This window comes from Pseudomonas fluorescens HK44, assembly GCF_000217955.3.
Lineage (GTDB): Bacteria > Pseudomonadota > Gammaproteobacteria > Pseudomonadales > Pseudomonadaceae > Aquipseudomonas > Aquipseudomonas fluorescens_AQ.
The window spans coordinates 57,672-114,996 of sequence record NZ_AFOY02000010.1 but is presented as its reverse complement, the minus strand read 5'-3'; the positions used below and the strand labels follow the sequence as shown (position 1 = coordinate 114,996).

Below are 57,325 nucleotides of genomic sequence, written 5' to 3'. Positions count from 1 at the left end.
TATCAGCGTGTTCCTGCGTGGACAATTCTGGGATCTGGGCAGCGCCGGCCAGAGCTTTCTCGTTAGCAACGGCCAACACTTCGCCGACCGCGAAGCCCACGGTGCACGTTTGCTCAATATCTGGTTGTAAGTGATGAAACCACAGCCGATGCGCCTCGGGGATCTGTCAGTTGGCTTCGTCCATAGCCTGGCTGACGCAGTGTCCAGCCACGGTCTGGATCCGCAGCCGCTGCTGGAACAATACGGACTCGATCCGGCGCGGTTAGCCGAAGCCGGCGCACGGCTCTCGATCCCGCGCTACATGCGCCTGGGCCATGCGGCCATTCAATTGACTGGCGACCCGGCGCTGGGTCTGCGTATGGGCCAGCTCAGCCGCCTCAGCCAGGTCGGGCTGGCCGGGGTCACTGCCGCTCAGGCGCCAACCGTGCGCGAAGCGGCGCGCTGCCTGATTCGCTTCGAGGCCTTGTACGGCTCCAATTACCGCGGCCAGTCGAGTTTCCATGAAGATGCCCAGGGTGCATGGCTACGGTTCTATTCCATCAGCCCATACAACGCCTATAACCGCTTTGTGGTGGATTCGATCATCGCCAGCTGGTTGCAGCAGTTATCCAGCCTGAGCCATCAGCCGCTGCGCGCCGAACGCATCGACATCGAGTTCGCCGAGCCGGATTACCGCGAGCGCTACGCACTGCTGGGTGACTGTCCGATCCAGTTTGGCGCCGAGCACAACCAACTCAGGCTGAGTCAGGCCAGCCTGGCACTGCGCAACCCCGAGCACTGCCCGAGTACCTGGCGTCTACTGCTCAAGCTGTGTGAGCGGGAACTGGAGCAATTGACCCGCACCCGCAGCCTGCGTGAACGCATCACTCAGTTGCTGGGACCGTTGCTCAATGGGGGGCGTGAACCCGACCTGGAAGAAGTGGCGGCACGCCTGAAGTTGCCGACATGGACCTTGCGTCGCAAGCTTTCCGAAGAAGGTACGCAGTTTCGCGCCATTCTCAACGACACCCGTCGCGATCTGGCCATGACCTACATCCGGGACACGGAACTGGCCTTTGGCGAGATCGCCTACCTGCTGGGGTTTGCCTCGGCCGAAGCCTTTCAGCGCGCCTTCAAACGCTGGAACAACCAGACACCCGGAGAGTTCCGTCGAAGTCACAGGCAATCAGTCTGACGACCGGCCTGTAGCTGCTTTGTTACAACTCGGTGGCGTCTTCGGCGGGTTCCAGAGGGTCCAGTTCAAATGCCTGGTATTCGAGCAGCTCTTCTTGATAATCGTCCATTGAGATGTCCTTTTGAGTCGAGTTAAACCGTTATACCAATGACCTTCGCCCTCAGCATAAAGTGCCCGCATGAAAAAAAATGACGCGGGCACAGCGCAACGTTCCTGCTAGTAAAACGTAGCAGGCACTCAAGAATTTATCACGGGAGACTTTGAATAAAAGCTGAAGAAAATCAGCCTCTGGCAGCGCAGATGCATCTGAAAAAACACTGAGGGAGCAGACATTGCCCCCCACAGTGCTCGACTTCAAATTACTTGCCGGACGATGGCAGTGCCGGAATTGGCTCGGTCGGCGCCGGCAACGAACTCGGGTTCGCCGGCGGCGTGATGACCTCGGACGCCGGTGCCGGCTCAACTGTGCTCGCCGGTGCAATTGGCGACGCCTCAGGCGCTGGCGCTGATACCACAGGCGTTGATGCAGCGGATACAGGCACTATCGGCGCACTCACCGCCGGCACAGCCGTCACCGGCTCGGCTGGCACAACCGGTGCCGGAGTTGGCGCCGGAGTTGGAGTCGCTGCAGGCGTCGCCGCGGGCGCGGAGGTTGGCGCTGCGGGGGCTGCGGGGGCTGCCGCGGGTTCAGGCACACCCAGATCGGCCTTTGGTTTCTCGACGATATGCGCCTCTTTCTTCACCTCAGGCGGCAGGAACAGCTCGACCAACGTGAAAAACCGCTCGTAGAACTTCCCGGACGACACGGTTTCACTGGCGACCTTGACCATCGAGTCATCGGAAGAACCAATCGGCATCGACACCGAGCCCAACACTCCGACACCAAGGCTGGCGGAGTTGTTGGTTTTCTTCAACGCATAGCGGTCCTGCAAGGCATTGGCGAACATCGTCGCATGATGCTTGCTGTCTTCAGCGCAGACCACGTTGAAGCTGATCTCCATATGCGTGTCGCCGGTCTGCTGAAAGCTCTTGTGACCGCTGACCAGTTTCGGGTCAGTGCTGGTGATGATGTAGCCCTGGCTCAATAACGCCCGACGGGCGGCCTCGCAGGAAGCAACATCGGTAACCGGGTACTTGCGCGAAAACGTCCCGGAATCATTGAAATTTTCATGCTCATAGATGGCCTGTTCCTTGGTACAACCGGCTGCAGCAGCCAGTACCAACGCCAGCCCGGCGGCACGTACATGGAATGATTTGAACATTGAACATCCTGGAGAAAACGATCCGGGGTGTATTGTGCAACAGATCACCCCGTAACGGCGCATGGATTAGTGTCTTGCAAGTGTTACAAGTCTACTGACCATCGTTTACCGGAAAAAGTCGCACGCATAAATGCCCGATGAACGTCCGCAACTTGACCGCTGCGCACCGACTGGATGGCCAAAGATTCCAGCCAGCCGTTGAAGCGCACAAAACAAAAGACCCCGGCCTTTCGGCCAGGGTCTTTGTTTACCACCAACGGGTCAGTCAGGCATCAGTAACGCTTGATGTCTGCCTGGCTCTCCAGCTGCTTGCGATAGGCCGCAAAGTCTTGCTGGCCAACGCGCGACGCGAGGAAGCGACGATACTGAGCCTTCTCTTCTTCAGAAGGCGCTGTGGCTTCGCTCACACCGTTCAGACGCACGATCACCAGACTACCGTCAGTCAGGGTCACGCTGCTGAAAGTCGGCTTGTCCTTGGCGACAGGCTTGGGCATGCGGAACAACGCTTGCAGTACGGTTGGGTCAACCCCTTCCTGAGCACGTGTTGCCGCGTTGGTGACTTTCCAGCTCTGGCTATCGAGCGGCGTCTTGCCATCGCGCAGACTGGCGATCAACTCATCAGCCTTGGTCTTGGCAGCAGCACTGGCGTGCTCCTTGGTCAATTGCACGCGAATGCTCGCAGCGACGCTTTCCAGCGGCAGCTGTTCAGGCTTGCGATGCTCTTTGGCACGCAGCACCACGACAGTTTCCGGATCCAGCTCGATGCCGGCGCTGTTGGCACCTTCATCCAGTACTTCCGGGCTGAACGCGGCAGTGACCACGGCACGGTTGGCCGCGACACCTTCACCACCTTCACGGCCAAACGGTGCGGACGTGTGAACGGTCAGTTTCAGGTCTGCAGCTGGCTGAGCCAGATCGGAGGCTTCGAACGCGGCATCTTCCAACTGCTTGGTCGCATCCACAAAACGCTGCTCGACCTGTTGGGTTTTCAGTTCCTTGGTCAGCTTGTCTTTCAGGCTGGCGAAGCTCGGCACTTGAGGTGCTTCAACGCCCAACAGCTTGATCAAGTGGAAACCGAAGTCAGTGCGTACCGGCGCCGACACTTGGTCCTTGCCCAGCGCATACAGCGCTTTCTCAAAGGCCGGATCGTAAACGCCCGGGCCGGCGTAACCGAGGTCACCGCCATTGGCAGCCGAACCTGGATCCTGCGAGAACTCCTTGGCCAGGGCCTCGAAGCTTTCACCTTTGGCCAGACGCGCCTGAATCTCTTCGATCTTCGCCTTGGCTTGCGCCTCGTTCACCTTGTCATTCACTTCGATCAGAATATGCGCAGCCCGGCGTTGTTCCGCCAGGTTCGCGGTTTCTTTCTGATACAGCGCTTGCAGGTCTTCGTCCTTGACGGCGACCTGATCAAAGAAGGAAGCCTTCTTCAACTCGAGGTAATCGATGACCACCTGATCAGGCGTCATGAACTCTTTGGCGTGTTCGTCGTAGTAAGCCTTGACCTCTTCGTCGGTCAGCTTTACCGCCGCAGGATCGGCCTTGACGTTCAGGGTCGCGAAATCGCGAGTCTGTTTTTCCAGACGAGCGAAAGCCTGCACCTGTGCATCGGTGACGAAACCGCTGCCTGCCAGACCGGCGCGCAACTGGCCGATCAGCATTTCCTGAGCCAGCATCTGGCGGAACTGCATCCGGCTGTAGCCCAACTGACGGATCACCTGGTCGAAACGCTCAGGACTGAACTTGCCGTCGACCTGGAATTCAGGCGTTTGCAGGATCACTTGGTCCAGTGCAGCTTCGGAGAAAGCGAATTTCGATTTTTCTGCGCCTTGCAGCAACAGTTTGCGGTCGATCAGCCCTTTCAAAGCAGCTTCGCGCAGCATTTTTTCATCAAGCAAGGATGCATCGAAATCCTTGCCCAGCTGTTGCATGAGTTGACGGCGTTGCATATCAACCGCCTGACTCAGCTCGTTCTGGCTGATTTCTTCACCATTCACCTTGGCCGCATCATTACGGTGGGTAGTGGCCTTGAAGATGGCGTCGAAACCGGTCAAAGCCATCAATGCAACGATGACCCCGATAATGGTCTTGGCAATCCAGCCTTGTGAATTGTCCCTGATATTCTGCAGCATGCGTCCCCCAGAAACGGTTGAACTTCAAATTAGGCAACCGTGGAGCGTGGGTAGAATCCGGATAGAAGAAAGGCGCATCCGAGGATGCGCCTTCTCGTAACTGGCGGAGCGGACGGGACTCGAACCCGCGACCCCCGGCGTGACAGGCCGGTATTCTAACCGACTGAACTACCGCTCCGCTGCCAAGTCAGGAATGACCCCGACCCGGATAGGCAAAAAACCGAGGAGGCTTAGTTAACAGCTTCTTTCAGTGCTTTACCGGCTTTGAAACCTGGTTTTTTGGCTGCTGCGATTTCCAGCGTCTTGCCGGTCTGTGGGTTACGACCAATGCGAGCTGGACGATCAGTAACGGAGAAAGTACCGAAACCAACCAGAACAACAGAGTCGCCAGCCTTGAGAGCGCCAGTGACGGATTCGATTACAGCGTCCAGCGCACGGCCAGCAGCAGCTTTCGGGATATCAGCGGATGCAGCGATAGCATCAATCAGTTCCGACTTGTTCACTCTAAGTCCCCTTATATCTATTTGAGATGATTCTAAGTTTTTTGGTGAAAGCAAAAACGAGTGCTGAATGGCCTACAGACACTTAAGAGCCGCTTTATAACAAGGGCTCTAAAAAGCTGTCAAGAAAGCCCCCCAGGCTAATACGTACTAGTGCGTGCTAATTCTTTCCTTAGAGTCAGACTCGCGCTTCTCATCCTTTGCAACTATCTCGGGAGCCACATCCGGCAAGGGCTCCGGCGCGTATTGCAGCGCAATTTGCAGGACCTCGTCAATCCATTTAACTGGTTTGATCTGAAGATCTTGCTTGATATTGTCAGGAATTTCCTTCAAGTCGCGAACATTCTCTTCAGGAATGATCACAGTCTTGATCCCGCCTCGGTGTGCCGCCAGCAGTTTTTCCTTAAGTCCGCCGATCGCCAGAACCTGGCCGCGCAAGGTGATTTCGCCGGTCATGGCAACATCAGCGCGCACAGGAATCCCGGTCAATGCCGACACCAGTGCCGTACACATGCCTACACCCGCACTAGGACCGTCTTTGGGCGTCGCCCCTTCCGGCATGTGGATATGGGTGTCGCGCTTCTCGTGAAAGTCCAGCGGGATCCCCAGGCTTTTCGCGCGGCTGCGAACAACCGTCAACGCAGCCGTGATCGATTCGACCATCACATCACCCAGCGAACCGGTCTTGATCAGCTGACCTTTACCCGGCACCACCGCTGCTTCGATGGTCAGCAACTCGCCCCCCACCTGAGTCCAGGCGAGACCAGTCACCTGCCCCACCTGATCCTGCTGCTCGGCCAGGCCGTAGCGGAATTTGCGCACGCCAAGGAAGTGCTCCAGCATCTCGGCCGTGACTTTCACCGAGAAGCGTTTTTCCATCGCATGCTCTTTGACCGTCTTGCGGCAAACCTTGGCAATCTGGCGCTCAAGCCCCCGCACACCGGCTTCACGGGTGTAGTAACGAATGATGTCGCGGATCGCTTCGGCGTCGAATTCCAGCTCGCCTTTTTTCAGGCCATTGGCCTGAATCTGCTTGGGCGAAAGGTACTTGACGGCGATGTTGATCTTCTCGTCTTCGGTGTAGCCCGGCAGACGAATCACTTCCATCCGGTCGAGCAGCGCCGGTGGAATGTTCATCGAGTTCGAAGTGCAAAGGAACATCACATCGGACAGGTCGTAGTCGACTTCCAGATAGTGATCGTTGAAATTGTGGTTTTGCTCGGGATCGAGCACTTCCAGCAAAGCCGAAGCCGGATCGCCACGCATGTCGCTGCCCATCTTGTCGATTTCATCGAGCAGGAACAGTGGGTTGCGCACGCCCACCTTTGTCATCTTTTGAATCAATCTTCCTGGCATCGAACCGATATAAGTCCGGCGATGACCACGAATTTCCGCTTCATCGCGCACGCCGCCGAGGGCCATGCGTACAAATTTGCGGTTTGTTGCGTGAGCAATCGACTCCGCCAGAGAGGTTTTACCCACACCAGGAGGACCGACCAGACACAACACCGGACCGCGGATTTTCTTCACGCGTTTTTGCACGGCGAGGTATTCGAGAATCCGCTCTTTGACTTCTTCCAGACCATAATGGTCGGCATCAAGAATGTCTTCTGCGCGCGCAAGATCCAGACGAACCTTGCTTTGCGCCTTCCACGGCACCTGAACCAGCCAGTCGAGGTAGGAGCGCACAACGGTCGCTTCAGCAGACATCGGTGACATTTGCTTGAGCTTGTTCAGCTCGGCCTGGGCCTTGATCAGCGCATCCTTTGGCAAGCCTGCGGCATCGATGCGCTTTTTCAGCTCTTCGACTTCGTTATGGCCTTCTTCGCTATCGCCCAGTTCTTTCTGAATGGCCTTCATCTGCTCATTCAGGTAGTACTCGCGCTGGCTGCGCTCCATTTGCTTTTTGACGCGGCCACGAATGCGTTTTTCGACTTGCAGCAGATCGATCTCGGCATCCAGCAAGGCCAGAACGTGCTCGACCCGGGCCGACAAATCGATAATTTCGAGAATTTCCTGCTTCTGCTCGATCTTCAGCGCCATGTGCGCAGCCATGGTATCGACCAGGCGGCTTGGCTCATCGATGCTATTGAGCGACGACAGGACTTCAGCCGGAACCTTCTTGCCCAGCTGAACGTATTGTTCAAATTGAGACAGCAAGCTGCGGACAAACACTTCCGATTCGCGCTCGGGAGCGTCGACTTCGTCAATCAGCGAAACCTCGGCACGGCAATGGCCGTCGACTTCGCTGAAACGCTCGACGGCGCCACGTTGCTCGCCTTCAACCAGCACTTTGACCGTACCATCAGGCAGCTTGAGCAACTGTAGAACCGTTGCGATCGTACCGACGCGATAAAGTGCATCTTCACCAGGATCGTCGTCGGCAGGGTTTCTCTGGGCCAGCAGAAGGATCTGCTTATCGCCCGTCATCGCGGCCTCGAGGGCTTCGATAGATTTCTCGCGCCCCACAAACAGCGGGATAACCATGTGCGGATAAACCACAACATCACGCAATGGCAGGAGAGGCAATTCGATGGTTGTCTTCATGATTTCGCCTCTACGGCGGCCCTAAGGCCGGAAACAGATGGAAGTAAGCCTGAAACCAAGATGGGGGCTGCTTTCGAAAAAAACAAGCTGATTAAAAGACTGCGCTAAAGATCGTCCGAACGCGGCCCAAGCCTTCGGCAGACTCTGCAAAAGCAAAGGGGCCCGAAGGCCCCTTCTTTAATCCGGCAGTGCGACGCTTACGCGTCTGGCGCTGCCTTGGCAGCCGGCTCAGTGTTTTCGTAGATATACAGTGGCTTGGACTTGCCTTCTATTACGCTTTCATCGATCACTACTTTACTCACCTCGGACTGCGAGGGGATTTCATACATAGTGTCGAGCAGCACGCCTTCGAGGATCGAACGCAATCCACGAGCACCGGTTTTACGTTCCAGCGCGCGCTTGGCGACCGATTTCAGTGCATCGGCCCGGAACTCCAGGTCTACGCCTTCCATCTCGAACAGCTTGGCATACTGTTTGGTCAGAGCATTTTTCGGCTCGGTGAGGATCTGCATCAGCGCAGCCTCGTCGAGCTCGTCCAGCGTTGCAAGAACCGGCAGACGACCGACGAATTCCGGGATCAGACCGAACTTGACCAGATCGTCAGGTTCGACTTCACGCAGGGACTCACCCACCTTCTTGCCTTCTTCCTTGCTGCGAACTTCCGCGTTGAAACCAATGCCGCCACGGGTGGAGCGGTTTTGAATAACCTTTTCCAGACCGGAGAACGCACCACCGCAGATGAACAGGATGTTACGGGTGTCGACCTGAAGGAATTCCTGCTGCGGGTGCTTGCGACCACCCTGAGGCGGAACGGAAGCGACCGTACCTTCGATCAGCTTGAGCAGGGCCTGCTGCACGCCTTCACCGGAAACGTCCCGGGTGATGGACGGGTTGTCAGACTTGCGCGAAATCTTGTCGATTTCATCGATGTAGACAATGCCCATTTGAGCTTTTTCTACATCGTAATCGCACTTCTGCAACAGTTTCTGAATGATGTTTTCAACGTCTTCACCCACGTAACCCGCCTCGGTGAGGGTGGTTGCGTCAGCGATGGTGAAAGGCACATTCAGCAAACGGGCCAGTGTTTCAGCAAGCAGGGTTTTACCCGAGCCTGTAGGGCCGATCAGCAAGATGTTGCTTTTGCCGAGTTCGACATCGTCATTCTTTTTGTCACGCTGGTTGAGGCGTTTGTAGTGGTTGTACACCGCTACGGCCAAAACCTTTTTCGCACGCTCCTGACCAATCACATACTGATCAAGGATGCCGCTGATTTCTTTAGGCGAAGGCAATTTATGCGCGTTGCTTTCGGCCTGTGCTTCCTGCACCTCCTCGCGGATGATGTCGTTGCACAGGTCGACGCACTCGTCGCAGATAAAGACCGAGGGGCCGGCAATCAATTTGCGCACTTCATGCTGGCTTTTGCCACAGAAGGAGCAATAGAGCAGCTTGCCGTTGTCCTCGCCGTTGCGGGTGTCAGTCATTCGATCGATCCAAATCCGATAGGCTTGCAACACAAGATGAAGGCAATTGCGGGCTTTTTCAAGCCCGCTGGTGGCCAGTTAAACCAACCACCTGCATTTGAGTTGCTTAGGCGGGCATTTTACGCTTGTCGATCACCGAGTCGATCAGGCCGTATTCAGCCGCACGCTCTGCGCTCATGAAGTTGTCACGCTCGGTGTCGCGCTCAATGGTTTCGAGGCTTTGACCGGTGTGATGAGCCAACAACGAGTTCAGGCGCGAACGGATATGGAGGATTTCCTTGGCATGGATGTCGATATCCGACGCCTGCCCCTGGAAACCACCCAATGGCTGGTGAATCATCATGCGCGAGTTCGGCAGGCAATAACGCTTGCCCGCAGCACCACCGGCAAGCAGGAAAGCACCCATGCTGCAGGCCTGACCAATACAGGTGGTGGAAACGTCAGGCTTGATGAACTGCATGGTGTCGTAGATCGACATGCCCGCAGTCACCGAACCGCCTGGTGAATTGATGTAAAGATGGATGTCCTTGTCCGGGTTTTCCGCTTCAAGGAACAGCAGTTGCGCGGCGACCAGGTTGGCCATGTAGTCTTCTACCGGGCCGACAAGGAAGATCACTCGCTCCTTGAGGAGGCGCGAGTAGATGTCATAGGCACGTTCGCCACGGGCGGACTGCTCGATAACCATCGGGACCAGACCACCTGCGGCCTGGATGTCAGAGCTCTGCTGATAATAAGAATTGCGGGACATGTCTCGCAGTCACTCCCAAATAGTTATGTCTTGAATACGCATAAGCCAGCTCGAAAGCTGGCTTATGGTGTGTGCTTCTAACGTAAAAAACAATCAGTCGGCTTGTGGAGCTTCTACCGGCTTGACCGCTTCTTCGTAAGAGACCGATTTGTCGGTCACGCTAGCTTTCTGAAGAACAGTATCCACAACTTGCTCTTCCAGCACAACCGAACGGACTTCGTTCAGTTGCTGGTCGTTCTTGTAGTACCAGGACACGACTTGCTCAGGCTCCTGATAAGCCGAAGCCATTTCCTGAATCAGCTCGCGAACGCGGGTTTCGTCAGGCTTCAGGTCGTATTGCTTGACCACTTCAGCTACCACCAGACCCAGCACTACGCGACGCTTGGCCTGTTCTTCGAACAGCTCGGCCGGCAGTTGATCAGGCTTGATGTTGCCACCGAACTGCTGAACCGCCTGAACGCGCAGACGATCAACTTCGTTGGACAGCAGGGCCTTTGGCACTTCGATCGGGTTGGCGGCCAGCAGACCGTCCATTACCTGGTTCTTGACCTTGGATTTGATCGCCTGACGCAGCTCGCGCTCCATGTTCTTACGAACTTCGGCGCGGAAACCGTCGATGCCAGACTCTTTAATACCGAACTGAGCGAAGAATTCTTCGGTCAACTCAGGCAATTTCGGCTCGGAGACAGTGTTCACGGTTACGGTGAACTCGGCAGCCTTGTTAGCCAGGTCGAGGTTCTGATAGTTCTCAGGGAAGGTCAGGTTCAGAACGCGCTCTTCGCCCGCTTTAGCACCAACCAGGCCTTCTTCGAAGCCAGGGATCATGCGGCCGGAACCCAGAACCAGCTGGGTGCCCTTGGCGGAGCCACCGGCAAACACTTCACCGTCAACCTTGCCAACGAAATCGATGTTCAGCTGGTCTTCGTTCTGAGCGGCACGATCGGCAACTTCAAAACGAACGTTCTGCTTGCGCAGGATATCCAGCATTTTGTCCAGATCGGCGTCCGCCACGTCAGCGCTCAGGCGCTCGACAGCGATGGATTCGAAACCGGCAACGGTGAACTCGGGGAACACTTCGAACGTTGCAACGAATTCCAGATCCTTGCCCTTCTCCAGGACTTTAGGCTCTACCGAAGGAGCGCCAGCCGGGTTCAGCTTTTGCTCGACAACTGCTTCGTAGAAAGAAGCCTGGATCACATCGCCTACAGCTTCCTGACGCGCATCAGCTTCATAACGCTGACGGATCACGCTCATAGGCACTTTGCCAGGACGGAAGCCTGCAATCTTGGCCTTTTGGGCAGTCTGCTGCAGACGCTTGTTGACTTGAGTCTCAATGCGCTCAGCTGGCACGGTGATGCTCATGCGGCGCTCAAGAGCAGAAGTATTTTCAACAGAAACTTGCATGGATATTCCTCGTTGCACAGACGTTAGCCGGCCGTTTCCGACCCCAGAATCAAGGGCATGCATTCTAGTGGGTCAAACTCAAGAAGTCACCCTACTGAAAACGGGTAAAAACGCAGCAGGCAATTTATGGGGGCGAATGCACGAATGCGCCTCGCCCCGGAGGCAAATACAGCCAATCATGCCAGGGCTCTGCGCCAACCCTTCTTATATAGAAGGAGTGCCAATCATCTCCCTGGCAGCCGACCTTGCGAGCAAGGCCGGCGGGCAAGGCGGTATCATCGAGTAACATGAATACGACGAAACGCCCTGCCCTTGCGACCCGGAACCTGCAGTCGCTGAACGTACAAACCGCTGAAACAAAAAAGGCGCCAGACTGTTAAATCTGGCGCCTTTTGAAATATGGGGTGGACGATGGGGATCGAACCCACGACAACGGGAGTCACAATCCCGTGCTCTACCAACTGAGCTACGCCCACCATATTGCATAACAAAGAAGCCAAACAACTTCTTTGCTGAACTCCAACCCGCCCAACGGCCAGACTGAAGCTTTAATTGGTGCGGATGAAGAGACTCGAACTCTTACGCCTCGCGGCGCTGGAACCTAAATCCAGTGTGTCTACCAATTCCACCACATCCGCGGTTCGCTACTGTTAAAGCAAAGGCGCCAGACGGTTAAATCTGGCGCCTTTCGAAATATGGGGTGGACGATGGGGATCGAACCCACGACAACGGGAGTCACAATCCCGTGCTCTACCAACTGAGCTACGCCCACCATATCGCGCTACTTGTGCCAAAGCTGCCTAATGGCGCACCCGGCAGGACTCGAACCTGCGACCATCCGCTTAGAAGGCGGATGCTCTATCCAGCTGAGCTACGGGCGCCTTGTTAGTCGTACCCTTGAAGGACTACAAACTAAGTGCTTTTCAGCCTTGCAGAACCGTAATTCCGCTTGACCTTCTTAACCAGTGCTAGGCTGTGCCCGACAAGTGCGACGAATAGTATAGACCCCCCCGGAGACCGTCAAATCCTTTTTAAAAAAAATTCATTTAATTAAAGGGCTTAGGGGAATTTGCAGACCAAGCGCCTTTGCCCTCACGTTCTGACATGCGAGAATGCGTTCTCTTTTCTTCCCCCTCTCGATGGTTAATCACGCGCAATGACTGCACAACTAATCGACGGCAAATCAATCGCCGCCAGCCTGCGCCAGCAGATCGCCAAACGTGTCGCCGAGCGTCGCCAGCAAGGTCTGCGCACGCCGGGGCTCGCGGTGATCCTGGTCGGCAGCGATCCCGCCTCTCAGGTTTATGTCTCGCACAAGCGTAAAGACTGTGAAGAGGTCGGCTTCCTCTCCCAAGCCTATGACCTGCCCTCCGACACCACCCAGCAGGCCCTGACCCAACTGATCGACCGCCTGAATGACGATCCGAACATCGACGGCGTGCTACTACAGCTTCCTCTGCCTGAGCACCTGGACGCGTCCAAACTGCTGGAACGCATTCGTCCGGACAAAGACGTGGATGGCTTCCATCCTTATAACGTCGGCCGCCTGGCGCAACGCATCCCTCTGCTGCGCCCGTGCACCCCTAAAGGCATCATGACCTTGCTGGAAAGCACCGGTGCCGATCTCTACGGGATGAATGCAGTGGTCGTTGGCGCCTCCAATATCGTCGGTCGCCCGATGGCGATGGAATTGCTGCTGGCCGGTTGCACCGTGACCGTCACCCACCGCTTCACCAAGGATCTGGCCGGCCACGTCGGTCGCGCCGATCTGGTCGTAGTCGCCGCCGGCAAACCGGGCCTGGTCAAAGGTGAGTGGATCAAGGAAGGCGCCATCGTCATCGACGTCGGCATCAACCGCCAGGAAGACGGCAAGCTGGTGGGCGATGTGGTTTATGAAACCGCCCTGCCCCGCGCCGGCTGGATTACTCCAGTACCCGGCGGTGTCGGCCCGATGACTCGCGCCTGCCTGCTGGAAAACACGCTGTACGCGGCGGAAACCCTGCACGGCTGAGTCAGGCTTGTTCTGCAGCGCAAACCAGAACCCCGCCAATTGGCGGGGTTCTTTGTTTGATGCCAACAAGCCGTATCGTCGTACGTCAAAGCAACCACATTACGTGCCTCCCGAGCATCGGCGAAGCCCGTGAATCAGAGCGTTACAGGACCGATACACTATTAAATATTTTTCATCCGAAGCACCACTTCAGCAGGCGTATAGCGCTTTCCTGTCGCATACTCATAAAATGTTACGTTTTTTCTAGAAAGCCCGTTGCAGAACGGCATATCCACCCTTAGCGAGTCCGCCCGCGTGAAAATCCGCCTATCTATCCTGAGCCTATTTTTTGTACTTACAGGCCCTCTTGTCACATCAAACGTCTACGCAGGTGAAACTACTGCAGCACCTCGAGACACCTCACATCTGCGCATCGCTTCCGGCAGCGCAATGCTGATCGATCTGCAAACCGACAAAGTCATCTACGCCAGCAACCCGGACGTGATCGTGCCGATCGCCTCGGTGACCAAATTGATGACTGGATTGATCGTGCTGGATGCCAAGCAGAATCTGGATGAGTACATTTCCGTTTCGATCAGCGACACCCCGGAAATGAAAGGCGTGTTCTCCCGGGTCAAACTCAATAGCGAACTGTCGCGCAGAGAAATGCTGCAGATTGCACTCATGTCCTCGGAAAATCGTGCCGCCGCGAGCCTGGCCCACCACTACCCTGGCGGTTACGCAGCCTTTATCGCCGCGATGAACGCCAAGGCCAAGGCGCTGGGTATGACCAGCACCCATTACGTCGAGCCGACCGGCCTGTCAGTCCACAACGTTTCCACGGCCCGCGACCTGAGCAAATTGCTCCAGGCAGCACGCAAGTACCCGATGTTGACGCAACTGAGCACTACCAAGGAAAAAACCGTGACGTTCCGCAAGCCCAACTACTCCCTGGGCTTTCACAACACCGACCACCTGATCAACAAAGCCAACTGGGACATCAAGCTGACCAAGACCGGCTTTACCAACCAGGCTGGCCACTGCCTGGTATTGGTGACGAGCATGGGCAATCGCCCGGTTTCGCTGGTGATTCTCGATGCCTTCGGTAAATACACCCACTTCGCGGACGCTGCGCGAATTCGTCAATGGGTTGAAACCGGCAAGAGCACTTCCGCGCCGAGTGTTGCCTTGCAATACAAAGCCGAGAAGAATCTGCAGCATCGCCAAGGCAGCGGCATGGCGCAAACCGGTAAATAAGTTGTACGAAAAAGGCCCGCGACGTGAGTCGGGGCCTTTATCGATAACGGCGCCTCAAGGCGCCGCTTTTATTCGGTTCGATTAATGGGCAGCCAGTGCTTTGGTCGCCTTGGTAGCCGCCTGCTCCTGTCCAGCCCGAGCCAGATCGTCTGCGGCCTTGAGCCAGCGCTGCGTGTCAACCTTGGCCGGAATCTGGGCTGGTCCCTGAATCAGCACCGCCCAACCGCCAGCGTTTTGGAAGGCGGATTCAAACGACTTGAAGCTCATCAGCAAACGGCGGTCCATTCCGCAACGCAGCAGCACCGTCTGCTTGTGACGGTTGTAGCCGGCGAGAATCGCGTACCTCGGTTCTTTCCAGAATGCCGAGCCCTCATTGAAACGCAGCAACACCGGGTAACCCGCCGCGACCTGGGTCAACAGCGCTGGCAGATTGCTGTCCAGCGGATACACGACCATCCCGTATTCACGCGCCAGGTTCTGCATGTTCTGCTGCAACTGCGCCTCGGCGCCCGGCAAATGCAGCGGCTTGTCGAGCAGCCCCGGGGTAATCACGATGCCTTGCTGGGAAAGCATACTGGCCAGGGATTGCGGCCCGCTTTGGTAGGCTTCGCCACGGTAAAACGGCATACCACTGAGCTCGACGCGCTCAGGCAGACGCTGGATTTCAGGTTGCACGCTCCCGGCACAACCGGCCAGGCTCAAGACACAGGCCGCGGCCAGCACGGCGCAGCGGAATCGGGAAAGTACCGGCAATATCATCACTCACTTGTTCAAGCGCCAGGCAATGGGTCTCCCGGCTTCGCTCATGATCATAGCAGCGGTATAGCCTTTAACGGCAGTCGCATGCAGTTGGTAGAGCGAACGGGTTGGAGACACATCACTTTTGGTCAATTGCCTGCAACACATCAGCGACTAGACTGATCCTTGTACAGAGCGTGTGCCCGAAGCAGGGCAAAGAGGAGGCGCTGATGAGCCTGACGATGATAATCCTGATGCTGATCAGTGGCTGGCTGGCCGTTGCCGCCGCGATGTTGTGGGGCGTATTGCGCATTACCCGCAGACACCAACATGCCTATATTCCACCTGCGGCACCCGCCAAAGCCGAGAAACCTGCCCGGCACCACGTCACAGCGCACTGATCGATTCGGTTTAAATCCCCCACCAAACAAAACGACCGTCTGCACGTTGTCGAGCGCAGACGGCCGTCGGTGTTTTACCTTACCGCTTACGCCTCAGCAGCGACCCGCTTCTCCCGAGCCCGACGCGACAGCATGTTCAGACCTTCAATCGTTGCCGAGAATGCCATGGCCGCATAGACGTAGCCTTTCGGTACGTGGGCGCCGAAACCTTCGGCGATCAGGGTCATGCCGATCATGATCAGGAAGCCCAGGGCCAGCATCACCACCGTCGGGTTGTCGTTGATGAACCTGGCCAGAGGCTCAGCCGCCAGCAACATCACCATCACCGACACCAGCACCGCGATGATCATGATCGGCAAATACTCGGTCATGCCGACAGCGGTAATGATGCTGTCGATGGAGAACACCAGGTCGAGCATCAGGATCTGACCGATTGCTGCGGCAAAACCCAATGTCACGCCGGACGTTTGCGTCTTCGGATCTTCCGGTGACGGGTCCATGCTGTGATGGATTTCAGTGGTCGCCTTCCACAACAGGAACAGACCACCGGCGATCAGGATCATGTCTTTCCACGAAAACGCGTGGTTGAACAGTTCAATCACCGGCTCAGTCAGCTGCACGATGAACGCGATGGTGCTCAGCAAACCCAGGCGCAGGACCAAGGCCATGCTGATGCCGATACGACGTGCCTTGGCACGGTGCTGCACAGGCAACTTGTTGGTCAGGATAGAGATGAAGATCAGGTTGTCGATGCCGAGCACGATTTCCATCACGATCAACGTAGCCAGGGCGACCCAGGCTGTAGGGCTTGCTGCAAGTTGTAAAAGATAGTCCATGGGTCAGTCCTGACTCGGTGTTGGATGGATTAGATTTCCTGCGACGAAGCGGGTGTTTTCTCGCTGTCGTCAGCGGGGTTTTCCTTGTGGCCAACGATGTTCCCGGTGGCATCGCTCAGCGCTTGTTCCGCCGCCTTATGCGTATCGTCGATCACCTGTCTGGCGGTTTCGGCCGCTTTGCCCATCAATTGCCGGGCGCTTTTTTCGGCCTGGTCACAGCCCGCCAGCAGCAGTGCAGAGAGGGCCAGCAACGAAGCGGCGGCCAGAGAATTGAGTTTCATCATGCGGTTCTCGATAGAGCGGACTTGACCAAGGGAGTGGCCCGTCGATAGCGAGGCATTCTAAGGAGGCAAACACTTCAGGAAAATTCGTATTTTTAGCGTATATACTTCGGTTTTTACGAATCGGCACAACGCATGCTCAATTATCGGCAATTGCACTACTTCTGGGTCGTGGCCAAAACCGGCAGCATCGTGCGTGCCTGCGAGCAACTGAACCTGACCCCGCAGACCATCAGCGGGCAGATCAGTCTGCTCGAGCAAACCTATGGGATAGAGCTGTTTCAGCGGGTCGGTCGACAACTGGAACTGACCGAGACCGGGCGACAGACGCTGCCTTACGCCGAGCAGATGTTTCAGTTGGGTGGCGAACTGGAGGCCATGCTCCGGGCGCAGCCCAATGAACAGCAGATTCCGTTTCGGGTGGGTGTCGCCGACGTGGTGCCCAAATCCATCGTCTATCGCCTGATCGCACCGACCATGGAGTTGACTGAGCCGTTACGCATCACCTGCCGCGAGGACAAACTGGAGCGCTTGCTGGCCGATCTGGCCATTCAGCGGCTGGACCTGGTGATCTCCGACAGCCCGATGCCGTCGCACCTGGACATCAAGGGTTACAGCCAGAAGCTCGGCGAATGCGGCATCAGTTTTTTCGCCACCAAGGAGCTGGCACAACGCTATGGCAAAGACTTCCCGCGTTGCCTGCACGGCGCGCCCCTGCTGATTCCAGGACAGGAAACCGTGGTGCGCAGCCGTTTGCAGCGCTGGTTCGCCGAACAGCAGATTCAGCCACGCATTGTCGGTGAGTTTGATGACAGTGCCCTGATGCAAGCATTCGGCCAGTCCGGCAGCGGGATTTTCATCGGCCCGAGCGTGATTGCCGACGAGGTGAGACGCCAATGCGGTGTCGAGTTGATCGGGCAGACCGATGCGGTGACCGAGTCGTTTTACGCGATCTCGGTGGAGCGCAAGGTCAAGCACCCCGGCATTGTCGCGATTACCGAAGGTGCCCGACGCGAGCTGTTTACCGCGCTTTAAAGCCTCAGGCGCAGACGGCCGGGGCTTTGACCTTCATCAGCAACAATGCCAATACAATCGACACCAGGATAAAACCGGCCGCCGCAAACCCCAGGCTGCCCAAGCCCAAGGTGTCGATCACGTGCCCACCGATCATCGCCCCCAAGCCGATCCCCAGATTGGCCCCGGCGATGTTCAGCGACGCAGCAAAGGCTGGCGCTTGCGGGGCAGCTTTCATCAAGCGCACGTGACTGACCAGGAACAGCGCGGCCTGAGTCACGCCCCAGATACCCATCGCCGCAGCCAGTCCCAGCGTCGAATGAATACTTGGCACCAGCGCTACCATGCCGCCGATCATGAAGCCACAGAACACCATCGACGCGATCAACGGATGGCGATCGACCATGCGCCCGCCCAGCGAGTTGCCGATCAGCCCGACCGCACCAAAGCCCATCAGGCACCAGCCGACCACGGTGCCGTTGAAACCGGCCAGCCGCTCAAGGATGTCGGCCAGATAGGTGTAAGCGGTAAACATCCCGCTGAAGACCAGAATCGACAACAGCACATGCCCTTGCATCAGTGGGCTGCGCAGAATCTTGAACTGTGAACGCAAGCTCACCTGCTGGTTGTGCAGGTTGGTTTTCGGCAAGTAGATAAACAGCAGCAGCGCCTTGGCCAAGGCAATGACCGCGAGAATGCCGAACGCCGTACGCCAGCCGAACGCATCGGAAATCAACGTACCGACGGGGATCCCGAACACGGTCGCACAGACAATCCCGAAACCGATCTTGGCAATCGCCCGCCCGGCATAGTCCGGCCCGACGATGTCCACTGCCGTTTCACTGGCCAGCGCCCAGAACACCGGCAAACCCAGCGCCGGTATCAACCGCGCGACGGCCATCACGCCAATGTTCGGCGCCATGGCCGCCAGGGTGTTCGCCAGCCCGAACATGATCAGCACGCTGATAAACAGACGCCGACGTTCAAAACGCGCGAAGTACGCGGTCAGGAATGGTCCGAAGGCGGCAACGGTAAACGCGAACAAGGTCACCAGCAGTCCCGCCTGGGAAACGCTGACATCAAGGTCACGAGCAATCGACGGTAACAGACCGACAATGATGAATTCTGTGGTCAGCACGGTAAAACCGGCGGCTGACAACAACAGGATGGGCAACAGCATGGGTAACTCCAGAAAACGACAACGCCAGCGACAGCCCAAGGGCTCACTGAGGGGAGATGAAAAAGTGGATGGCGAAGCTTAACAGAGTGTGTTCGACAGCGCTGGCGCAAACCTGACCTATCGGTTTAAACACTCGGGTGGCAGATCGTCACAGGTCTGAAGGATCACGCCTACGCTGTGATAAAGTCCGCACCCAAAAAAAACCCGCCAAGGTTCACACCTTGGCGGGTTTTTTTGTTACTGGCCGGTTTAGAACGCGCCCATGTAATCGCGCTTGCCGACTTCAACACCATTGTGACGCAGGATCGCGTAGGCGGTGGTGATGTGGAAGAAGAACTGCGGCAGGCCGTAGGTCAGCAGGTAAGCCTGGCCACTGAAGCGTTTTTCTTTCGGGGTGCCTGGGCGGGTAACGATCTCGATACCTTCCTTGCCGTTGATTTGTTCAGGCTTGATGCCGTCGATGAAGGCCAGCACCTTGGTGATCAGGGCTTGCAGCTCGGCGAAGGTTACTTCGGTGTCGTCGTACTTTGGCAGTTCGACTTCGGCCAGGCGGGCAGAAACGCCTTTGGCGAAATCAACGGCGATCTGCACCTGACGCACCAGCGGGAACATGTCCGGGTACAGACGCGCTTGCAGGAAGGCATTCGGGTCGATGTTTTTTGCCGTGGCGTGAGCTTCGGCCTTGTTCAGAACATCGCTCAACGCGTTGAGCATTTGCTTGAAGACTGGAACGGAAGCAGCGTACAGAGAAATAGTCATGGCAGTCTCGTAGGGTGGAGGGTGTTGTGAAGGGAGTAAAACGTGGGCGCGATTATAGCCCTGCTTGCAGCGACGTGCGGCGTGTCTTTGATCGCGCAGAACCGTCAACCGGTCGGCACCGCATCCATTCCCTCTAGCACCCCTGAACAAACTGCACGATGACTTCAAAGCCGTCGTGTTTACCCGTCGCGGGCGACACGAGCGTCATCGTCGCATTGACGCCCTGGGCAATCGTCAGCGCGATAGCCAGGCCAAGCCCCGAACCCTCAGCGCCGCTTTCACCTCGCACGAAGCGCTCGGTCAGGCGTTTCAATATCGGCTCAGGCACCACCGGACCGGCATTGACCACCCTCAGAAGTGCCTGACCGGAAAGGCTCACCTCAATGGGTTGATCCGGCGCGCCGTGCTTCATCGCGTTTTCGATCAGGTTGCGCACAAGAATGGCAAAAGCGTCAGGATCAATGGCCGACTGCACGCTTTGCACGGCGGGCAGAACCAGATGAACCTGCTGGCCGGCCGCGTGATTGCACTCATCCACCACATGCGCCAGTAGGGGAATAAGGTCTTGCGGCACTTCGGACAGAAGTCCGCCGCCTTCAGCCTTGGCCAGTTGCATCAGCTTTTCCGAGAGTCGCGTCAGCGCCTGAAGAGAGGCCTCGATCTTCGCGGCGCGCACTTGAAGCGGGCCCTCAGGCGCCTCGCGGCGTAACCGCTGAATGTGTGCCAGCGTCGCCGCCAACGGGGTACGCAGCTCATGGGCACTGTTGGCGGTAAAGCTGCGTTCCGTCTCCAGTGCCTTGCGCAGTCGCTCCATCAGATGGTTGACCGCCTCGGCCAACGGGTCGATTTCCGCAGGCAATCGATCCACCTTGATAGGGGACAAGTCACCGCCCCCGCGCGTCTCGATGGCCCGGCGGTACGCCCGAACGCTACGCAGGCTGACATGCACGAACAACCAGGTGCCCAGCAAGCTGATCGGAATCAGTGCCAGCAACGGCAGGAGCAACGCGAGCAAGGCCTCCTGAGCGGCTTCGCGTCGATGGGCCAAGGGCTCGGCCATCTCGATGAAAACGCCTTCGCGCGGAGCGCTGGTCCCGTACAAGCGGTACCTGGAAGTGGTCGTGAAGCCCTCCACCGGCAGCGGATTGAATATGTCAGGGTCGGCATCATGAGATTGCATCAGTATCTCGCCCCTGGCATCGCGGACCAGATACGTCAGGTATTCCTTACGCACTTTGAGCGGTGCGATATGTCGAGCCTGGCGAGGCTCGTCACGGCTGCCGATTTCGAGCACGGCCAAGGGCAGGATTCGCTGTGCCGTCTCCTCCAGTGCACTGTCGAAGGCCTCGTTCAATTCGTGTTGCACCACGACCCAGGCGCCGACGGTCGCCCCCAGCCAGAGCAGGGTCATGCCCAGCGTCAGCCCAAGCCCCAGGCGCTTTTGCAAACTCGAGGCTGGCTTCATTCCGGCATCAACCGGTAGCCCATCCCACGGACCGTCTCAATCATCTCGCGGCCCAGTTTCTTGCGCAGACGACTGATATAGACCTCGATGGTGTTGCTTTCAATTTCGGCGCCGAATGCATACAGGCGATCTTCCAGCTGGGATTTGGATAACAACGCGCCGGGGCGCTGGATGAAGGCTTCGAACAATGCCCACTCGCGCGCGGTGAGGTCCACCGTCATGCCGGCGCGCAGCACCGTGCGAGCGGTCATGTCGATCTGCAACCCGCCCACTTTGATCTGCGGATTGGGATTACCACTGTAGCGCCGCGCCACCGCCGCGACTCGGGCGGACAACTCGAAGAGATCGAAGGGTTTGACCAGATAGTCGTCAGCCCCCGCATTCAGGCCCTCAATGCGATCGGATATCTGGTCTCGAGCCGTGAGTATGATCACCGGAGTGACATCCCCTGCCCCGCGTTGCTGGCGCAAAAAATCCAGCCCGCGCCCGTCCGGCAGCATCAGGTCAAGCAAGATCAGGTCATAACGTGTGGTTCGCACGCTGGTCTGAGCGTGATCGAGGCGCTGCACCCAGTCCACTGCGTGGCCGTCATCCGCGAGTTGCTCACGTACCGCCTCGCCGAGCCCCACAGCGTCCTCAACCAATAAAACCCGCATTACAACCCTCCTGTGATGGTTCGCCGTACAACACCTTGGCTGACGAACCTGACAAAGGCCTGAATCCCCTTTCAGGTTGCTGTCAGCTTACAGGCGCAGGATTCAGCCACAACGCTTTAACGGGAATTCCACCATGAAAAAACTGACTGCTGCGGTTTGTCTCGCCACCGCCATTGCGCTGCCGGGTCTGGCCCAGGCGCGGGAAGTCACCCTGACCACCCGGCTGAAGAATTACGACGGCAATGACGCGTATCTGGCGTTTTATGTGACCGACGCCAACGGCAAATACCAGAAAACCCTGTGGGTGGCCGGCAGAAAGGCCAAGTACTACAGGCATTTGTCCGACTGGGCCCGCGGCAGCGGCTTGAACCCCAGCGAATTTGACGGGGTCAGCGGCGCCAGCGTCGGTAGCGGGCGCACCCTGAAAGTGAGCGTTGAACTGGCAGACACGCTGATCGATGCTGGCTATCAGATCCGCGTCGACAGTGCTGTCGAGAACCAACGTGAGGCGCGCTCTGATATTACCGTGCCATTGACCACCCAAGGCGCGGGAAAACCTTCGACCGGCAGCGGTTACATCGAGTCTTTTACCTACGACATGTGACACCGGCACCCCTTGGAGGCTGACCATGCTACGCCAGTTTCACTCACTGCCCGGCCTTGTCGCAGCCCTGCTGGTCATGCTGCTGGCGCTCAGCGGTGCGATCCTGTCGATCAATCCGGCCCTGGAAAGACTGAACGCGACAGTACCGGCATCCGGTCAGGTGAACGTTGCCGAGTTGGCCGGTCGAGTGGCGAACCACTACCCTGAAGTCGAAAAAATCCGCCGTACCCCCTCGGGTTCGGTCATCGTGTATTTCACCCAGGACGGCCAGACCGCTGCCGAGCGCGTCGACCCGCTGACCGGAGCGGGTGTTGCGAGCTATACGCCCTCGGCGTTCACCCGTTGGGTCAAAGACCTGCACCGCTCATTGCTGTCAGGCACACCGGGGCACGCCGCAGCCGGCATCGGTGCGCTGTTCATCTTGATACTGTCGATTTCCGGGGCTGCGCTGCTGGCACAACGCCTGGGCGGCTGGCGGCGCGTGATGCGGCCACTGCGCGGCAGTTTCAATCAGCGCTGGCACGCTGAAGTCGGGCGTTTCGCGATTCTGGGCCTGCTGTTGTCCGCGTTGACCGGGCTGTACATGTCGGCCACCACCTTCAACCTGATCTCGGACGGGACGCAACGCGAGCCGGTGTTTCCGAGCACGCTCAGCAGCGGCCCGGCAGCACCGGTCGCGACTTTGCCAGCACTGCTGGCGACTGACCTGAACGACCTGCGCGAGCTGATCTACCCCAGCGTCGGTCATCCCGAGGATGCCTTTTCGTTGGCTACCGCGCAGGGCGACGGTTATGTCGACCCCGCCAGCGGAGCACTGTTGTCTTACGAGCCCCACGACCGCATGCGTAATGCCTACGAATTCATCTACCAGTTGCATACCGGCGAAAGCCTCTGGTGGCTGGGCCTGTTCCTCGGCGTTTGCGCGCTCAGCGTGCCGTTGATGAGCATCACCGGTGCGCTACTGTGGTGGCGTCGTCGCCAGTCGCTGCCGAAAATCCCTCACAACAGTGGCGTGCAAAACGCCGACACGGTGATTCTGGTCGGGAGCGAAAGCAACACCACCTGGGGGTTTGCCAAGACCTTGCATGAGGCGTTGCACCAGACCGGCCACCGCGTCCACACCGCGCCCATGAACCGGCTCGCGGTGGAGTATCGCAGCGCCCAACGGCTGTTCATCCTGACCGCCACGACCGGCGACGGTGACGCCCCCGCCTCGGCCTCACAGTTCTTCAAACGACTGGCTAATACCCGCGCAAAGCCTGGTCTGGGTTTTGCCGTACTGGGATTTGGCGATCGGCAGTTCCCGAAATTTTGTCAGTTTGCCATGGACACTCAGGCGGCTCTGCTTGCTTCAGGCTGGCCGCAGTTGCTGGAACTTGAAACCATCAATCGCCAATCCGCCCAGGCGTTCACCCGTTGGGGCACTGCCGTTGGCCAGTTGCTGGGCCATGAACTGACGCTGGTACACACCCCGCAACTGCCGGATACCACGACCTTGGCGTTGATCGATCGCACACACTACGGCGAACACGTGAACGCCCCCACCCAGATCCTGCGTTTCAACGCAGTCGCAACGCCCCACTCACCGGGCGCGCCCAAACACAGACGCAACAACGGCCTGCCCCGGTTCCAGGCCGGAGATCTGGTTGGCGTACTGCCGCCCGGCTCCAGGGTGCCGCGCTACTACTCACTGGCCAGCGGATCGGATGACGGCGTGCTGGAAATCTGTGTGCGTAAACACACCGACGGCGTGTGTTCGGGATTGCTTCATGACTTGCCGCTGGGAGGACAGATCGAAGCCTTCATACAGCCCAATCCCGAGTTCCGTCCCGGCCCTGGAAAACTGCCGGTGATTCTCATCGGCGCCGGTACGGGGATCGGCCCCTTGGCCGGTTTTATCCGCAACAACAAAGCCCGGCACCCCATGCACTTGTACTGGGGCGGACGTCACCCGGCATCCGACTTTCTCTATGAGTCCGAGCTCAACCGCTATCTGGCGGATCAGCGCCTCACCCGGTTGCGCGCCGCCTTCTCCCAAACCCATGAACGCAGCTATGTGCAGGACCGCCTGATCGCCGACGCGCTGGCACTACGCCGGCTGATTGAAAAAGGCGCCCACGTGTTGGTGTGCGGGAGTCGCGAGATGGCCAAAGGGGTGATGAACGCCCTGGATGAAGTGCTGGCCCCGCTCGACTTGAACGTGCTGACGCTCAAAGCACAAGGACGCTACCGTGAAGATGTCTACTGAACCCCAACGCTATAGCCTGAGCGGGGAAACCATGGGCACCCGTTACAGTGCGGTGTTTTACGCCGAGCCGTCGGTGGATGAGGCCGCCATCCACAAGAGCCTGTTTGCGGCTGTCGACACAGTGGATCAACAGATGTCGACGTGGAAGGCCCAATCCGCGCTCAACCGCCTCAACGCAGCACCCGAACAGCAATGGCTGCCCATTCCCGAGGAGCTGACCACCGTCCTGGCCACGGCGCTGCGGGTGGGTCGTCAATCCAGCGGGGCGTTTGATATTGCCGTGGGCGATCTGGTCAATGCCTGGGGCTTTGGGCCTGGCGAACAACAACCCAGCGCAGCGCACATCAGTGCCTCGGACCGTCAGGGGCGTGTGCCGGCCACTCAAGCGCTGGAGATTGATCCGCTGCGCAACCTGGCCCGCAAACGCTCAGCGACTACCCTTGATCTTTCAGGCATCGCCAAGGGCTTTGCGGTGGATGAAATGGCACGTTGCCTCGATGGTTGGGGGATAACGAACTACCTGGTGGGGATTGACGGAGAAATGCGCGCACGCGGGGCCAAGCCGGGAGGCCAGTCCTGGGTCGTCGCCATTGAAAGACCCCGCCGCGGCATTCGTGAGGTCATGGGGGTGATGGAGATCAGCGATGCGGCGATTGCCACGTCCGGGGACTATCGTCACTGGATCGAGGTCGCGGGTCGGCACTACTCGCATACGATGGATCCTGGTCTCGGAGCGCCCCTGTCCAACTCACTCGCGGCAGTGACCGTGGTTGCCGCCACCTGCATGCTTGCCGATGCATGGGCCACCGCGCTGATGGTCCTGGGAGAGAAAGCCGGTCCTGAGCTTGCGCAGGAGCGCGGCATGGATGCGTTGTTCGTGGTACATGATGGCGAGCAGTTCAGGGAAATATCGGTTGTTGCCGGACGGCTCCAGGCGCAGATTGAAACTCGCTGAAACGACCAGGCCAGCGGTTGATGTATTCAGGCATTTTTTGATCGGCATCGATTCAACGACAGTGAGCAGATTTCAACGATGAAGTTCTTTCGCAGACACGCTGAATCCCATAAACATGAGCGGATCGGCTGGCTTCGGGCCTCGGTATTGGGTGCCAACGACGGCATTGTATCGACCGCCAGTCTGCTGATCGGCGTCGCCGCCGCCAATGCCACCCACAGCACGTTGCTCGTCACGGGGGTTGCCGGGCTGGTGGCGGGTGCGATGTCGATGGCGGCGGGCGAATACGTCTCCGTGCATTCCCAGGCCGATACCGAACGGGCTGATCTGTTGCGCGAACAAACAGAGCTTGAGACGGCGCCGCTTGCCGAACACCGAGAGTTGGCGGCCATCTATGTGGAGCGCGGTGTTGAACCCGAGCTGGCCAGTAAAGTCGCCACGCAGCTCATGGCACACGATGCACTGGGCTCACACGCGCGCGACGAACTGGGCATTTCCGATGCGCTCAGCGCAAAACCGCTGCAGGCGGCAATGTCCTCGGCGGCCAGCTTTGTAGTGGGCGCCGCATTGCCGCTGGGCGTAACCCTCCTCGCACCGACTGACAGTGTGATTGCCTGGATATCCGGCATGTCACTGGTATTCCTCGGCGCTTTAGGGGGCATTGCCGCCAAGGCAGGCGGCGCCAATCTGCTGATCGGCGCCTGGCGGGTGACACTGTGGGGCGCGCTGGCGATGGCCATTACTGCAGCCGTAGGCATTTCATTTGGTGCAGTTGCTTAGCGCTTATATGAAATGGACTTGGGTGTTACCCGGTCGCGGTCACCGACGAGCGACAACATTCAGGGCTTGAGTGATGCTGACAAGCCTGTGTCCGTGGAGGCATTTGTTTGGGCACCCCCACGGTGCAGAGCTGTATAAAGAGCCCGACACGATTGATCCGACCTGCTACTCTTTCATCCGATAGCAACTCAAGGGTTCGAACACGCAAAGGCCTTCCCTTTCTTTGTGACCCGCGCAGCTATTGGCCTGCCTAGGAGCCGGAAATGAAGCATGCATTTTTTGCAATGATGGCCCTACTCTTTTGCTCATCGACTATTGCCTCATCTCCAGATGGGGAGGCGCTTTACCAAGAGAACTGTAGCGCCTGCCATGGGCCTCGAGGCGTTGGGGGCTCAGCACCCAAATTGGCTGGGGATGCCAGCGAGTGGAAGTCAAAAATGTTTGAGCGGGCTGTACTGAACGGTATTGATGACCATGGGAAGCCGCTAAAGGCGCCAATGCCTCACTGGAACGTTGTCAGCTTCAAATCTGACAACGGTGCGACACCAAACAAGCTTGAGATTGATGCAATACAGCATTACCTGCATAAACAGAAGTAGTGTGATCATTTCGGACTGACGATTAAGCACCGCCTGAGTTTGTCATTCTGGCGCCAGTCAGAACCTCATATATTGGAACCTGTGTCCATTAAGCGGGTCGTCATTCCTCTGATCTAAATCAAGTCCCGGCAGCCCATTCGCGTAGACATTAAGAATCAGCGTTCATACCGCAGAATCTCTCGTCTCGTGGAGGCTTCCATGGCAACGCACGTGCAAGGTACTCAACCGACTATTCCAGGCATCACGCCTCGCCCTGCGACGGGAAGTTTGCGCCAACTGGAACCCAGGCGCCTGTCCTTGAGCCTGCTGATCGCTCTGGTGGTCGGCTCGATGATCGGCAGCGGTATTTTCAGCCTGCCCCAGAACATGGCCACCAGCGCTGGTGCCGGCGCGATCCTGATCGGCTGGTTGATCACCGGCGTCGGCATGCTGTCACTGGCACTGGTCTACCAAACCTTGTCCAACCGCCAGCCCGAACTGGATAACGGCGTGTTTGCCTATGCCCGCGCATTAGGCGGCGAATTCCTCGGTTTCAACTCGGCCTGGGGTTACTGGATCAGTGCCTGGATCGGTAACGTCAGTTATCTGGTGATTCTGTTCGCGGCGCTGAGTTACTTCTTCCCGCTATTTGGTGAAGGCAATAACAAAGCGGCCATTGCAGCGGCGTCGCTGGTGCTGTGGTCCTTGCACTGGATGATTCTGCGGGGCATGCGCACCGCAGCGCGGGCCAATGCGCTCACGACCCTGGCCAAGATCGTTCCGTTGCTGCTGTTTATCGGCCTGGTGATTGCGGCCTTCCAGCGCGAAACGTTCATGGTCGACTTCTGGGGCGCACCGGCACTGGGCAGCACCCTGGATCAGGTCAAAAGCACGATGCTGGTGACCGTCTGGGTGTTTATCGGCATCGAGGGCGCCAACGTATTCTCCGCCCGTGCGGCAGAACGTGTGAATGTGGGACGGGCCACCGTCATCGGCTTTGTCCTCACCTTGTTGCTGCTGATTGCTGTGTCGCTGTTGTCACTGGGCATTCTCAGGCAACCGGAACTGGCCGCCCTGAAAAACCCGTCGATGAGTGGCGTGCTTGAGGCAGTGGCCGGTCACTGGGGGGCGATGCTGATCAGCATTGGCCTGATCATCTCGGTCGGCGGCGCCCTGCTCGCCTGGACGCTGCTGGCGGCAGAGTCCGTGTTCACACCAGCCAAGGAAAAGGTCATGCCGGGGCCACTGGCCCTGGAAAACACCCATGGCGCGCCTGCCAATGCCTTGTGGATTACCAACGGCTGCATTCAACTGTTCCTGCTGCTGACGCTGTATTCGAGCGCCAGTTATCTGGCCCTGATCTCTCTGGCGACCTCGATGATTCTGTTGCCGTACCTGTTCAGTGGCCTGTATGCGTTGAAGCTGACGTGGCAGGGCGCGACGTATGCCGGACACAAAGCCCTGCAACTGCGCGACATGGCGATTGCCTCGGTCGCTACCCTGTATTGCTTCTGGCTGCTATTCGCCGCAGGGCCGAAATACATGCTGCTCAGCGCCCTGCTCTATGCCCCCGGCTCACTGATTTACCTGGCCACCAAACGGGCTCGCCAGGGTCAAGCGCTGAACGGCTTTGAGTGGGGATTGTTGATCGTCATCTGGGCGGCGGCCGCTTTCGCCGGCTGGATGCTGTGGTCAGGGAAACTGGCCTTGTAAGGCCAAATCAAGGGACAAGGGATCTGTTTGTTCTCGAGGCAGGCGCAGGTGTCCAAAACGTTTGCAGCCCACCTCGACATAGCCAAAGAGGAGAACTGAAAATGGCCAATTCCGTGAAAAAAGTACCGGTTCATACCGAAAAAAAAGCAAGTCCGCTCCCAGCGACGACTGACCTGTGGCGTCCTCTGCAAAAACTGCGGGAACAGGTCGATCACCTGTTCGAAGACTTCAATCGAGGTCCTTTGGGATTATCGCCATTCAGTCGTGGGCTGTTCGATGTCGAGCCTGTTTTGTCTCGTGAACTGTTCGGTTACGGCGTCCCCGCCGTGGACATTACCGAGAAAGACAAGAGCTTCGAAATCACCGCCGAACTACCCGGTATGGATCAGAAGGATGTCGAGATCAAACTGTCCAACGGCAGCTTGATCATCAAAGGCGAAAAACAGGAAGACAAGGAAGAAAAAAGAAAGGGCTATTACCTCTCCGAGCGTCACTACGGCTCCTTCGAACGGGTGTTCAACCTGCCTAAAGGGGTCGACGCCGAGAAGATCGAAGCAAGCTTCAGTAAGGGTGTGCTGAGCATATCGCTACCGAAAAAGCCCGAAGCCATGAAGCCTGAGAAAATTGTGCCAATCAAAGGCAATTGAACCGATGACCGTCCTCCTCACCTTGCCGGGAAACCGGCAAGGTTTTTTTGCATCGAACATCATGACGGGGCACACACCGCCCCCTATTGGCAGCCCGTCTATCCACTTGCCCGTGCGTATGCCTGTTTTCTGATGTGGATCAGATTTCTCCCCTGAGCGGCTCCTATTCTCAAGTTGACCCCACGGTATCGAGAGGAGCTGGAGATGAAGAAATCAGGCTTGATCGGCCAATGCCTGTTGATCGCGGCAAGTGCCTTACTGCTGCCATCAACCAGCGTTTTTGCCTACCCGCCCATGTCATCACCCGGCGGCATGATGTCCAGTCACCACTCGGATTTCGACTGGGTCAAACACACGCAGCAGACCCTGGATGATCTCAAGGGCAAGCTCAATCTCAAGCCGGAACAAATGCCGGCGTGGGATACATGGGCCGCGGGGGTGATCACGGATGCCAATCAGCAACTGGATAAGGACAAGCCCGGACGCGATGACGCGACGAGTACGCCGAAAGCCCTGATTGATGAAACGACACCGCAGAGAATGGCCAGGGGGATAGAGCGTTTGCGTGCACAAACCAACTGGATGCAGGCGCAGTTGGTGCGTCTGGACGCGGCTCAGGTTCGCACCAAAACCTTCTACGACGTCTTGGACCCCCAACAAAAGACCATTTTCGACCTGTTCTGGACGGTGATGCATCACCGTTTCTCCGGCCATGACGGTGGGCAAATGCCAATGCATAAGTTCAAACAGCGGATGGAAGGCGACCAGGACGAAACAGGCAAACAATAAACGGTACTCACTGTTCTATTGGGTAGACATCATGAATATCGACTCGGTAAAACGTTGCGCGTTGATAGGGGCGATCCTGATCGCCACAAGCCTTGCATTACCGGCCAACGCCGACCGGCACGGAGGCGGTCGTGGCGGAGCTCCATTCTGGTGGGGCATCGGTCTTGGCCTGGGCCTGGGTTGGGAGGCTGCGTACCTTCGCGGTCCGTATTACTACCCCTCCTATCCGGTTTACTACTACCCGCCCCCTGTCTATTACTACCCGGCCAACCCGCCTGCGATGGCAGCGCCCCCCAACACCCAGCCTGCGCCAAGCTGGTATTACTGCCCTTCAGCCAAAGGCTACTACCCCTATGTGCGCCAATGCCCAGAAGCATGGCGTTTGGTTCCGGGGACACCCTCCGGGCCCATACAGTGACAGGCGCAGTTGATTTCTCGGAGGTCATCCGGCACGTTGCTGACGAAAGGGAATGGAGCGTCTCAATCCCGCACCCACAGCCACTCATCCCCGGGCAGAACAGGCGCTGAGGAACGCCTTGAGTTCCTTCAGGGGACGGGTGTTGAGCACATCGGGCTTTTCCAGCCAGGCACGGCGTGCCTGAGCGACCCCATACTGCAAATAGGCGAAGTCAACGGTGCGATGCGCATCCGAGTTGATGGCAATGAGCACCCCTTCATCCTTGGCGTAGCGGCACTGCAGGTCGAACAGGTCCATGCGTTGCGGCTGCGCATTGAGTTCCAGGCAGCAACCACGCTGCCGGGCCGCCTTGATGATGACCGGCAGATCCAGGTTCAGCGGGTCGCGCTCATTGATCAGCCGGCATAGCGGGTGCGCCAGAATCGTGAAATAGCGATGATCCATGGCCCTGAGCAAGCGCTGGGTTTGTTGACGCAACGTCAGGCCGAAATGGCTGTGGACGGCGCCGACCACCAGATCCAGACGCCCGAGGATAGCGTCCGGCAGGTCCAGACTACCGTCTTCGAGAATGTCCACCTCGATGCCCTTGAGCAAGGTCACGCCCTGCAAGCGGCTGTTGAGCGCATCGATCTGGTCGATGTGCTTGAGCAACCGGTCGGCATCCAGACCATGGGCCACTCTGAGGGACCGCGAATGCTCGGTAATCGCCAGGTAGTCCAGCCCCGCCTCCCGCGCCGCAAACGCCATCTCTTCCAGGCTGTTGCCCCCATCCGAGGCGCGGGTATGAGCATGCAAATCACCTTTGAGGTCACTCAACTCAATCAGTTTGGGCAAACGACCAGCCTCTGCCGCGGCAATCTCACCACGATTTTCGCGCAGCTCCGGTGTCATCCATTCCAGCCCCAACGCCTGGTAAACAGAATGTTCGGTGGTGCCGGCCAGACATTTTTTTGCCCTGAAAACGCCATATTCACTGAGCTTGAGACCTTGCTTCTGAGCCCGCTGGCGAATCGCGATGTTATGCGCCTTGCTGCCGGTGAAATACACCAGGGCGGCGCCATAGACCGTCGGTTCGACCACCCGCAGGTCCACTTGCATGCCGGTGTCCAGTATCACGCTGGTACGGGTGCGACCCTGCGCCAGTACAGTGGCAATGTCCGGATGCTGGATAAAGTGCGCCGTGACGTCCACCGACGGCGCGGCGGCCACCAGAATATCGATATCGCCGATAGTGTCGCGCATCCGTCGCAAGCTGCCGGCAACCGTGGCCGCCTTAACGCCGGGAAGCTGTTGCAGGTACTCGGTCAGCCTCAGGGCCACCGGCGCCACAAAGGCCAATGGCAACCGGCGGTCCCTGCCGATGCCCTTCTGCGCGGCGTGCAACAATCGGGCTTCGATCTTTTCGCCGAAGCCAGGCAAATGGCGAATGCGCCCCTGTTTGGCCGCCTGACACAGTTGCTGCGCAGTTTCGATGCCCAGGTCGTGATAAAGGTGTTTGACGCGTTTGGGCCCCAGCCCGGCGATGGAAAGCAGCTCGACCAGCCCCAAGGGTAATGTCGTACGCAGCCGCTGGCGCAGTGCGCAATCGCCGGTGATGACGATTTCCTTGATCTTGCCGGCAAGGTCGACCCCGATACCGCTGAGCTTGGGCAGCGGTTCACCGCGCACGATCAGCTTCGCGACCTCAAAGGTCAAAGCCCTCAGGGTTCGCGCTGCATTGCGATAAGCCCGGATACGGAAGGGATTGGCGTCCTCGATTTCCAACAGATCGGCAATATCGTCAAAAATCGCGGCGATCCGGTCATTGCCGATCGCCTGCCCGACCTTGGCCGATGAAGAGGGCAAGGTTGGCAATGGCTCTGGAAGTGGTGCCGCAGTGAGCTTCATGGCGCAATCCCGACTCGGTGGAGGTCACTGAGTCAGGATTGCCGATCCCGCCACGCGGTCATTGATATAGATCAGACAGTGCCTGAAGGCCAGGAACCGCGACGTGCCCTCATTTTTTTGCCCCGAGCGTCGCAATGTAATGCGCGACAGAGGCGGCATCTTCATCATTCAGTGAATGAGTGACCTGCTTCATCAGAGCGCCACGCGGGCGCTGGTCAGTCTGCTGGAAAACCTTGAGCTGGCGGATCATATACTCGGCATGTTGACCCGCCAGGCGCGGAAACGGGCCATTGCCCTGGCCGTCGGCACCGTGGCAGGAGTTGCACTGAGCGACACCCGACCCAGGCAGGCCCTTGCGAAAGATCAATTCGCCGCGCGCATCAGGCTTATCGGCGTCAGCCTTCATGGGGTTCTGACTGGAAAAATAGTCTGCCAGTTCGCTGATCTGGGTCTCTGTCAAATGGGTAAATCCCCACATGTACTGCGTCCCGGTCTTATCGCTGCGGACATGGCCCTTGAAGTCAGCCAGCTGCAACTTCAGGTACTCCTTTTGCTGGCCGGCCAACTTGGGAAACATCGGCGAGACGGACTCCCCCGTCAGCCCATGGCACATGGAGCAAACCTTGTCCGCCATCGCGATACCGGACATGGGCGAGGTTTTCTCCGAGGTCTCCCCGTTCGTCCCGCTGCAACCCGTGAGCGCCACCACGCAGAGGGCAAGAAAAATCTGCGATCGATTGAAAGAACTCTTCATGCCCAATGCTTTCATGGTCTACGCCCCTGCGTTCAACTGATCAAAACGCGTACCACATATAAAGATACGTGGTGTCGTTTTCACTGGCATCACGGCCATTGCCGTCATAGTTGTTCGTTGCGCCCAAATAGCGGGTGAAATAGTTGTATTGGAGCCCGACCCTCAGACTCTGCATCGGTAACCAGAAAATCTCTGGCGTCCACATCTGTGTGTCGGGTGAAAAACTGGCGCTGTCCGGGTACGCCGTGGCATCCGAGCTGCCATTGACATTGGTATACGCCAGGCTCGCACCATATTTGGCACCGTATACATAACTGCCCTTCAACTTGAACGATCGCAGGGACGCGGGTCCGTCGAAGAGGGTCTGGGTGTGATCCCTGATTTCTTCCCTGACATAGCGTATCTGTGCCGTGAAAGCATGGGGCTCAAGGAGGTACTGATACTGGCCATCGAAGCCTACGTCCCGGTACTCGGTGCTGCCCTGGCCATGGATCGGATTGTTGGAATCATCCAGGGGCAGAATTTTGGCATTCATCGCAAAGGCGCCCACCATCACGTTTTGGGCCCCCCACTCGTAGGTATAGGCCAGCCGTGCATAAGGGCTTGAGCCATCCATGTACGTCAACGGATGGTAGGTGTCGCCCTTCTTGTTGCCCAGACTCAGAAACTGCCAGGTGTCTTTGGCGGTCTGGTAGGAGGTCAGCTCCAGATACAACGACTTGTTCAAATAAACATAGGCGCCGATACCCGCCACCTGTTGAGCCAATCCCCCTTCAATCAGCGTCGAGGCGGGGACCCCGCCGAAGGCGCCCAGGGTTGAACTGACATACGGATAGCCCCACGCAGGCGTGCTGTTCCAGACATCCTGAACCGTGGGGTTGTTATTCAATGTGACACCCCAGATGACATCTCGTGAGGCATCCCGCCGGCTGTCCGCATAACGCAGGTCAAAGTTGTCCGAACCCAGGTGGCCGACCCAATTACCCGAGGCGTCCTGATGGTCGTACGAGCTGTAGGTGAATTGGGCAAAGCCGCCGATGACATCAGTGATCTTTCCACCCAGGAACACGCTGCCGAAATCGAGTATGAATTGCTTGTCTTTGGGGGAAATCGAGCTGCCTGCACCGTCACTGTTGTTGCGCGTCGAGGTGAAGTCACCAACGATCATGGCCGCCAAGGGGTTGGTTTGTACGCCGTTGGTGTACCCCGTCAGCTTGAACAGGCGCCCATAAGGTGTCAGCTCGGGAAATTGCCCACCGGCATGGCAGGCAATGCAACTTTGTCCTGTTTGACGTGCAAAGGAAGGCAAGGCCTGCGCTGACTGACAAAACAGCAGTACTGATAGCGCCACCAGCAGGGTGCCCGGTCGCCGGAGTAACTTGATTAAAAAAGGCCACCCGAAAAAAAACGACTGCGCCACCGACTTCATCCCGCCTGCTTCGCCGTCCTTCACATTCATGTCAGCTTCCCTGAAAAGAGACTGTCGAACGATTGAATCCTGAATGGAGCCTAGCCAGACGCAGGCCATTTACAAGTGCCGTCGCGTGTTGCGCCGTTCAAGCCTGCAAAGCTCATCACGCCCATGGCGTCAGGTCATATTCAGCGGCCTGCGGGCGTGTGATGCAGACACTTTATCTTGGGGCATTGCATCCTTTGTTGACGAAACTCAATGAATCGCCCGGTTCAAGGCGTAGGAATGATCAAAGAGGCAGCCCAGAGCGCTGCAAGTCGGGTAACCCCTCTCTTATAGGGACGACACTCATGACCTCCCCTTCGCAGAAATTGCTGGAAAAACTGTACGGCCCGCGCAGCACGGTTGCCAGGACCACTATTGCCCCTCTGCTACGTCACTATGCGCAACCGCTGCCGGAATTGAATTCAGACGCCTTCGGTGAAATGTTCGACCGTTACGCCGATGCGCGCGTGGTGATGATCGGTGAGGCCAGCCATGGCACCAGCGACTTCTACCGAACCCGGGCGGCGATTACCCAAAGGCTGATTGAGCAGCACGGGTTCACGATTGTGGCGGTTGAAGCGGACTGGCCAGACGCCGGTCATGTTGACCGTTATGTCCGCGGGCTGGCCCATACAGCCTGGAAACGGCACATCTTCAGCCGATTCCCGACCTGGATGTGGCGCAACACCGACGTGAAAGCGTTCGCCCACTGGCTGCATCAATACAACCACAAGCACGCCCCCGAGCATCGAGTCGAGTTTCGCGGATTGGACGTTTACAGTTTGCGCAACTCCATTCACGAGGTCCTGAGTTATCTGGACCGGGTTGACCCGCATCTGGCACACGAAGCGCGGCGGCGCTATGGCTGTCTGACTCCCTGGCAGGATGAACCTGCGTTGTACGGCCGCTTTGTCGAAGACGGCGGTGTGATGCCCTGCGAGCAAGCGGTGGTCGAGCAGCTCAATGCCATGCTGGCCGAGCAACTGACCGGGCTTGTTCGGGACGACGAGGCGTTCTTCGATGCCACGCAAAACGCCCGGGTCGTTCGGGCGGCGGAACACTACTATCGAGCGATTTATCGAGGCTCGACCGCCTCCTGGAACCTGCGCGACCAGCACATGTTCGACACGCTGCGGGCGTTGCTTGAGCACAGGGGCCCTAACGCCAAGGCCGTTGTATGGGCCCACAACTCCCATATCGGCAATGCCGCAGCCACGGAAATGGGCTGGAAGGGGCAGTTCAATATCGGTCAGCTGTGCCGCAGCGCCTATGGGCGCGATGTTGTTCTGATCGGCATGAGCACCGACCGTGGCCAGGTGGCGGCAGCCGATGACTGGGACGCCGACATGCTCATCAAGGACATCCGGCCGTCTCGTGCCGACAGTTGGGAGCATCAGTTCCTTAAAGCCGGTGTCCCCGCGTCCTTGACCGACTGGCGAGATCCCCAGCGCGAAGACCTGCGCAAGGCGCTGTCCGAGCCCCTGCTGGAACGGGCCATCGGGGTGATTTACCGCCCCGAAAGCGAGCGCAGCAGCCACTACTTCGAGGCGGTGCTGGCCGAGCAATTTGACGCCTTGGTGTGGATTGAACAGACGCAACCGGTGACGGCACTGCCTCTACCAAAAAGCCAGGCACTGGAACCGGAAGACGAAACCTTTCCGTTTGGCGTGTGATACCGGTCAGGGGCTGACAGAGGTCTTTGGACGAGTGTCGCGCAGATGCCTCTCGAACCAGTCGCCAGCAAGTCTGGCGACTTCCTCCAGGGTGCCTGCTTCTTCAAACAGATGCGTAGCACCCTCCACCACTTCCAGACGCTGTTCACACCGCAGAACCTGACTGCTTTGGACGTTCAGATGCAATACCACCGGGTCCTCGGCTCCAACGATTTGCAAGGTCGGAGCCCTCACCAGGGACAATGCTGCGCCTGCCAGGTCGGTCCGCCCTCCTCGGCTGACCACCGCATGGACCAGGTCCGGGCGCTCGGCCGCCGCCAACAGCGCCGCAGCGGCCCCGGTGCTTGCGCCAAACAAGCCGATCCGCAGCACTTGCAGTTCCGCGTCCCGGCCAATCCAGTCGATCACCCGCACCAGTCGCCGGGAAAGCATCGCGATATCGAAACGCAGCTCCCGCGTCACGTTATCCAGGTGCTGCTCCGGCTCCGTGAGCAAATCGAACAACAACGTGCCCAGCCGCCGTCTGCCCAGAGACTCTGCAACCTGCTGGTTACGTGGGCTTGAACGGCTGCTGCCGCTGCCATGGACAAAGACCACCAGACCAATAGCATTTATCGGCAGACGCAGGTCGGCTGACAGTTCCACGTCCTCCAGGCTCAGTTTTCGATAGTTTGACTCAAGCATCGGAACCCTCCTGAAGGGCAGTGCCCGTGCTGGACTCTCGTTGCCAGGCTCGCCGCAAAAGATCGATAACCTCTTCGTCCGAGGTCTGGGTGAAGTTCACGTACCAATAGCCGATCGACATCAGCCACTCGGGAATGAGCGGACACACCAGCTCATCCACTTCGGTGCGCAGCGCCTCGACCGTCTCAAGTGGTGCCACGGGCACGGCAACGACAATGCGCGACGGTGCTTGCAGGCGCACAGCGTGGATCGCGGCCATCATCGAGGCCCCTGTCGCCAGACCGTCATCGATCAGAATCACCACCTGGTCCTTGAGTACTACCGGTGCACGCGTTGCCCGGTACAAATGCTCACGACGAGAGAGTTCCCGGGTTTCCCGTGCGACCACGGCATCAAACGTGTCCTGGTCAATCGGGTGAACCCGTAGCGCCCCTTCATTGACGATTTGTATGCCGCCGCTGGCAATGGCGCCCATGGCAAATTCCGGCTGGGACGGAACCCCCAGCTTGCGGACCAGCATCAGGTCCAGGCGAACCTCCAGGGCCGTGGCCACTTCATAGGCCACCGGAACACCGCCACGGGGCAAGGCCAGCACGATGACATCGGGTCGATGAGCGTATTTGAGCAGCGGTTCCACCAAGGTTCGACCGGCAGCAGTCCGGTCGCGCAAGATGGTATTCAGTGAGGAATTCTGGATCATTTGGAAACCTCCTGAGGCAATCGAGCCAAATCCGCACCGCCAGAACGCTGCAAGGCATCGGATACAGGACAAGTTCAGGCGTACTGCCGAGAAGCTTTTCCAGCCCATCAGCGCGTGGGAGGTGCTCAGTTGCCGGTCAACACCCGTTTTTTATTCAGATTCCTCCCATGAGGTCTCCCTGGTCTTGATTTATATCAAGTCCCCCGCGCACGCCAGAGATGCCCACCGCCATCAGCAGCGGCCCCTTGCGCTATGATCAATCTATCGGCTCTCGACGGGAGACTGCTATGCCGATCCTACCTGCGAGTCAGCGGTTGCGCGTGTACGACAGCGATGAACTCGATGGGGTACTGCAGGCGATGGCGCGCCAGGCCGCGGCACTGTTGCCGCCCGCTCAAGCGGTACTCATCGGCATCCAGCGCCGCGGCGAGCCGCTGGCACAGCGTTTACAGCAACATCTGTCCCGTCAGACCGGCCAACCGGAATTGCCTCTATACCCCCTGAAGGTCAAGCGTTATGCCGATGATCTCAGCGTGCTGCATGCACACACGCAATTGACCGAAAACCCGCTTCTGGGCGCTCTGGACCTTGCCAGCACCACCCTACTTGTTGTCGATGACGTACTGTTTGAAGGCCATTCGCTGCTGCGCACCTGCGCGTACCTGGCGCAACTCGGTGCGCGTCGGGTCTACACCGCCGTATTGGTCGATCGGCATGTCTGCCGGCAGCCGATCCATGCCGATATTGTCGGCGTGCATTTACAGGTTGCCGCCAATGACATCGTCGAATGCAACGTGCCTCCCTACGAAGCGGAGTTTTGCATCGAAGTTCTGCGTCATGGTGCCGCCCACTGACGGGGAGTGCCTCGAAGGAGCCACCACATGCTCACCGAACGCCCGCTTCTGTTTGCCCTGCAAGGCAGTGAGCACTACGCGAGCCGCGTCGCGCAACGGCTTGGCTGTCAATTGGCGCTCCACGAGGAGCGCGACTATGAAGATGGCGAGCATAAATGCCGACCGCTGGAGTCAGTCAACGGTCGTGAGGTGGTGGTGTTCCATTCCTTGTATGGGGATGACCGGCAGAGCGCAAACGACAAGCTGTGTCGGCTGCTGTTTTTTTGCGGCGCACTCAAGGATGCCGGCGCTCGCCAGGTGCAGGCCGTGACGCCCTACCTCTGCTACGGACGCAAGGATCGTCGCACCCAACCTCAGGACCCGACGATCACCCGCCACGTGGCGGCCATGATTGAAGCCTGCGGCGTGGACCGTCTGGTGGCCCTGGAAGTGCACAACCCGGCAGCGTTTGATAACGCCTTTCGCATTCCCACCTGGAACGTGCAGTGCGCGGAATTGTTCGCCCGGCATTTCGCCGGGCTGGTCGGCGACGCCGAGGTGGTCTCGGTTTCCCCGGACGCCGGCGGCACCAAGCGGGCCGAGCAGTTTCGTCAGGCTCTGGAGCGGCAATTGGGACGCGCAGTGGGTGGTGCGCTGATGGAAAAGCACCGTGGCCAAGCGACGTTCACCGGTACGCTGCTGGTGGGCGAAGTGCTGGGCAAGACCGCGATTATTTTCGACGACCTGATCAGCACCGGTGAAACGCTGATGCATGCGGGCCTTGCCTGCCAGCAGGCCGGTGCTGCCCGGTTGTTTGCAGCTGCCACCCATGGCTTGTTCACCGGTGGCAGCGACCTGCTCGACAGGCCGCTGTTTGAACACCTGGCGATCGCTGACAGCGTGCCTCCGTTTCGCCTGCCTGCCGACTGTGTCACGACCCGTTTGCACGTCCTCGACAGCACCGCCCTGATTGCCACGTTACTGGCAGAAAATGGAGCGTTTGGTACCGTCTGAGCACAGGCTGCCTCCTGCTCAGCCAATCCAGCGGATCTCAGCGTCCTTGTGCTGGACGGGCGCGGGCGCGGACTTCGGATGGCCAACGATGATGGGCGCCACTGGCCTCGATCCGGCAGGGAGGCCCAGTACATGCTTGCCCTCCGGCGTATTCAGAAAACCCTGGGCAAAACCGATCCAGCAGGTGCCGAGTCCTTCAGCGTACGCGGCAAGCATCAGATTCTCGGCAGCCAGGGCGCAGTCTTCGACGATCCACGGACCAGGCGCACTCCCCGAAATCAGGATGAGTACCGGCGCGTGATAGAAGATCTGGAAACCCGGATCGTTGAGCATCGAATAAAAGTGCTCGGACTGGGTCCCTGCGGGCACTGTCGCAAGCAGATAGGTTTTCGCTTCGCGCGAGACCCGGTCCAGCAGTTCCTGATCGCGGATCACCGTGAACGTCCACGGTTGTTGGTTGACTGCGCTGGGCGCCTGGACGGCGGCATTGATCAAACGACGAATGATGAGTTCATCAACCGCTTCTTTCGTGTATTCACGCGTCGAGCGACGGCCCGAGATTGCCTCGTTGATATTCATGGCGGCCAGCCTCAAATATTGTCGTTTCATACAGTGGCCCGCCAACGAGGATCTACTATTGATTTAGATCAAATCAAGTCAGAACCTGCCACATGAGGGCTTATATGAGCAGCGCGATCCGGCTTCTGGTGTGCGCCATGCTGGTGTGCATCGGCGGGCAGGCCTGGGGTGCGGACGCAGCTGCGCAAAGCGCCGAACCGCGCGTCACGATCCTTGTTTACCACCGTTTTTCGCAGACACTGGACGACTCGATGACCGTGCGCATGAGCACTTTCGAAACCCAGTTACGCGTCCTCCACGAGCATGGCTACCACATCGTGCCGCTGCGCGAGGTGGTCGACTGGTTGCGCGACCCCAATGCGACGTTACCGCAGAAGCCGGTGGCGATCACCGTCGACGACGGGCATCGCTCGGTATTCGAAAAGCTGTTGCCCATCGTGCAGCGCGAGCGTTTTCCGGTCACGCTGTTCATCTATCCATCGGCGATCTCGAACGCGTCCTATGCACTGACCTGGGAACAATTGCGCAGCCTGAAACAAACCGGGCTCTTTGACATCCAGGGGCATACGTACTGGCATCCCAATTTCAAGGTCGAGCGCAGACACCGTACGCCGGCAGATTTCCAGCAATTCGTGCGCATGCAACTCGACAAATCCCGTCAACGCCTCGAGGCGCAAACCGGTACGCCTATCGACATGCTCGCGTGGCCTTTCGGGATCTATGACGACGAGTTGATCGCACTCGCCGCCGACGACGGTTATGTGGTCGCCTTCACCCTGGACGCGCGCAAGGCGGACCGGCACGACCGACTGCTCGCGCTGCCGCGCTTCCTGATGACCGATGCCTACGGCGCCAGCGCATTCGCGCACCTGCTTGGCGAACCGAACACCCCGGCAATGCCCGCAACGGAGAGCGCACGATGACCTTCATAAGCGCAGTGAGGCGCTATACGATCCCAACGCTGCTCGTCGTCTTTACTACCCTGTTGAGCCAGCGAGGCGCTCTGGCCGTCACGGGTGTCGTGCTCGACTCAAGCACACAGAATCCGATCGCCGACGCGATCATCACGACAACGGCGGGTGTGATGCGCACCGACGAACACGGGCAGTTCGAAATCGCTCAGGCGGTGGAGAGCGTGGCGGCCCGCGCTCCAGGGTATCTGCGCACCGAGGCGAAGGTCTCCGGCGATACGCCTGTGACGCTCACCTTGACCCCGTTTCGCCCGAAAGCGCTGTATTTGTCGGTGTTCGGCGTGACCAGCAAGGCGCTGCGCAATAATGCCCTCAGCCTTGCCGAAAGCACCGCGATCAATGCACTGGTGATCGACGTCAAGGGCGACCGCGGCCTGACGCCGTATCGTAGCGCGGCGCGCGAGGCCATCGGCGCAGCCGCGCACGTGACGATGCGCGCACCACAGGACCACGACTTTGCGGCGCTGCTGGCCCGGCTGCATGCGCAACACCTGTATCTGATCGCGCGCATCGTGGTGTTCAAGGACGATCCGCTCGCCGCCGCACATCCAGAGTGGAGCGTGCACACCACCGAAGGCGAGCCGTGGCGCGATGGCGAGAACCTGCAATGGATGGATCCGTTTTCGCACGCCGTACGGCAGCACAATCTCGATGTCGCCGAGGAGGCGGCGCAGATGGGCTTCGACGAGGTGCAGTTCGACTATGTGCGCTTCCCCGACAAGAGCGGGCTGCACTTTGCCCTGTCCAATACCCGGCGCAACCGGACCGCGGCGATTGTCGGCCTCCTGCAGGCCGCACGTACACGGCTCGCGCCCTACAATGTATTCGTCTCCGCGGACATCTTCGGCTACGTTTGCTGGAACCTGGACGATACTGCGATCGGCCAGCAAATCGAATTGCTCGGCGAGCCGCTCGACTATATTTCGCCGATGCTCTACCCGTCCGGTTTTACCTGGGGGCTGCCGGGCCTGGCCAACCCGGTCAGCGATCCCGCTCAGATCGTCAGGCGCTCCCTGACAGAGGCGATGAAGCGCACACGTCTGCCGGGCGTGCGTTTTCGTCCGTGGCTACAAGCCTTTCGCGACTATGCGTTCGATCGTCGCCTGTTTGACGCAGCGGCGATCAATGCACAGGTCAACGCCGCCGATGCAGCCGGCACCGATGGATGGATGTTATGGAACCCGCGCAATCATTACGACGCCGCCGATTTGCCGCACCGTTGATCGGTGCGCTGCAACGCTGGGCAATACTGCTTGGAATGGCGGCGGCGCAGATCGCGGGTGCCGCCGATCTCGATGCGGCAGCGCGCCTGCAAGCCGCGCAGATCATCGAGGGACAAATCACCGCCGGACGCCTTCCGGGGGCCGTCGTCCTGATCGGGGATGCCACGCACGTGTTCTATCGCCAGGCCTTTGGGCAACGCGCGACAACGCCCGACCCCGAACCGATGACGCTGAGCACCGAGTTCGACCTCGCGTCGCTGACCAAAGTCATCGCGACCACCACGGCGATCATGCAACTGGCCGAAGCGGGCCGCATCGATCTGGACGCACGCGTTGCCCAGTATTGGCCGGCCTTTGCGGCCTTCGGCAAAGACGCGGTGACCGTTCGTCATCTGCTGGCGCACACCTCCGGGCTGCTGCCAGACCTGCCTGTGCGGCCACTGCATCCAGACCGCGAAGGTGTGTTGAGCGCGATTGCGGCGCAGCGTCTGCGCAGCGTTCCAGGTGAACGCGTCATCTACAGTGACCTGAATTTCGTGGTGCTGGGCGAACTGGTCGAGCGCATCACCCACCGCACCCTCGACGCGTATTGCCAGGCCTACATCTTCGGCCCGCTCGGTATGCGCGACACAGTTTTTGTGCCGGACGCCGGGCGAGCAGCCCGCAGTGCGCCGACACTCGCGAACAAGGCCGGTATCCGCCGCGGCCGCGTGCACGATCCGACGGCCGAATGGATGGGCGGCGTCTCCGGCAACGCCGGGTTGTTTTCCACCGCGGATGACCTCGCTCGCTTCGCGCAGATGATGCTTAACGAGGGGCGCGCTGGCAGCCTGCAGATTCTGCGGCCAGCAAGCATCGCCGCGCTCACGAGTGCCGCCTCACCGCTCGCGACCCCGCCGTGGCGCGGACTCGGCTGGGACCTGGCCGCACCGTTCGCGTCGAACCACGACCGTCTGCCACCGATTGGCCTGATCGGCCACACCGGATACACCGGCACGGGCCTGTGGATCGATCTGCTAACGCGTCAATTCATCGTTATCCTGACCAACCGCGTGTACCCGGACGACCGCGGTGACGCCCGTCCGCTTCGTGCGCAGTTGCTCGCGCTGCTGGCAAGCCGGGCCCCGCCTGCGAGCGTCGCGCAAATCGGCCAATGGCTGCCATCGACGTTACCGGCGCTGAGTGCCGTCGATCGCCTGCCGATCTCGACGGGCCCGGTGCAGACCGGCATCGACGTGCTCGAGGCTCAGCGGTTTGCGCCGCTCGCCGGCAAGCGTGTGGGCTTGATCACCAATCGCAGCGGCTTCGATGCCGAGGGCCGGCGCACCGTCGATGTACTCGCGCACGCGCCAGGCGTCACGCTGGCGGCGCTGTTTTCACCGGAACATGGGCTGAATATCGACATGGACGAGCGGGTCGGTGACACCCTCGATACGGCGACGGGCCTCACCGTACATAGCCTCTACGGCGCGGCGCGGCGCTTTCCGGCCGGTTCGCTGTCTGGACTGGATGCGCTGGTCTTCGACATTCAGGACGCCGGCGTGCGCTTCTTCACCTATGAGACGACGCTCGGCTACGCACTCGAGGCCGCTGCGGCGCGGCGCATTCCACTGTTCGTGCTGGACCGGCCCGATCCGCTCGGTGCGCAGCGATTTGGCGGACCGGTGCTGGACAGCGATCACGAATCGTTCACCGGTTATTTCCCGGCACCGCTGGCGCCCGGCATGACGGTCGGCGAGCTGGCGAGTCTGTTCAACCGCAACAAGCACATTGGCGCGGACCTGCGCGTTGTGCCGATGCTGGGCTACCGGCGCGCGATGACCTTCGCCGACACCGGGCTCGGTTGGGTGCCGCTCTCGCCGAACCTGCGCACGCTGTCCCAACTGGACCTCTACCCGGATGTCGGTTTGCTCGAGGGCGCGAGACTGAGCGTGGGACGCGGCACAGCGCATCCGTTCGAGTGGATCGGCGCGCCGTGGATCAACGCGACCCAGCTCGCCCATGCGCTAAATGCCCTCAACGTTGGCGCGCATTTCGAGCCGATCGACTTCGTGCCCACTGAATCGAACTGGCACGGTCAGCTCTGTCATGGCGTGAGCATCACGCGCAACCCGGTGCCTGAGCAACGTCCCGTCGCACACCTGGGATTGGCGCTGCTTGCCACGCTGCATGCGCTCTATCCCGGCACGTTCGATATTGCGGCGACCCGTGGTTCAATCGGCTCGCAAGCCGTGTGGCAAGCCATTCGCGACGGCGCAGCGCCTGACGCCGCGCAAGCGCTCGATGCCGCAGCGCTTGAGCGCTTCGCGCGACTGCGGCAGGAGAACTTGTTCTATTGATCTTGACGCAACACGCCACAGCCCCTAGACCGCGAGAACGCTGCAAGGCACCTGATACAGGATATGTTCCGTCGTACTGCCGAGCAGTTTTTCCAGCCCGTGGGATTGGACTCTGCCCATCACGATCACATCCACCTGTTGCTCGTCGGCAAACTCACTCAACGCCGAGACCGGGCTCCCCATGATGAAATGTCGACGGTCAGAGGGCACACCGAATCGACCGGCCAAGCGCAGGAATGACTTTTCCAGTTCTCTGCGCAGTTCCCGGGTAAGGTCCGCCAGTGTCAGCCCGCCGCCACCCATATCGCCGAGATAGGCCGCCGAAATGTCACAGGCATACAACAGATGCAACTCGGCATTGCACTGCAGCGCAAGGCTGTTGGCCTGCAGGATGATCCGGTCATTGAGTTCACTGCTCGAAGACTCGGTATCTGACGAGTCAACCGCTGCCACCACCTTGCGCGGCAAGGCATGACCACTCGCGCCCACCAGATACATCGGTATCGGGCAGTGGCGCAGCAAGTGCCAGTCCAGAGGGGTGAAGAATGCGCGCTTGAGCGCTGGCTCATGTTGCACTTGCTTGATCAGCAGGTTGGGCTGCATTTCGCTGACGTGATCAAGGATTGCCTGCTGCATGTCATCGGCCCACGCCACCTCGGTGGTCACCTCGATCCCCCTGCCGCGCATCTTTTGTGCCTGATCCTTGAGCCAATCGCTATGGTCCTGGAGGTAACTCTGCCGAGCCTTTTCCCTGATGCCTTCTTCAAGCAGTGCAAGAATGTCCAGCGATTGTATTAACGCAGCAATATGCAAGCTCGCTCCGCTGGCCTTGGCCAGGGCCGCGGCATGGTGTATCGCAGGGGAATGGCGCTGGGCCGGGTTGATGATCAGTAATAACCGTTGATACTGGCTCATGATCTGAACTCCAGACAGGTTGGGCTTCGACGCCTGCCGCTGCCCCTTGCCGGTGGTCAGCCATTGCGTCCTCGCTGGATCAAGCACCAGCGTCAACTCAGCGTCCTCCCCTGAAGCCTGCTTGATCTTGATTTATATCAAGTCACCGCGCACCGCCGCCCGGTGTGCGCGTCATTCGGGAAACGGTGGCTGGGCAGGTGATTCCTTTTCCGGAATATCGGTCAGGGTCGCCTCGGTCAGCAGCAGGATACTGGCGACTGAAACGGCATTTTCCAGCGCGATACGCACCACCTTGGTCGGATCGATGATGCCGGCTTCATACATGTCCACATAGACATTGGCTGACGCATCGAAGCCAATATTCCCCGGTTCCGCCAGCATACGGGCAACGACCACGCCGGCATCCACCGCCGAGTTTTCCGCGATCACCCGGGCCGGCGCTTCGAGCGCTCGGCGAAGTATCTGCAAACCGGTTTTGGCATCGCCTTCATAACCGGCCTCCTCGGCCGCGATAATCGGTACAGCCTTGAGCAATGCCAGCCCGCCACCCGGAACGATGCCCTCGGCAATCGCCGCCCGAGTCGCCGAAATGGCATCATCCAGCGCATCCTTGCGCGCCTTCATCTCGGCCTCGGAAGGCGCTCCGACCCGGATCACCGCGACACCGCCCGACAGCCTGGCCAGTCGTTCCTGGAGTTTTTCGCGGTCGTAATCGCTGGTAGTCGCGTCCATTTGCACGCGGATCTGTTGCAGGCGCGCCTCAATCGCCTCGCGTTGACCGGCGCCGCCGATCAGCGCCGTGCTGTCTTTTTGCACCACGACGCGATGCGCTCGTCCCAACTGGCTCAAGTCCACCTGTTCAAGACTGATGCCCAGCTCACTGGAGACCACCGTTGCCCCGGTCAGGACGGCAATGTCCTGGAGCATTTCCTTGCGTCGATCACCGAAGCCGGGGGCCTTGATCGCCACCGCGCGCAATACGCCACGGATCTGGTTGACGACCAGCGTGGTCAGCGCCTCGCCCTCTATGTCGTCGGCAATCAGAACCAGTGGCTGGCCACTTTTGGCGATCAACTCAAGCAGTGGCAGCAGGTCTTTGAGCATGCCGATCTTATGGTCACAGAGCAGCAGGTAGGCATCATCGAGCTCAACCTGCATTTTCTCGGTATCCGTCACGAAATACGGCGAGACATAACCACGGTCAAAACGCATTCCTTCCATTACCTCGACCACTGTTTCGGTGGTCTTGGACTCCTCGACACTGACCACGCCTTCAACGCCGACCTTTTCCAGGGCGTCTGCAACCAGCTGGCCGATAACCGCATCGTTATGCGCCGAAAGCGTGGCCACCTGGGCCTTTTCCCTGGGGGTACTGACCGGACGCGATTGGGCTGCCAGCGATTGCACGACCAGCAACAGCCCTCGGTCCAGGCCGCGCTTCAAATCGATCGCACTGGCACCGGCGACGACGTTGCGTATGCCGTCGGCCAGGATTGCATGGGCCAGCACCGTTGCCGTGCTGGTCCCATCCCCTACCGCATCGCCGGTACGTTCCGCCGCCTGACGCAGCATCTGGGCACCCAGCCCCTCCTCGGGGTCTTGCAGGTCGATTCGTTTGGCAATCGTCACGCCGTCGTTGCAGACCGTCGGATGACCCCATTTGTTCTGAATCAACACTGATTTCGATTTGGGCCCAAGGGTCACACGGACAGCGTCCGCCAGTTGTGTGGCACCGCAGAGGATTTTCTCGCGAGCGGCGGCACGAAACAGAATTTTACTGTGAGCCATCAGGTTGCTCTCCCAAGTCACTCTGCAACAGGCAGGTACTTGCAGCTTCCATGAAATGGCTCACGCGACGTTGATTTTTATCAACAAAGTCACGACGTCGCGGGGCCGTCACAGGTACTTGCATGCGCGCGCATTTCGCGCACCGACTCCAGATGATTGACCGTCAGCCAATGGCCCCCAGTTGACAAAAATCAACCTGTACAACAACCAGTCGCGGCCAAATGAATCCGTGAGTTCCACGGTTCTGTCAGCGGGCACTGTCGGTAAAAATCGATCTGAAAACAGGGCTGGGTGCGCAGTTTTTATCCTTCTCATTTGCGAGGAACAGGTCATGGACAAATATCAGCTCAGTCAAAAAAACCAACTGTTCAAGACTCCCGCCCATGACCCCTATTTATTGCAGCGAGTCGCAGGCTCGGCCATCTGCTCGACCTGTGGCGCGCTTTATCAGGCCGGTAACTGGACCTGGAAGCTGCCTGAAAACACGGTGATCCCTGATGCCGAAACGGTGACCTGCCCGGCCTGTCGGCGCATCAATGACAACATGCCGGCGGGTACGCTAACGCTGTCCGGTAAATTCCTGCTTGAGCATCGAAACGAAATCATCAACCTGATCGAAAACACCGAGAAAAAGGAAAAAGCCGATCATGCCCTGGAGCGCCTCATCAAGCTGAGCGACTCAGGGGGTGCTCTGGTCGTGACCACCACCGGTATCCATCTCGCCAACCGTTTGGGTCATGCACTGACAGGCGCTTTCAAAGGCCACGCAAATTACCATTATGGTGATGATCAATATCAGTTGAACGTCAGCTGGACACGTGACGAGTAAAGAGAAACCGGCTGATGACGACAGTCAGAAAACCAGGCAGCAAAGGTTGCGTACCCAGAACATCCGTCACCAAGTGAAAGCTGTTGGCTGAAGGCCCCTTGCCGCAACACCGGCAAGGGGCTTTGGATCGTCAGGATTTCAGGCCGGGGCCGGAACGCCCGTCAGCTCAACGCTGTCACGGTACTCCGGCACCGAGACCGACCAGCCCAGCTCCAGGCTGATGCGACGGCGCAGCACATCCGATGCATTGGGCTCTCCGTGCACGACATAGGTGTGTTTCGGTGGCCGCTTGAAGCCCCGTAACCACTGCATGATTTCATCCCCGTCGGCATGCGCGGACAAGGTCCCCATGGGCACCACTTCAGCCCGAATCGGCACGTCCTTGCCATGAATCCGCACCGATGGCGCACCGGCGACGATCTGTGCACCGCGAGTTCCCCCTGCCTGGAAACCGGGAACCAGCAGCGTATTGAGCGGGTTGGGCGCCAGCGCCTTGAGGTGGTGAAGCACCCGCCCGCCGGTGGCCATGCCGCTGGCAGCAATAATCACCGCGGGGGTGCGCTGTTGGTCAAGGTCTATGGAATCTCTGACCGAACGCACGAAATGCGCGGCATGGCACATGCCTTCGCATTCCTCCAGCGACAGCCGGTGCTCACTGCGAAAACGCTGGTACAAGCGCGTGACATCGGTGGCCATGGGGCTGTTGAGGTAGATCGGCAGGTCGGGGATCGCCTTCTTCTGTTTCAGGCGATAGAGGTGATACATCAGCAGTTGCGCACGCCCGACCGCGAATGAAGGCACCAGGGTAATGCCGTGGCGCAGTGCCGTGCGGTTGATGACCTCGGCCAGTTGCTCCTCCGGGGACTCGACGGGGTGCTGACGGTCGCCGTAGGTCGACTCCACCAGCAGATAGTCCGCCTGTTCGATGGTTTCCGGGGTGAACATCAACGGATCATTCGGCCGCCCCAAGTCCCCGGAAAACACCAGGCTAATGCCTTCGGCAAGCACTTCCACGGTGGCCGCACCAAGGATGTGCCCGGCACAGCGCAACTGGATGCTGATCCCCGGAGCAATGTCGACCCAATGGTGCAACTCCAGTGGCCGCAACAGCTTCAGGGCCCTGTGCGCGTCCTGTTCGGTGTACAGCGGCAAGGCCGGATCGTGTTTGGAGAAGCCATGGCGGTTGGCGTATTCGGCCTCCTCTTCCTGCAGGCGGCCACTGTCGAGCAACAGGATCTTCACCAGTTCACAGGTCGCGGGCGTGGCATAGACCGGGCCGCGATAGCCGTTGCGCACCAACACCGGCAGGTAGCCGCTGTGATCCAGGTGAGCATGGGTCAGAACGATCGCCTCCAGATCGCGAACCGGCAGATGAAAAGGGTCCCAGTTGTGCAGGCGCAGCTGTTTGTAGCCCTGGAACAGGCCGCAATCGATCAACACATGTTTGTCGTGATGTTCCAGCAGGTACTTGCTGCCCGTGACCGTGCCAGCCGCTCCGAGAAATGTCATTCGCATGCCCGTCTCCTTGAACACTGATGGGTACGCTATTGATCCCCCCTTTGCGTCTCCCGGCACTTGATTTTTGTCAATTGCAGCCGGGCTGGCGCCCTATCCTCAAGACTCAGCCCCTGAAAATATCGAATGGCTCGATTTTCAGCACCTTACGTATGCCCACGTAACTGGAAACCCCGGCGATCAACAGCACCAGGCCAAACGCCAGCCCCAGGTTCCAGAACGTAATCATCGCTGCGTAATTGGGCAGATAGGTGCGCACCGTGAAGATCATCAACGTGACCAGGCCCACCCCCAGCCCGTACCCCGTCAAACAGGTGAACGTCGCCATGAAGAGGATCATGTAGATCAGTTCGCGGCCCTTGGCGCCGATGGCCTTGAGGGCCGCGAACTTGTCGAGGTTTTCCAGAATGAAGGTGTAGAACGTTTGACCGGAGATGGATAACCCGACCACGAAACTGATCACCGTCATCGTCAATATGTTGGTGCCGACCCCGGTCTGGTAGATGTAGTAATCGGTAATCCGCTGGTTGAACTCTCCCCGGGTCAAGGCGACATAGCCCAGCTGCGCAACCTGTTGCTTGATTGCAGCCTCTGCGGCCTTGCTCCTGGGCTCCAGCAGAATGTAAGACACCGTGAAGCGGGTGGTCGGAATGTATTCGATGGCGCGCCGGTAGGTGGTGTAGAGCGTCGGTATGCCGGTCAATCCGCTGGTCAGGACCTTGGCGATGGCGACGATGGTGCCGCGGTGGTCATTGAGCTCGAAGGAAGTGCCTATCCGCGGATTATCCAGTTTCGAAAATTCGGCATCGTGGACCATGATGAACGCGTTGTCGGCGTAAATGTCTTCGATAGAACCCTGCTCAAGCTCTGGGCGACCGAACAGGCTGGTGTCGTCGAGACCTATCACACTGACCGCCTGATAGGTGCCACTGGCCAGTCTGACCTGGGCACCGCCAATGAATACAGGCACCGCGTAGCTAACCTGCTCCATGCTGCGTACGGCATCGAGCAGATAATCCGGCAGCGGGATGACACTGGTCGGGGTGTTCACGGCCGGGTCCATGATCCACATCGCCGCACCGATATTGGTCACCGTCGAGTAGGCCCGGTTGAGAATCCCGGCAAACAGTGCGGTCACCTGCATCATCAGGAACACCGAGAACGTAATCCCCACCAGCAACGCCGAAAACTTGGCCTTGTCGTTGACCAGCAGCTTGAAGCCGATCCGCAGGATGCCCGAGTGTTTCATGGTGTCTGCCTGCTACCCGCCGGGGGCGGGGTGTTCCACCAGCCGCCACCCAGTGCGACGAACAGCCCGACGGTGTCCTGATGACGCTGGGCAAGTGCTTGCAGATAGGCAATGTTGACCTGATGCAGTTGCACATCGGCCGCCAGCAGATCCAGATAGGTCACCAGGCCTGATCGGTAGTTGGCTTGCAGCAAACGCAGCGCCTCTTCGGCAGTAGCCTGCGCCTCGGCCTGCTTTTGCAGCGCCTGTGCATCGAACTCCAGGGCCTTGAGGGCATCGGCGACCTGCGCGAAAGACTCGAGCACGGTTTGCCGATAATTCGCCGCCGCCTGCTGATAGGCATCGATCGCGGCGTTACGGCCAAACCACAGGCTACCACCCTGGAACAACGGGATATCGATGGAGGGGCCAACGCTCCAGAACCGCCCGGCACTCGCAAACAATGACCCCAGGTTCGAGCCGGCTGCACCATAGGTCCCGGTCAGATTGAAACTGGGAAACATCGCCGCCGTTGCCACCCCGATGTTGGCACTGGCCCGGTGTAGCTGCGCTTCTGCGGACAAAATATCCGGCCGCTGCCGGACTAGCCTCGAGGGCAGACTGACCGGCAAATCGGTGGGCAGCGAAAGACCTGTCAACTCGATGTCAGGGAGCCTGACATCGGTGGGTACGACGCCTTCGAGGGTAGCGAGCAAATGCTCGGCCTGGCTGATTTTCTGTTCCAGCGCCGGCAACAAGGCCTCATTGCTGGCAATCAGGCTGCGCAAACTGAGGACCGCCGAATAAGGCGCCGTACCACTGCGGACCTGGACCTCGGTGGTCCGAAGCTGTTGTTTTTGCAGCGCAATCAACTGCTCTGTGGCGCGCCTTTGCGCGACATAGCCGGCACGGGCGATAGCGGTGTTGACGACATTGGCGGTCAGGGTGAGGTAAGCCGCATGGGTCAGCCAGGCTTGATGGTCGACCTCGGCTTGCAGGCCTTCCACCGTTCGACGCTGTCCGCCAAAGACATCGAGGGTGTAACTGATTGTGCCGCTCAGGGTTACAACGTTGAAGATCGTCCCTCCCGTCGTCAGCCCTTGCTGGAGCGGAGCATTGCGTTCGCGGGTCGCGCCTGCGTGAAGATCCAGATGCGGATAGAAAACCCCATAACCGGCCATGAGTGTGTCCCGGCTTTGCCGCAGGCTGGCTTCGGCAGCCTGCAAGGTCTGGTTGTTGGCAATCGCCTGGCGAACCACCGCATCCAGAGAGGCAGACTTGAACAACCGCCACCAGTCAGGCGCCACTTCCGCCCCCGGCAAAAAGTGCTGCGCCTGGCCCTGCGCCGCGACGGTCGTTGTCGCCGGATTGCGGGTGTAACCGCTCTGCGACGGCGCTGGTGGCCGCGAAAAATTCGGGCCCACCGTGCAAGCGCTCATTGCCATCAGAATAATCGCGGGGAGCACCCGGGCATGGAATCGCAGAGGTCGATGGACGCGGGACTGGCACATCATTTCTGTCCTATGAAGACATCCACCAACTGCCCCGGATACACCATCGGGAGGTCTTTTTTCTCGAACCGGAAAACCACCGGCAACACCCTGAGGTCGACTTTCTCCTGACGCTGATTGGACAACTGGATTTTCGGCGACACGTACGGCTGCACACGAACGAACTCCAGCGGCACCTTGATATCCGAGCCATGGATCAACATCTGGGCACGAATATGTTCGGGCGTCGGCAAGCGGGCAATCAGGATCTCGTCCACATAGCAGCGTACCGCCAGATGAGTCTGTTCAGCGCTCATCACCAGCAACGGGCTGAATTGCTGGATATACGGGTCATAGGCGCCTTGCGGCGACACATAACTGCCTACGGTGGTATTGATCGCCAGGACCACGCCATCCACCGGCGCCTTGATCGCATATTGCGCAAGCGAGGCATTCGCAGCCTTGAGCGCCGCCTGTGCCTGGGCCGCGGTATCTTTTGCGGTGTCCAGCGTGTCCTTGCTGATGGACCTGGGATCAATCCCGTAGGACGCCAGGCGCTTGGTGTATTGGTCCTGAGCGGTTTTCAGACTGGCTTGCGCCAATTCGAAGTTTGCCCGGGGCAAGGCGTCATCGATGGTCACCAGGGGCGTACCGCGGGTGACTGCCTGCCCTTCTTGCACCAGCACTTGAGTGATCGGCCCGGAAACCTGTGGATAAATCACGATGTTGGAACCGCCGGACTGCTCGCTTTCGATAATCCCATTCGCATAAATGGCGGTTTCATAAGGGCTGCTCGCCGGGGCGAAGGCTGGCGGCAATGCGTGGGGCGTACGTCCGAGCAGGTAGGCGGCGACCACCCCGGCCAATACGCCGATGACCGCCAGCACAAACAGCACCCGGTTCTTCATGGCGAGGTCCGATCGGCTTCGCTGATGCGGCCATCTTCCATGTGAATGATGCGGTCAGCGTACTCGTTGATCCGCGCATCGTGAGTGACGATCAGAATGCAGCGCTGCCGGTTGAGAATATTCGACTTCACGAAGGCAATGATCATCTTCCCGGTGTCACCGTCGAGGGACGCGGTGGGCTCGTCGAGAATCAATAACTGCGGGCTGCCAATGATCGCCCGGGCAATCGCCACCCGCTGTTGTTCGCCGCCGGACAGCTTGACCGGCAGAATGTCGCCGCGATCCTTGAGGCCGACCACTTCCAGGCTCTGCTTCGCCTGCGCAATGGCGTCGTCCCAATCATAATGCTTGAGGATCAAGGGAATCGCGACGTTCTCGGCAGCGGTCAGCCGGGCAAACAGGTGATAGTCCTGAAACACGAAGCCGATGTTATTGAGGCGTAACTCTGCCAGCTGATCGGTGCTCAGGCTCCAGATGTCATTGCCATTGATCTTCACCGTACCGGCATCCGGCCGCAGAATGCCGGAGATCATGCTCAGCAGCGTGGTCTTGCCGCTCCCTGACGGGCCGACGATGAACACCATTTCGCCAAACTGTGCGACCAGTGCGACCTGATCGACAGCTTTCATTCGTGCGTCTCCTTCCCCGAACCATTTGGTCAGGCCGCTCGAATCAATCGCCGGATGCTCGGCAGAACCCGTTTGATCCGAACTCATGAGCGCTTCTGCTCCCGATCGACCGGTGCTCCAAGGGCACTGGCAGTTATCGAACATCGCCACCGCTGGACGCCATCAAGACGGCGGCTTGATGATCATCAGACTGCAGGGAGCCCGGTTCAGGGTGTTCTCGGCGGTACTGCCGAGAAATACGTTAACGCCCCGATAGTGCACGGTGCCCATCACAATCATGTCGAATGCATTACTCGCCGCAAAACGCTCGATCATCTTGTGCGGGACTCCGGTCAACAGATGCCGTTTCGCCTCTGGAATCTCATAGCGTTCAGCAAGCGTATCAAAGGCTTCAATCTGGGCATCGCTGACCGCGTCTCTCAAGCTTTCCCGCATGGTCAGGTATTGCAGGTTCACACCGGAGTCGCCGTTGACAATCCAGCCGCTGACATTGAGCAGGTGCAACTTCGCCCCAGAGGACAAGGCCAGCTTCGAAGCAATATCGAGGATCCGGTCATTCAGACCCTGCGTCAGTTCTTCAAGATGGGAAAGGTCGATAGCCGCCAGTATTTTCAAGGGCAACGGGTTTCTGGCATCGGTGACCAGGTGCAAGGGGGCTGGACAGTCGCGCAGTAACAGCCAGTCCAGAGGCCTGTAGAAAACCCGTTGAAATGCCGAGACGTGCTGTACATCCTTGATCACGATGTCTGCCCCGAAGTCGTTCACGTACTCCAACATCTCCTCGATACCCGGTTTGGCCCAAACCACTTCGGTGGTCACGTGCAGGCCTTTGCATTGCCCAAACCTGGCCTGCTGCTCAAGCCAGTGACGGTGCACCTGCAAATATCCCTCGCGCGCCTGCGCCATGGCCTGATGGTCAAACAGGCCAGCGACCGCCAGCGCTTCGACATAATCGAACGCCACGATGTGCAGCATCGCGCCTGTCGCTCTCGCCAGGGATTCCGCCCGATCAAACGCGGGGGTACGGGACATTTCGCTCGGAGCGATCAGCAGTAAACGGCGAATTTCGAACATCACACACCTCGTCGGCAGATGCTTGGTCAGTTGAACCTGATGGGCTGCAGTCCTGTGCCGGCCTTCCATCAGCAAACGGATCGACGAACACCCTCTCTGGTTAATGTCGATAGTGAGCGGGCAGCTGCTGGCCGGGGTTGATAAAAATCACAAAAAACTGTCGTCATGCGCTCAAGACAAGAGGTCCCGGGACTGTCAGCTCAGAGGAAAGCGTAAAACCCGGCGTTCGAGCGGGTGACGTCTAAAATTCTATTCAAATGCCCATGGGGGTTAAGGATTGAACCGCCACGCATCGTGCCCCCTTATCCCTTGAGCCAAGGCCATGAAGAAGAATCACCAGTGGAACCTTTCCTACTTCGCCATCACCTTTCTGGTTCTTGCGCTCGCTCAGCTTTTTTTGGTTGAACGCCATTCAGTGCAGAACATCCCTTACAGTCAGTTCCTGCAGCTGCTGGGCGAACATAAGGTCAGCGAGTTGCGGGTCGAGAAGGAGCAGATCAGCGGCAAGCTGCAAGAACCCATCGACGGCCACGACCTGTTCACCACCGTGCGGGTCGACCCTACGCTGGCGACTGAATTGGCCCAGTCAGGCGTCGGCTTTTCCGGCATCAGCGAAAACACACTGCTGAACGCGCTGCTGGGCTGGTTGCTGCCCTTTGCCATGATCATGGTGCTCTGGCATTTCCTGTTCCGCGGCATGGCCGAAAAACAGGGCCTTGGCGGACTGATGAACGTCGGCAAGTCGCGGGCCAAAGTGTTTGTCGAGCGTGATACCGGGGTGACCTTCGCCGATGTCGCGGGCATCGATGAAGCCAAGGCCGAGCTGGTGGAAATCGTCTCGTTCCTGAAGGACAAGGCCAAATATGCACGCCTGGGAGCGCATATTCCCAAGGGCACCTTGCTGGTCGGCCCACCGGGCACCGGCAAGACCCTGGTGGCCAAGGCGATCGCCGGTGAAGCCGGCGTGCCGTTTTTCTCGATTTCCGGTTCCGAATTCGTCGAAATGTTCGTCGGTGTCGGCGCCGCTCGAGTGCGCGACTTGTTTGAGCAAGCGCGGCAGGCGGCACCGTGCATTATTTTCATCGACGAACTCGATGCCCTGGGCAAAATGCGCGGTGTCGGTGCATTTGGCGGCAATGACGAAAAAGAGCAGACCCTCAACCAGCTGCTGGCCGAACTGGACGGTTTCGACCCGCGCGAAGGTGTGGTCCTGCTGGCGGCGACCAACCGGCCGGAAGTCCTCGACCCTGCGCTGCTGCGGGCCGGTCGTTTCGACCGTCAACTGGTGATCGACCGTCCCGACCGAAAAGGCCGACTGGCCATCCTCAAGGTCCATCTGAAAAAAATCACCGTAGCGCCCGACATCGACGCCGAACGTATCGCCGAAATCACCACCGGCTTCACCGGTGCGGACCTGGCGAACCTGATCAACGAAGCCGCCATCGTGGCCACCCGCCGGGGAGGCGAGACCGTCAACCTCGACGATTTCACGGCGGCGGTGGAACGCATCGTCGCGGGGGTCGAACGCAAGAGCAGCCTGTTACGGCCGGACGAGCGCCTGGTGGTGGCTTACCACGAAATGGGCCATGCCCTGGCCGCTAGCACCTTGCCCGGGATGGATCCGGTGCACAAAGTCTCGATCATCCCCCGCTCCATCGGCTCGCTGGGTTACACCTTGCAGCGACCGACCGAGGATCACTTCCTGATCAGTTGTCAGACGCTCAAGGACCGAATCGCCGTACTGATGGCCGGTCGGGCCGCCGAGTACATCGTCTATGGGCAGATTTCCACAGGTGCAGCCGACGACCTGACCCGGGCGACCGACATCGCCCGACAGTTGATCACCCGTTTCGGCATGAGTGCCGAACTCGGTCAATCGGTACTGGAACGGCAAACTCCTACTTATTTGGGCGAGCACATGGCCGGACTTGGCCAGAAAGACTATTCGGAACAAACCGCGCGGGAAATCGACCTGGGCATCCGCGCCTTGCTCGAAGAAGCCTATAACCGGGCCAAGGCACTGCTCGACAGTCGTCGGGCCGACCTGGATGCCGGCGCTCATTTACTGCTGGAAAAAGAAACGCTGACGCCAGAGGAGTTTGCGCCGCTGCTACCGCGCAAGGCCGCCCCCGATGGATCGCCATGATTGAGGTCACGCTGATCAATACGCTGGTGGTCATCGTTGCCGTGGTGATCCATTACGAATGCCTGTCACGCCTGAACGACTGGCTCCCCAGGCTCAGGGCCTGGAGTCGATTCAGAATTGTCGTCGGGGTATT

General features: G+C 59.0%; 52 protein-coding genes and 5 tRNA genes (2 of these 57 only partly in view). 24 read left to right on the top strand and 33 right to left on the bottom strand.

From position 1 onward, the window contains the following. Positions 1–130 carry the end of a nitrilase-related carbon-nitrogen hydrolase gene (locus HK44_RS10720; protein ID WP_019692752.1) on the top strand. The gene continues 1,001 nt to the left of window position 1, outside the view, so the window shows 130 of its 1,131 coding nt (coding positions 1,002–1,131); the start codon falls outside the window, past its left edge; its stop codon occupies positions 128–130. A gap of 3 nt (positions 131–133) precedes the next feature. After that, positions 134–1,174, top strand: a complete 1,041-nt coding sequence (locus HK44_RS10715) for an AraC family transcriptional regulator (RefSeq protein ID WP_019692753.1) — start codon at positions 134–136, stop codon at positions 1,172–1,174. A 359-nt stretch (positions 1,175–1,533) separates the two neighbouring features. Here the strand turns inward: HK44_RS10715 and HK44_RS10710 are convergent, their stop codons facing one another. From HK44_RS10710 to HK44_RS10655, 12 genes are all read right to left on the bottom strand, one after another. After that, positions 1,534–2,436, bottom strand: coding sequence for a DUF2242 domain-containing protein (locus HK44_RS10710; protein WP_019692754.1), 903 nt, complete (start codon positions 2,434–2,436; stop codon positions 1,534–1,536). 272 nt (positions 2,437–2,708) lie between these two features. Continuing rightward, positions 2,709–4,568 carry a SurA N-terminal domain-containing protein gene (locus tag HK44_RS10705; protein ID WP_019692755.1) on the bottom strand — a complete coding sequence of 620 codons (1,860 nt, stop codon included), beginning with the start codon at positions 4,566–4,568 and terminating at the stop codon, positions 2,709–2,711. A 101-nt stretch (positions 4,569–4,669) separates the two neighbouring features. Next, positions 4,670–4,746 (bottom strand) — tRNA-Asp (locus HK44_RS10700). Between the two features lie 52 nt (positions 4,747–4,798). Continuing rightward, complete coding sequence (locus HK44_RS10695) at positions 4,799–5,071, bottom strand: HU family DNA-binding protein (RefSeq protein ID WP_002552737.1); 273 nt, start codon at positions 5,069–5,071, stop codon at positions 4,799–4,801. 147 nt (positions 5,072–5,218) lie between these two features. Further along, entirely contained in the window at positions 5,219–7,615 is a 2,397-nt protein-coding gene (lon, locus tag HK44_RS10690; protein ID WP_019692756.1) for an endopeptidase La, read from the bottom strand. 197 nt (positions 7,616–7,812) lie between these two features. Continuing rightward, positions 7,813–9,096 (bottom strand): ATP-dependent Clp protease ATP-binding subunit ClpX, encoded by a 1,284-nt coding sequence (gene clpX, locus HK44_RS10685; RefSeq protein ID WP_019692757.1) that lies wholly within the window; start codon positions 9,094–9,096, stop codon positions 7,813–7,815. 106 nt (positions 9,097–9,202) lie between these two features. Further along, the gene (clpP, locus tag HK44_RS10680) at positions 9,203–9,844 is read right to left on the bottom strand and encodes an ATP-dependent Clp endopeptidase proteolytic subunit ClpP (protein ID WP_019692758.1); all 642 of its coding nucleotides are present in this window, start codon (positions 9,842–9,844) and stop codon (positions 9,203–9,205) included. A 93-nt stretch (positions 9,845–9,937) separates the two neighbouring features. Next, positions 9,938–11,248 (bottom strand): trigger factor, encoded by a 1,311-nt coding sequence (gene tig / locus HK44_RS10675; protein ID WP_019692759.1) that lies wholly within the window; start codon positions 11,246–11,248, stop codon positions 9,938–9,940. Between the two features lie 400 nt (positions 11,249–11,648). Beyond that, positions 11,649–11,724, bottom strand: a tRNA-His gene (locus HK44_RS10670). Positions 11,725–11,801: 77 nt separating this feature from the next. Further along, positions 11,802–11,886 (bottom strand) — tRNA-Leu (locus HK44_RS10665). A gap of 58 nt (positions 11,887–11,944) precedes the next feature. Continuing rightward, a tRNA-His gene (locus tag HK44_RS10660) sits at positions 11,945–12,020 on the bottom strand. Between the two features lie 32 nt (positions 12,021–12,052). Continuing rightward, positions 12,053–12,129 (bottom strand) — tRNA-Arg (locus tag HK44_RS10655). Positions 12,130–12,404: 275 nt separating this feature from the next. On the opposite strand from HK44_RS10655, the gene folD reads away from it, so the two are divergent. Continuing rightward, complete coding sequence (gene folD / locus HK44_RS10650) at positions 12,405–13,259, top strand: bifunctional methylenetetrahydrofolate dehydrogenase/methenyltetrahydrofolate cyclohydrolase FolD (protein WP_019692760.1); 855 nt, start codon at positions 12,405–12,407, stop codon at positions 13,257–13,259. A 294-nt stretch (positions 13,260–13,553) separates the two neighbouring features. Continuing rightward, positions 13,554–14,495: a D-alanyl-D-alanine endopeptidase gene (gene pbpG, locus HK44_RS10645; protein ID WP_019692761.1), complete on the top strand. Its 942-nt coding sequence runs from the start codon at positions 13,554–13,556 to the stop codon at positions 14,493–14,495. An 81-nt stretch (positions 14,496–14,576) separates the two neighbouring features. Here pbpG and HK44_RS10640 read toward each other — a convergent pair whose 3' ends face one another. After that, positions 14,577–15,254 carry a peptidase C39 family protein gene (locus HK44_RS10640; RefSeq protein WP_019692762.1) on the bottom strand — a complete coding sequence of 226 codons (678 nt, stop codon included), beginning with the start codon at positions 15,252–15,254 and terminating at the stop codon, positions 14,577–14,579. A 209-nt stretch (positions 15,255–15,463) separates the two neighbouring features. Here HK44_RS10640 and HK44_RS10635 point away from each other — a divergent pair, with 209 nt between their 5' ends. Continuing rightward, positions 15,464–15,634 carry a hypothetical protein gene (locus HK44_RS10635; protein WP_019692763.1) on the top strand — a complete coding sequence of 57 codons (171 nt, stop codon included), beginning with the start codon at positions 15,464–15,466 and terminating at the stop codon, positions 15,632–15,634. A gap of 86 nt (positions 15,635–15,720) precedes the next feature. Here HK44_RS10635 and HK44_RS10630 read toward each other — a convergent pair whose 3' ends face one another. Next, positions 15,721–16,470, bottom strand: coding sequence for a TerC family protein (locus HK44_RS10630; protein WP_019692764.1), 750 nt, complete (start codon positions 16,468–16,470; stop codon positions 15,721–15,723). A gap of 29 nt (positions 16,471–16,499) precedes the next feature. Continuing rightward, a complete protein-coding gene (locus HK44_RS10625) occupies positions 16,500–16,754 on the bottom strand; it encodes a hypothetical protein (RefSeq protein ID WP_019692765.1) in 255 nt (84 codons plus the stop codon). A 132-nt stretch (positions 16,755–16,886) separates the two neighbouring features. Between HK44_RS10625 and nhaR the strand changes: the two genes are divergently transcribed. After that, entirely contained in the window at positions 16,887–17,786 is a 900-nt protein-coding gene (gene nhaR / locus HK44_RS10620) for a transcriptional activator NhaR (protein WP_019692766.1), read from the top strand. Positions 17,787–17,790: 4 nt separating this feature from the next. On the opposite strand, the gene HK44_RS10615 is transcribed toward nhaR, so the two are convergent. The 4 genes from HK44_RS10615 to HK44_RS10600 all read right to left on the bottom strand — a co-directional run bounded on the left by HK44_RS10615 (position 17,791) and on the right by HK44_RS10600 (position 21,825). Then, positions 17,791–18,945 carry an MFS transporter gene (locus HK44_RS10615; RefSeq protein WP_019692767.1) on the bottom strand — a complete coding sequence of 385 codons (1,155 nt, stop codon included), beginning with the start codon at positions 18,943–18,945 and terminating at the stop codon, positions 17,791–17,793. Between the two features lie 249 nt (positions 18,946–19,194). Next, a complete protein-coding gene (locus tag HK44_RS10610) occupies positions 19,195–19,704 on the bottom strand; it encodes a DUF1993 domain-containing protein (protein WP_019692768.1) in 510 nt (169 codons plus the stop codon). 133 nt (positions 19,705–19,837) lie between these two features. Continuing rightward, entirely contained in the window at positions 19,838–21,169 is a 1,332-nt protein-coding gene (locus tag HK44_RS10605; RefSeq protein ID WP_019692769.1) for a sensor histidine kinase, read from the bottom strand. Next, positions 21,166–21,825 (bottom strand): response regulator transcription factor, encoded by a 660-nt coding sequence (locus HK44_RS10600; RefSeq protein WP_019692770.1) that lies wholly within the window; start codon positions 21,823–21,825, stop codon positions 21,166–21,168. The genes HK44_RS10605 and HK44_RS10600 overlap by 4 nt, the downstream gene beginning before the upstream one ends. Before the next feature lie 133 nt (positions 21,826–21,958). Here HK44_RS10600 and HK44_RS10595 point away from each other — a divergent pair, with 133 nt between their 5' ends. The 9 genes from HK44_RS10595 to HK44_RS10555 all read left to right on the top strand — a co-directional run bounded on the left by HK44_RS10595 (position 21,959) and on the right by HK44_RS10555 (position 30,557). Continuing rightward, positions 21,959–22,429: a DUF2271 domain-containing protein gene (locus HK44_RS10595; RefSeq protein ID WP_019692771.1), complete on the top strand. Its 471-nt coding sequence runs from the start codon at positions 21,959–21,961 to the stop codon at positions 22,427–22,429. A gap of 25 nt (positions 22,430–22,454) precedes the next feature. Beyond that, a complete protein-coding gene (locus HK44_RS10590) occupies positions 22,455–24,677 on the top strand; it encodes a PepSY domain-containing protein (protein ID WP_019692772.1) in 2,223 nt (740 codons plus the stop codon). After that, positions 24,667–25,632, top strand: a complete 966-nt coding sequence (locus HK44_RS10585) for an FAD:protein FMN transferase (RefSeq protein WP_031319386.1) — start codon at positions 24,667–24,669, stop codon at positions 25,630–25,632. Before HK44_RS10590 ends, HK44_RS10585 begins: the two co-directional genes overlap by 11 nt. Positions 25,633–25,710: 78 nt before the next feature. Further along, a complete protein-coding gene (locus tag HK44_RS10580; RefSeq protein ID WP_019692774.1) occupies positions 25,711–26,412 on the top strand; it encodes a VIT1/CCC1 transporter family protein in 702 nt (233 codons plus the stop codon). 263 nt (positions 26,413–26,675) lie between these two features. After that, positions 26,676–27,011 (top strand): c-type cytochrome, encoded by a 336-nt coding sequence (locus tag HK44_RS10575; protein WP_019692775.1) that lies wholly within the window; start codon positions 26,676–26,678, stop codon positions 27,009–27,011. A 198-nt stretch (positions 27,012–27,209) separates the two neighbouring features. Further along, positions 27,210–28,703, top strand: coding sequence for an arginine-ornithine antiporter (gene arcD / locus HK44_RS10570; RefSeq protein WP_024264846.1), 1,494 nt, complete (start codon positions 27,210–27,212; stop codon positions 28,701–28,703). A 101-nt stretch (positions 28,704–28,804) separates the two neighbouring features. Continuing rightward, positions 28,805–29,350: an Hsp20/alpha crystallin family protein gene (locus tag HK44_RS10565; RefSeq protein ID WP_019692777.1), complete on the top strand. Its 546-nt coding sequence runs from the start codon at positions 28,805–28,807 to the stop codon at positions 29,348–29,350. Positions 29,351–29,554: 204 nt separating this feature from the next. Then, positions 29,555–30,139 (top strand): Spy/CpxP family protein refolding chaperone, encoded by a 585-nt coding sequence (locus HK44_RS10560; RefSeq protein ID WP_019692778.1) that lies wholly within the window; start codon positions 29,555–29,557, stop codon positions 30,137–30,139. 31 nt (positions 30,140–30,170) lie between these two features. Then, positions 30,171–30,557, top strand: coding sequence for a hypothetical protein (locus HK44_RS10555; protein ID WP_080690604.1), 387 nt, complete (start codon positions 30,171–30,173; stop codon positions 30,555–30,557). Between the two features lie 84 nt (positions 30,558–30,641). Here the strand turns inward: HK44_RS10555 and polX are convergent, their stop codons facing one another. The 3 genes from polX to HK44_RS10540 all read right to left on the bottom strand — a co-directional run bounded on the left by polX (position 30,642) and on the right by HK44_RS10540 (position 34,657). Further along, positions 30,642–32,444 carry a DNA polymerase/3'-5' exonuclease PolX gene (gene polX / locus HK44_RS10550; RefSeq protein WP_019692779.1) on the bottom strand — a complete coding sequence of 601 codons (1,803 nt, stop codon included), beginning with the start codon at positions 32,442–32,444 and terminating at the stop codon, positions 30,642–30,644. Between the two features lie 109 nt (positions 32,445–32,553). Next, positions 32,554–33,213: a c-type cytochrome gene (locus HK44_RS10545; RefSeq protein ID WP_031319385.1), complete on the bottom strand. Its 660-nt coding sequence runs from the start codon at positions 33,211–33,213 to the stop codon at positions 32,554–32,556. 25 nt (positions 33,214–33,238) lie between these two features. Then, positions 33,239–34,657, bottom strand: a complete 1,419-nt coding sequence (locus tag HK44_RS10540; RefSeq protein ID WP_019692782.1) for a hypothetical protein — start codon at positions 34,655–34,657, stop codon at positions 33,239–33,241. A 302-nt stretch (positions 34,658–34,959) separates the two neighbouring features. On the opposite strand from HK44_RS10540, the gene HK44_RS10535 reads away from it, so the two are divergent. Beyond that, the gene (locus tag HK44_RS10535; RefSeq protein WP_019692783.1) at positions 34,960–36,327 is read left to right on the top strand and encodes an erythromycin esterase family protein; all 1,368 of its coding nucleotides are present in this window, start codon (positions 34,960–34,962) and stop codon (positions 36,325–36,327) included. A 6-nt stretch (positions 36,328–36,333) separates the two neighbouring features. Here the strand turns inward: HK44_RS10535 and HK44_RS10530 are convergent, their stop codons facing one another. Together HK44_RS10530 and HK44_RS10525 are read right to left on the bottom strand one after the other, a co-directional pair. Then, entirely contained in the window at positions 36,334–37,011 is a 678-nt protein-coding gene (locus tag HK44_RS10530; RefSeq protein ID WP_019692784.1) for a dienelactone hydrolase family protein, read from the bottom strand. Beyond that, positions 37,004–37,711 carry a phosphoribosyltransferase gene (locus HK44_RS10525; protein ID WP_019692785.1) on the bottom strand — a complete coding sequence of 236 codons (708 nt, stop codon included), beginning with the start codon at positions 37,709–37,711 and terminating at the stop codon, positions 37,004–37,006. Before HK44_RS10525 ends, HK44_RS10530 begins: the two co-directional genes overlap by 8 nt. Before the next feature lie 287 nt (positions 37,712–37,998). On the opposite strand from HK44_RS10525, the gene HK44_RS10520 reads away from it, so the two are divergent. Next, positions 37,999–38,565, top strand: coding sequence for a phosphoribosyltransferase family protein (locus tag HK44_RS10520; RefSeq protein WP_019692786.1), 567 nt, complete (start codon positions 37,999–38,001; stop codon positions 38,563–38,565). Positions 38,566–38,592: 27 nt separating this feature from the next. Continuing rightward, positions 38,593–39,558 (top strand): ribose-phosphate diphosphokinase, encoded by a 966-nt coding sequence (locus HK44_RS10515; RefSeq protein WP_019692787.1) that lies wholly within the window; start codon positions 38,593–38,595, stop codon positions 39,556–39,558. Positions 39,559–39,576: 18 nt separating this feature from the next. Here the strand turns inward: HK44_RS10515 and HK44_RS10510 are convergent, their stop codons facing one another. Further along, a complete protein-coding gene (locus tag HK44_RS10510) occupies positions 39,577–40,137 on the bottom strand; it encodes a nitroreductase family protein (RefSeq protein WP_019692788.1) in 561 nt (186 codons plus the stop codon). A gap of 104 nt (positions 40,138–40,241) precedes the next feature. On the opposite strand from HK44_RS10510, the gene HK44_RS10505 reads away from it, so the two are divergent. The 3 genes from HK44_RS10505 to HK44_RS10495 are packed head-to-tail and all read left to right on the top strand — an operon-like array spanning position 40,242 to position 44,670. Then, the gene (locus HK44_RS10505) at positions 40,242–41,060 is read left to right on the top strand and encodes a polysaccharide deacetylase family protein (protein ID WP_019692789.1); all 819 of its coding nucleotides are present in this window, start codon (positions 40,242–40,244) and stop codon (positions 41,058–41,060) included. Further along, positions 41,057–42,331: a putative glycoside hydrolase gene (locus HK44_RS10500; protein ID WP_019692790.1), complete on the top strand. Its 1,275-nt coding sequence runs from the start codon at positions 41,057–41,059 to the stop codon at positions 42,329–42,331. Before HK44_RS10505 ends, HK44_RS10500 begins: the two co-directional genes overlap by 4 nt. After that, on the top strand, positions 42,283–44,670 hold the full coding sequence (locus HK44_RS10495; protein WP_019692791.1) for a serine hydrolase: 2,388 nt from the start codon (positions 42,283–42,285) through the stop codon (positions 44,668–44,670). The genes HK44_RS10500 and HK44_RS10495 overlap by 49 nt, the downstream gene beginning before the upstream one ends. 24 nt (positions 44,671–44,694) lie before the next feature. Here the strand turns inward: HK44_RS10495 and HK44_RS10490 are convergent, their stop codons facing one another. Further along, positions 44,695–45,585, bottom strand: a complete 891-nt coding sequence (locus HK44_RS10490) for a universal stress protein (RefSeq protein WP_019692792.1) — start codon at positions 45,583–45,585, stop codon at positions 44,695–44,697. A gap of 171 nt (positions 45,586–45,756) precedes the next feature. After that, positions 45,757–47,373 carry a chaperonin GroEL gene (gene groL / locus HK44_RS10485; RefSeq protein WP_019692793.1) on the bottom strand — a complete coding sequence of 539 codons (1,617 nt, stop codon included), beginning with the start codon at positions 47,371–47,373 and terminating at the stop codon, positions 45,757–45,759. 331 nt (positions 47,374–47,704) lie between these two features. On the opposite strand from groL, the gene HK44_RS10480 reads away from it, so the two are divergent. Beyond that, a complete protein-coding gene (locus HK44_RS10480) occupies positions 47,705–48,202 on the top strand; it encodes a BCAM0308 family protein (protein WP_019692794.1) in 498 nt (165 codons plus the stop codon). Positions 48,203–48,340: 138 nt separating this feature from the next. Here the strand turns inward: HK44_RS10480 and HK44_RS10475 are convergent, their stop codons facing one another. From HK44_RS10475 to HK44_RS10450, 6 genes are all read right to left on the bottom strand, one after another. After that, positions 48,341–49,717 carry an MBL fold metallo-hydrolase RNA specificity domain-containing protein gene (locus HK44_RS10475; RefSeq protein ID WP_019692795.1) on the bottom strand — a complete coding sequence of 459 codons (1,377 nt, stop codon included), beginning with the start codon at positions 49,715–49,717 and terminating at the stop codon, positions 48,341–48,343. A 106-nt stretch (positions 49,718–49,823) separates the two neighbouring features. Then, positions 49,824–50,966: an ABC transporter permease gene (locus tag HK44_RS10470; protein WP_019692796.1), complete on the bottom strand. Its 1,143-nt coding sequence runs from the start codon at positions 50,964–50,966 to the stop codon at positions 49,824–49,826. After that, positions 50,963–52,390: an efflux transporter outer membrane subunit gene (locus HK44_RS10465; RefSeq protein WP_198424416.1), complete on the bottom strand. Its 1,428-nt coding sequence runs from the start codon at positions 52,388–52,390 to the stop codon at positions 50,963–50,965. Before HK44_RS10465 ends, HK44_RS10470 begins: the two co-directional genes overlap by 4 nt. Before the next feature lie 65 nt (positions 52,391–52,455). Beyond that, the gene (locus HK44_RS10460; RefSeq protein WP_019692798.1) at positions 52,456–53,343 is read right to left on the bottom strand and encodes an efflux RND transporter periplasmic adaptor subunit; all 888 of its coding nucleotides are present in this window, start codon (positions 53,341–53,343) and stop codon (positions 52,456–52,458) included. Then, positions 53,340–53,972 carry an ABC transporter ATP-binding protein gene (locus HK44_RS10455; RefSeq protein WP_198424415.1) on the bottom strand — a complete coding sequence of 211 codons (633 nt, stop codon included), beginning with the start codon at positions 53,970–53,972 and terminating at the stop codon, positions 53,340–53,342. The genes HK44_RS10460 and HK44_RS10455 overlap by 4 nt, the downstream gene beginning before the upstream one ends. Before the next feature lie 162 nt (positions 53,973–54,134). Further along, complete coding sequence (locus tag HK44_RS10450) at positions 54,135–55,046, bottom strand: universal stress protein (RefSeq protein ID WP_019692800.1); 912 nt, start codon at positions 55,044–55,046, stop codon at positions 54,135–54,137. Positions 55,047–55,368: 322 nt separating this feature from the next. Between HK44_RS10450 and ftsH the strand changes: the two genes are divergently transcribed. Further along, on the top strand, positions 55,369–57,192 hold the full coding sequence (ftsH, locus tag HK44_RS10445; protein ID WP_019692801.1) for an ATP-dependent zinc metalloprotease FtsH: 1,824 nt from the start codon (positions 55,369–55,371) through the stop codon (positions 57,190–57,192). Continuing rightward, positions 57,189–57,325, top strand: partial view of a potassium channel family protein gene (locus tag HK44_RS10440; protein WP_019692802.1) — the beginning only. Its footprint extends 289 nt past the window's final position; 137 of the gene's 426 nt are visible here — the first part of the coding sequence; its start codon is at positions 57,189–57,191; its stop codon lies beyond the right edge, outside the window. The genes ftsH and HK44_RS10440 overlap by 4 nt, the downstream gene beginning before the upstream one ends.

Bases quoted from the DNA above. Each gene is read 5' to 3' on its own strand.
- HK44_RS10500 (WP_019692790.1), top strand. From the start codon at position 41,057: ATGACCTTCATAAGCGCAGTGAGGCGCTATACGATCCCAACGCTGCTC.
- HK44_RS10610 (WP_019692768.1), bottom strand. From the start codon at position 19,704: ATGACTATTTCTCTGTACGCTGCTTCCGTTCCAGTCTTCAAGCAAATG.
- arcD (WP_024264846.1), top strand. From the start codon at position 27,210: ATGGCAACGCACGTGCAAGGTACTCAACCGACTATTCCAGGCATCACG.
- HK44_RS10525 (WP_019692785.1), bottom strand. From the start codon at position 37,711: ATGATCCAGAATTCCTCACTGAATACCATCTTGCGCGACCGGACTGCT.
- HK44_RS10715 (WP_019692753.1), top strand. From the start codon at position 134: ATGAAACCACAGCCGATGCGCCTCGGGGATCTGTCAGTTGGCTTCGTC.
- HK44_RS10625 (WP_019692765.1), bottom strand. From the start codon at position 16,754: ATGATGAAACTCAATTCTCTGGCCGCCGCTTCGTTGCTGGCCCTCTCT.
- HK44_RS10465 (WP_198424416.1), bottom strand. From the start codon at position 52,390: ATGGCAATGAGCGCTTGCACGGTGGGCCCGAATTTTTCGCGGCCACCA.
- polX (WP_019692779.1), bottom strand. From the start codon at position 32,444: ATGAAGCTCACTGCGGCACCACTTCCAGAGCCATTGCCAACCTTGCCC.
- HK44_RS10615 (WP_019692767.1), bottom strand. From the start codon at position 18,945: ATGCTGTTGCCCATCCTGTTGTTGTCAGCCGCCGGTTTTACCGTGCTG.
- HK44_RS10510 (WP_019692788.1), bottom strand. From the start codon at position 40,137: ATGAATATCAACGAGGCAATCTCGGGCCGTCGCTCGACGCGTGAATAC.
- HK44_RS10460 (WP_019692798.1), bottom strand. From the start codon at position 53,343: ATGAAGAACCGGGTGCTGTTTGTGCTGGCGGTCATCGGCGTATTGGCC.
- HK44_RS10575 (WP_019692775.1), top strand. From the start codon at position 26,676: ATGAAGCATGCATTTTTTGCAATGATGGCCCTACTCTTTTGCTCATCG.
- clpP (WP_019692758.1), bottom strand. From the start codon at position 9,844: ATGTCCCGCAATTCTTATTATCAGCAGAGCTCTGACATCCAGGCCGCA.
- HK44_RS10475 (WP_019692795.1), bottom strand. From the start codon at position 49,717: ATGCGAATGACATTTCTCGGAGCGGCTGGCACGGTCACGGGCAGCAAG.
- HK44_RS10640 (WP_019692762.1), bottom strand. From the start codon at position 15,254: ATGATATTGCCGGTACTTTCCCGATTCCGCTGCGCCGTGCTGGCCGCG.
- HK44_RS10560 (WP_019692778.1), top strand. From the start codon at position 29,555: ATGAAGAAATCAGGCTTGATCGGCCAATGCCTGTTGATCGCGGCAAGT.
- HK44_RS10515 (WP_019692787.1), top strand. From the start codon at position 38,593: ATGCTCACCGAACGCCCGCTTCTGTTTGCCCTGCAAGGCAGTGAGCAC.
- HK44_RS10600 (WP_019692770.1), bottom strand. From the start codon at position 21,825: ATGCGGGTTTTATTGGTTGAGGACGCTGTGGGGCTCGGCGAGGCGGTA.
- HK44_RS10455 (WP_198424415.1), bottom strand. From the start codon at position 53,972: ATGAAAGCTGTCGATCAGGTCGCACTGGTCGCACAGTTTGGCGAAATG.
- HK44_RS10540 (WP_019692782.1), bottom strand. From the start codon at position 34,657: ATGAATGTGAAGGACGGCGAAGCAGGCGGGATGAAGTCGGTGGCGCAG.
- HK44_RS10710 (WP_019692754.1), bottom strand. From the start codon at position 2,436: ATGTTCAAATCATTCCATGTACGTGCCGCCGGGCTGGCGTTGGTACTG.
- HK44_RS10590 (WP_019692772.1), top strand. From the start codon at position 22,455: ATGCTACGCCAGTTTCACTCACTGCCCGGCCTTGTCGCAGCCCTGCTG.
- HK44_RS10585 (WP_031319386.1), top strand. From the start codon at position 24,667: ATGTCTACTGAACCCCAACGCTATAGCCTGAGCGGGGAAACCATGGGC.
- HK44_RS10470 (WP_019692796.1), bottom strand. From the start codon at position 50,966: ATGAAACACTCGGGCATCCTGCGGATCGGCTTCAAGCTGCTGGTCAAC.
- HK44_RS10705 (WP_019692755.1), bottom strand. From the start codon at position 4,568: ATGCTGCAGAATATCAGGGACAATTCACAAGGCTGGATTGCCAAGACC.
- HK44_RS10490 (WP_019692792.1), bottom strand. From the start codon at position 45,585: ATGAGCCAGTATCAACGGTTATTACTGATCATCAACCCGGCCCAGCGC.
- HK44_RS10565 (WP_019692777.1), top strand. From the start codon at position 28,805: ATGGCCAATTCCGTGAAAAAAGTACCGGTTCATACCGAAAAAAAAGCA.
- nhaR (WP_019692766.1), top strand. From the start codon at position 16,887: ATGCTCAATTATCGGCAATTGCACTACTTCTGGGTCGTGGCCAAAACC.
- groL (WP_019692793.1), bottom strand. From the start codon at position 47,373: ATGGCTCACAGTAAAATTCTGTTTCGTGCCGCCGCTCGCGAGAAAATC.
- HK44_RS10605 (WP_019692769.1), bottom strand. From the start codon at position 21,169: ATGAAGCCAGCCTCGAGTTTGCAAAAGCGCCTGGGGCTTGGGCTGACG.
- HK44_RS10635 (WP_019692763.1), top strand. From the start codon at position 15,464: ATGAGCCTGACGATGATAATCCTGATGCTGATCAGTGGCTGGCTGGCC.
- lon (WP_019692756.1), bottom strand. From the start codon at position 7,615: ATGAAGACAACCATCGAATTGCCTCTCCTGCCATTGCGTGATGTTGTG.
- HK44_RS10580 (WP_019692774.1), top strand. From the start codon at position 25,711: ATGAAGTTCTTTCGCAGACACGCTGAATCCCATAAACATGAGCGGATC.
- folD (WP_019692760.1), top strand. From the start codon at position 12,405: ATGACTGCACAACTAATCGACGGCAAATCAATCGCCGCCAGCCTGCGC.
- HK44_RS10545 (WP_031319385.1), bottom strand. From the start codon at position 33,213: ATGAAAGCATTGGGCATGAAGAGTTCTTTCAATCGATCGCAGATTTTT.
- tig (WP_019692759.1), bottom strand. From the start codon at position 11,248: ATGCAAGTTTCTGTTGAAAATACTTCTGCTCTTGAGCGCCGCATGAGC.
- HK44_RS10450 (WP_019692800.1), bottom strand. From the start codon at position 55,046: ATGTTCGAAATTCGCCGTTTACTGCTGATCGCTCCGAGCGAAATGTCC.
- HK44_RS10555 (WP_080690604.1), top strand. From the start codon at position 30,171: ATGAATATCGACTCGGTAAAACGTTGCGCGTTGATAGGGGCGATCCTG.
- HK44_RS10480 (WP_019692794.1), top strand. From the start codon at position 47,705: ATGGACAAATATCAGCTCAGTCAAAAAAACCAACTGTTCAAGACTCCC.
- HK44_RS10630 (WP_019692764.1), bottom strand. From the start codon at position 16,470: ATGGACTATCTTTTACAACTTGCAGCAAGCCCTACAGCCTGGGTCGCC.
- HK44_RS10495 (WP_019692791.1), top strand. From the start codon at position 42,283: ATGGAACCCGCGCAATCATTACGACGCCGCCGATTTGCCGCACCGTTG.
- HK44_RS10520 (WP_019692786.1), top strand. From the start codon at position 37,999: ATGCCGATCCTACCTGCGAGTCAGCGGTTGCGCGTGTACGACAGCGAT.
- HK44_RS10535 (WP_019692783.1), top strand. From the start codon at position 34,960: ATGACCTCCCCTTCGCAGAAATTGCTGGAAAAACTGTACGGCCCGCGC.
- HK44_RS10505 (WP_019692789.1), top strand. From the start codon at position 40,242: ATGAGCAGCGCGATCCGGCTTCTGGTGTGCGCCATGCTGGTGTGCATC.
- clpX (WP_019692757.1), bottom strand. From the start codon at position 9,096: ATGACTGACACCCGCAACGGCGAGGACAACGGCAAGCTGCTCTATTGC.
- ftsH (WP_019692801.1), top strand. From the start codon at position 55,369: ATGAAGAAGAATCACCAGTGGAACCTTTCCTACTTCGCCATCACCTTT.
- HK44_RS10530 (WP_019692784.1), bottom strand. From the start codon at position 37,011: ATGCTTGAGTCAAACTATCGAAAACTGAGCCTGGAGGACGTGGAACTG.
- HK44_RS10595 (WP_019692771.1), top strand. From the start codon at position 21,959: ATGAAAAAACTGACTGCTGCGGTTTGTCTCGCCACCGCCATTGCGCTG.